At 69.1% G+C, this 56,486-nt stretch carries 51 protein-coding genes; 33 read left to right on the top strand and 18 right to left on the bottom strand.

Annotation, left to right across the window (positions count from 1 at the left end; genetic code table 11):
- The first annotated feature begins 294 nt into the window (after positions 1–294).
- From FL311_RS05570 to cglE, 14 genes are all read left to right on the top strand, one after another.
- Entirely contained in the window at positions 295–453 is a 159-nt protein-coding gene (locus FL311_RS05570) for a lmo0937 family membrane protein (RefSeq protein WP_141323900.1), read from the top strand.
- Positions 450–1,019 (top strand): hypothetical protein, encoded by a 570-nt coding sequence (locus FL311_RS05565; protein WP_046714240.1) that lies wholly within the window; start codon positions 450–452, stop codon positions 1,017–1,019. The genes FL311_RS05570 and FL311_RS05565 overlap by 4 nt, the downstream gene beginning before the upstream one ends.
- 44 nt (positions 1,020–1,063) lie before the next feature.
- The gene (locus tag FL311_RS05560) at positions 1,064–2,149 is read left to right on the top strand and encodes a HupE/UreJ family protein (protein ID WP_141323899.1); all 1,086 of its coding nucleotides are present in this window, start codon (positions 1,064–1,066) and stop codon (positions 2,147–2,149) included.
- A 58-nt stretch (positions 2,150–2,207) separates the two neighbouring features.
- Positions 2,208–2,681, top strand: a complete 474-nt coding sequence (locus FL311_RS05555) for a hypothetical protein (protein WP_074951744.1) — start codon at positions 2,208–2,210, stop codon at positions 2,679–2,681.
- Positions 2,682–2,746: 65 nt separating this feature from the next.
- Positions 2,747–3,517 (top strand): hypothetical protein, encoded by a 771-nt coding sequence (locus FL311_RS05550; protein ID WP_141323898.1) that lies wholly within the window; start codon positions 2,747–2,749, stop codon positions 3,515–3,517.
- A gap of 147 nt (positions 3,518–3,664) precedes the next feature.
- Positions 3,665–4,339 (top strand): 50S ribosomal protein L3, encoded by a 675-nt coding sequence (gene rplC, locus FL311_RS05545; RefSeq protein WP_074951747.1) that lies wholly within the window; start codon positions 3,665–3,667, stop codon positions 4,337–4,339.
- A gap of 368 nt (positions 4,340–4,707) precedes the next feature.
- A complete protein-coding gene (locus FL311_RS05540) occupies positions 4,708–5,529 on the top strand; it encodes an outer membrane beta-barrel domain-containing protein (RefSeq protein WP_141323897.1) in 822 nt (273 codons plus the stop codon).
- 14 nt (positions 5,530–5,543) lie between these two features.
- On the top strand, positions 5,544–6,806 hold the full coding sequence (locus FL311_RS05535) for an outer membrane beta-barrel domain-containing protein (protein WP_141323896.1): 1,263 nt from the start codon (positions 5,544–5,546) through the stop codon (positions 6,804–6,806).
- 25 nt (positions 6,807–6,831) lie between these two features.
- Entirely contained in the window at positions 6,832–8,367 is a 1,536-nt protein-coding gene (locus tag FL311_RS05530) for a tetratricopeptide repeat protein (protein WP_141323895.1), read from the top strand.
- 212 nt (positions 8,368–8,579) lie between these two features.
- Positions 8,580–12,233, top strand: a complete 3,654-nt coding sequence (locus FL311_RS05525) for a tetratricopeptide repeat protein (protein ID WP_141323894.1) — start codon at positions 8,580–8,582, stop codon at positions 12,231–12,233.
- A complete protein-coding gene (locus tag FL311_RS05520; RefSeq protein WP_141323893.1) occupies positions 12,230–13,744 on the top strand; it encodes a tetratricopeptide repeat protein in 1,515 nt (504 codons plus the stop codon). The genes FL311_RS05525 and FL311_RS05520 overlap by 4 nt, the downstream gene beginning before the upstream one ends.
- 181 nt (positions 13,745–13,925) lie before the next feature.
- Positions 13,926–14,210, top strand: coding sequence for a hypothetical protein (locus FL311_RS05515; RefSeq protein ID WP_063789782.1), 285 nt, complete (start codon positions 13,926–13,928; stop codon positions 14,208–14,210).
- A 50-nt stretch (positions 14,211–14,260) separates the two neighbouring features.
- On the top strand, positions 14,261–16,330 hold the full coding sequence (locus FL311_RS05510; protein ID WP_141323892.1) for a TonB family protein: 2,070 nt from the start codon (positions 14,261–14,263) through the stop codon (positions 16,328–16,330).
- A gap of 169 nt (positions 16,331–16,499) precedes the next feature.
- Complete coding sequence (gene cglE, locus FL311_RS05505; protein ID WP_141323891.1) at positions 16,500–17,102, top strand: adventurous gliding motility protein CglE; 603 nt, start codon at positions 16,500–16,502, stop codon at positions 17,100–17,102.
- A 321-nt stretch (positions 17,103–17,423) separates the two neighbouring features.
- Here the strand turns inward: cglE and typA are convergent, their stop codons facing one another.
- From typA to FL311_RS05490, 3 genes are all read right to left on the bottom strand, one after another.
- The gene (gene typA, locus FL311_RS05500; protein WP_141323890.1) at positions 17,424–19,271 is read right to left on the bottom strand and encodes a translational GTPase TypA; all 1,848 of its coding nucleotides are present in this window, start codon (positions 19,269–19,271) and stop codon (positions 17,424–17,426) included.
- 204 nt (positions 19,272–19,475) lie between these two features.
- Positions 19,476–20,414 carry an alpha/beta fold hydrolase gene (locus FL311_RS05495; protein ID WP_141323889.1) on the bottom strand — a complete coding sequence of 313 codons (939 nt, stop codon included), beginning with the start codon at positions 20,412–20,414 and terminating at the stop codon, positions 19,476–19,478.
- Positions 20,411–21,994: a sigma 54-interacting transcriptional regulator gene (locus tag FL311_RS05490; RefSeq protein ID WP_141323888.1), complete on the bottom strand. Its 1,584-nt coding sequence runs from the start codon at positions 21,992–21,994 to the stop codon at positions 20,411–20,413. The genes FL311_RS05495 and FL311_RS05490 overlap by 4 nt, the downstream gene beginning before the upstream one ends.
- A 107-nt stretch (positions 21,995–22,101) precedes the next feature.
- Here FL311_RS05490 and FL311_RS05485 point away from each other — a divergent pair, with 107 nt between their 5' ends.
- Entirely contained in the window at positions 22,102–23,103 is a 1,002-nt protein-coding gene (locus tag FL311_RS05485; protein WP_141323887.1) for a cation diffusion facilitator family transporter, read from the top strand.
- Positions 23,104–23,146: 43 nt separating this feature from the next.
- Here the strand turns inward: FL311_RS05485 and FL311_RS05480 are convergent, their stop codons facing one another.
- Together FL311_RS05480 and FL311_RS05475 are read right to left on the bottom strand one after the other, a co-directional pair.
- Positions 23,147–23,908: a DUF5953 family protein gene (locus FL311_RS05480; protein ID WP_141323886.1), complete on the bottom strand. Its 762-nt coding sequence runs from the start codon at positions 23,906–23,908 to the stop codon at positions 23,147–23,149.
- Positions 23,905–24,771 carry a DUF6310 domain-containing protein gene (locus tag FL311_RS05475; protein ID WP_141323885.1) on the bottom strand — a complete coding sequence of 289 codons (867 nt, stop codon included), beginning with the start codon at positions 24,769–24,771 and terminating at the stop codon, positions 23,905–23,907. The genes FL311_RS05480 and FL311_RS05475 overlap by 4 nt, the downstream gene beginning before the upstream one ends.
- 202 nt (positions 24,772–24,973) lie before the next feature.
- On the opposite strand from FL311_RS05475, the gene FL311_RS05470 reads away from it, so the two are divergent.
- Complete coding sequence (locus FL311_RS05470; RefSeq protein WP_141323884.1) at positions 24,974–26,341, top strand: SH3 domain-containing protein; 1,368 nt, start codon at positions 24,974–24,976, stop codon at positions 26,339–26,341.
- A gap of 847 nt (positions 26,342–27,188) precedes the next feature.
- On the opposite strand, the gene FL311_RS05465 is transcribed toward FL311_RS05470, so the two are convergent.
- From FL311_RS05465 to FL311_RS05455, 3 genes are all read right to left on the bottom strand, one after another.
- The gene (locus tag FL311_RS05465) at positions 27,189–28,505 is read right to left on the bottom strand and encodes a hypothetical protein (RefSeq protein WP_141323883.1); all 1,317 of its coding nucleotides are present in this window, start codon (positions 28,503–28,505) and stop codon (positions 27,189–27,191) included.
- A gap of 325 nt (positions 28,506–28,830) precedes the next feature.
- The gene (locus tag FL311_RS05460; protein WP_141323882.1) at positions 28,831–29,232 is read right to left on the bottom strand and encodes a hypothetical protein; all 402 of its coding nucleotides are present in this window, start codon (positions 29,230–29,232) and stop codon (positions 28,831–28,833) included.
- Between the two features lie 41 nt (positions 29,233–29,273).
- Positions 29,274–29,468 carry a hypothetical protein gene (locus FL311_RS05455; RefSeq protein WP_141323881.1) on the bottom strand — a complete coding sequence of 65 codons (195 nt, stop codon included), beginning with the start codon at positions 29,466–29,468 and terminating at the stop codon, positions 29,274–29,276.
- Between the two features lie 26 nt (positions 29,469–29,494).
- On the opposite strand from FL311_RS05455, the gene FL311_RS05450 reads away from it, so the two are divergent.
- The 5 genes from FL311_RS05450 to FL311_RS05430 all read left to right on the top strand — a co-directional run bounded on the left by FL311_RS05450 (position 29,495) and on the right by FL311_RS05430 (position 35,123).
- The gene (locus FL311_RS05450; protein WP_141323880.1) at positions 29,495–30,373 is read left to right on the top strand and encodes a hypothetical protein; all 879 of its coding nucleotides are present in this window, start codon (positions 29,495–29,497) and stop codon (positions 30,371–30,373) included.
- Between the two features lie 38 nt (positions 30,374–30,411).
- The gene (locus FL311_RS05445; RefSeq protein ID WP_141323879.1) at positions 30,412–31,299 is read left to right on the top strand and encodes a hypothetical protein; all 888 of its coding nucleotides are present in this window, start codon (positions 30,412–30,414) and stop codon (positions 31,297–31,299) included.
- A 66-nt stretch (positions 31,300–31,365) separates the two neighbouring features.
- Positions 31,366–32,268: a TIGR02996 domain-containing protein gene (locus tag FL311_RS05440; protein WP_141323878.1), complete on the top strand. Its 903-nt coding sequence runs from the start codon at positions 31,366–31,368 to the stop codon at positions 32,266–32,268.
- A 29-nt stretch (positions 32,269–32,297) separates the two neighbouring features.
- Positions 32,298–33,782 (top strand): 3-deoxy-7-phosphoheptulonate synthase, encoded by a 1,485-nt coding sequence (locus FL311_RS05435; protein ID WP_141323877.1) that lies wholly within the window; start codon positions 32,298–32,300, stop codon positions 33,780–33,782.
- A gap of 111 nt (positions 33,783–33,893) precedes the next feature.
- Positions 33,894–35,123 (top strand): cytochrome P450, encoded by a 1,230-nt coding sequence (locus FL311_RS05430; RefSeq protein WP_141323876.1) that lies wholly within the window; start codon positions 33,894–33,896, stop codon positions 35,121–35,123.
- A gap of 161 nt (positions 35,124–35,284) precedes the next feature.
- On the opposite strand, the gene FL311_RS05425 is transcribed toward FL311_RS05430, so the two are convergent.
- Complete coding sequence (locus FL311_RS05425; protein WP_141323875.1) at positions 35,285–36,874, bottom strand: hypothetical protein; 1,590 nt, start codon at positions 36,872–36,874, stop codon at positions 35,285–35,287.
- Positions 36,875–37,109: 235 nt separating this feature from the next.
- Here FL311_RS05425 and FL311_RS05420 point away from each other — a divergent pair, with 235 nt between their 5' ends.
- Positions 37,110–38,207, top strand: coding sequence for a hypothetical protein (locus FL311_RS05420; RefSeq protein WP_194869066.1), 1,098 nt, complete (start codon positions 37,110–37,112; stop codon positions 38,205–38,207).
- Between the two features lie 333 nt (positions 38,208–38,540).
- Positions 38,541–39,371: a hypothetical protein gene (locus FL311_RS05415; protein WP_141323873.1), complete on the top strand. Its 831-nt coding sequence runs from the start codon at positions 38,541–38,543 to the stop codon at positions 39,369–39,371.
- A 49-nt stretch (positions 39,372–39,420) separates the two neighbouring features.
- Here FL311_RS05415 and FL311_RS05410 read toward each other — a convergent pair whose 3' ends face one another.
- Together FL311_RS05410 and FL311_RS05405 are read right to left on the bottom strand one after the other, a co-directional pair.
- Positions 39,421–40,686 (bottom strand): cytochrome P450, encoded by a 1,266-nt coding sequence (locus tag FL311_RS05410; RefSeq protein ID WP_141323872.1) that lies wholly within the window; start codon positions 40,684–40,686, stop codon positions 39,421–39,423.
- A gap of 65 nt (positions 40,687–40,751) precedes the next feature.
- Positions 40,752–41,234 carry a hypothetical protein gene (locus FL311_RS05405; RefSeq protein ID WP_141323871.1) on the bottom strand — a complete coding sequence of 161 codons (483 nt, stop codon included), beginning with the start codon at positions 41,232–41,234 and terminating at the stop codon, positions 40,752–40,754.
- A 26-nt stretch (positions 41,235–41,260) separates the two neighbouring features.
- Here FL311_RS05405 and FL311_RS05400 point away from each other — a divergent pair, with 26 nt between their 5' ends.
- Positions 41,261–41,608: a hypothetical protein gene (locus FL311_RS05400; protein ID WP_141323870.1), complete on the top strand. Its 348-nt coding sequence runs from the start codon at positions 41,261–41,263 to the stop codon at positions 41,606–41,608.
- A 63-nt stretch (positions 41,609–41,671) separates the two neighbouring features.
- On the opposite strand, the gene FL311_RS05395 is transcribed toward FL311_RS05400, so the two are convergent.
- Complete coding sequence (locus FL311_RS05395; protein ID WP_141323869.1) at positions 41,672–42,580, bottom strand: NAD(P)-dependent oxidoreductase; 909 nt, start codon at positions 42,578–42,580, stop codon at positions 41,672–41,674.
- Between the two features lie 132 nt (positions 42,581–42,712).
- Between FL311_RS05395 and FL311_RS05390 the strand changes: the two genes are divergently transcribed.
- Positions 42,713–43,063: a helix-turn-helix domain-containing protein gene (locus FL311_RS05390; protein ID WP_141323868.1), complete on the top strand. Its 351-nt coding sequence runs from the start codon at positions 42,713–42,715 to the stop codon at positions 43,061–43,063.
- Positions 43,064–43,155: 92 nt separating this feature from the next.
- A complete protein-coding gene (locus tag FL311_RS05385) occupies positions 43,156–43,476 on the top strand; it encodes a lyase family protein (protein WP_248543449.1) in 321 nt (106 codons plus the stop codon).
- Here FL311_RS05385 and FL311_RS05380 read toward each other — a convergent pair.
- Positions 43,434–43,835, bottom strand: a complete 402-nt coding sequence (locus FL311_RS05380) for a hypothetical protein (RefSeq protein WP_141323867.1) — start codon at positions 43,833–43,835, stop codon at positions 43,434–43,436. The genes FL311_RS05385 and FL311_RS05380 overlap by 43 nt on opposite strands.
- A gap of 66 nt (positions 43,836–43,901) precedes the next feature.
- Positions 43,902–45,179 (bottom strand): fibronectin type III domain-containing protein, encoded by a 1,278-nt coding sequence (locus FL311_RS05375; RefSeq protein ID WP_141323866.1) that lies wholly within the window; start codon positions 45,177–45,179, stop codon positions 43,902–43,904.
- Positions 45,180–45,509: 330 nt separating this feature from the next.
- Between FL311_RS05375 and FL311_RS05370 the strand changes: the two genes are divergently transcribed.
- Together FL311_RS05370 and FL311_RS05365 are read left to right on the top strand one after the other, a co-directional pair.
- Positions 45,510–46,247, top strand: coding sequence for a TIGR02269 family lipoprotein (locus FL311_RS05370; protein ID WP_194869065.1), 738 nt, complete (start codon positions 45,510–45,512; stop codon positions 46,245–46,247).
- 2 nt (positions 46,248–46,249) lie between these two features.
- A complete protein-coding gene (locus FL311_RS05365; RefSeq protein ID WP_141323864.1) occupies positions 46,250–46,999 on the top strand; it encodes a double-CXXCG motif protein in 750 nt (249 codons plus the stop codon).
- Positions 47,000–47,033: 34 nt separating this feature from the next.
- On the opposite strand, the gene FL311_RS05360 is transcribed toward FL311_RS05365, so the two are convergent.
- Complete coding sequence (locus tag FL311_RS05360) at positions 47,034–48,914, bottom strand: Vps62-related protein (protein ID WP_141323863.1); 1,881 nt, start codon at positions 48,912–48,914, stop codon at positions 47,034–47,036.
- A gap of 229 nt (positions 48,915–49,143) precedes the next feature.
- Between FL311_RS05360 and FL311_RS05355 the strand changes: the two genes are divergently transcribed.
- Positions 49,144–50,586 (top strand): NAD(P)/FAD-dependent oxidoreductase, encoded by a 1,443-nt coding sequence (locus FL311_RS05355; protein WP_228556683.1) that lies wholly within the window; start codon positions 49,144–49,146, stop codon positions 50,584–50,586.
- Positions 50,587–50,808: 222 nt separating this feature from the next.
- Here the strand turns inward: FL311_RS05355 and FL311_RS05345 are convergent, their stop codons facing one another.
- Positions 50,809–51,447, bottom strand: a complete 639-nt coding sequence (locus tag FL311_RS05345; RefSeq protein ID WP_141323861.1) for a class I SAM-dependent methyltransferase — start codon at positions 51,445–51,447, stop codon at positions 50,809–50,811.
- A 43-nt stretch (positions 51,448–51,490) separates the two neighbouring features.
- A complete protein-coding gene (locus FL311_RS05340; protein ID WP_141323860.1) occupies positions 51,491–52,408 on the bottom strand; it encodes a LysR family transcriptional regulator in 918 nt (305 codons plus the stop codon).
- A gap of 196 nt (positions 52,409–52,604) precedes the next feature.
- Between FL311_RS05340 and FL311_RS05335 the strand changes: the two genes are divergently transcribed.
- From FL311_RS05335 to FL311_RS05320, 4 genes are read left to right on the top strand one after another with little or no spacing between them, the layout of a single operon-like run.
- Complete coding sequence (locus tag FL311_RS05335; RefSeq protein WP_141323859.1) at positions 52,605–53,642, top strand: hypothetical protein; 1,038 nt, start codon at positions 52,605–52,607, stop codon at positions 53,640–53,642.
- Between the two features lie 25 nt (positions 53,643–53,667).
- Positions 53,668–54,225 (top strand): 16S rRNA (guanine(966)-N(2))-methyltransferase RsmD, encoded by a 558-nt coding sequence (rsmD, locus tag FL311_RS05330; protein ID WP_141323858.1) that lies wholly within the window; start codon positions 53,668–53,670, stop codon positions 54,223–54,225.
- Positions 54,226–54,270: 45 nt separating this feature from the next.
- Positions 54,271–54,753 (top strand): pantetheine-phosphate adenylyltransferase, encoded by a 483-nt coding sequence (gene coaD, locus FL311_RS05325; protein ID WP_046714191.1) that lies wholly within the window; start codon positions 54,271–54,273, stop codon positions 54,751–54,753.
- Positions 54,754–54,804: 51 nt separating this feature from the next.
- Positions 54,805–55,995 (top strand): pyridoxal phosphate-dependent aminotransferase, encoded by a 1,191-nt coding sequence (locus tag FL311_RS05320; RefSeq protein WP_141323857.1) that lies wholly within the window; start codon positions 54,805–54,807, stop codon positions 55,993–55,995.
- Between the two features lie 52 nt (positions 55,996–56,047).
- On the opposite strand, the gene FL311_RS05315 is transcribed toward FL311_RS05320, so the two are convergent.
- Positions 56,048–56,365: a hypothetical protein gene (locus tag FL311_RS05315; RefSeq protein WP_228556682.1), complete on the bottom strand. Its 318-nt coding sequence runs from the start codon at positions 56,363–56,365 to the stop codon at positions 56,048–56,050.
- Between the last annotated feature and the right edge of the window lie 121 nt (positions 56,366–56,486).

Here is a 56,486-nt window from a genome sequence, read left to right as displayed (position 1 = left end):
CCCCGGCAACCCCATGCCCACAAGCCCACGGAAGTCGCGCTCATTCACCCCGACTCCGACGAGGAGGCACCCAAGCAGGCGCCGTGCCAGGGCCCAGGGTGCCCCTTGCGCGCGGGTATCTCCTTTAGATCTCTTGGAACACCGAGTTCCTGGTGGGTACGCCGGCTTCTCGGGCGTCGGAAAAAATGCCCGGACAGGGAACTTTGCTTCCTGTGAAAAGCACTGGGTTGCCGGTGGGCAACCGCGTTCCTACCTTGGGCCGCTCCGGGATGGGGATACGGGGGAGGTGCCAACGTGTACTGGACCATGGGGATGATCCTGCTCGTGCTGTGGGGCACGGGCCTGACGGTGGGCTCCACGGAGGGCTACTGGGTCCACCTGTTGCTGCTGTTCGCGCTGCTCACGTTCGTGCTGGGCGTGGTGTCGCGGGGCCGGAGGACGGCGGTGTCATGAGCGCGGTCCGAGGTCCCAGGGCGGACGGGGTGGAGCTGCCCCGGGACACCGCGGGCTTCACCCGCCGCGAGTGTCCCAGCTGCATGCGCGCGTTCAAGACGCGCCCCGGCCCGCATGACGCCCGTGCGCTGCTGCACAAGCTGCAGGCCTTCTTCACGCTGGAGAACGCGCACGAGGGCGAGGAGGGGCTGCCGGTGTGGCGCTGCCCCTACTGCGGCCACCGCGCGGAGGCGGATGGCTTCCTCACGCCCGCGCAGCAGACGCATCTGGAGTCGGTGGCGCGCGCGTGGGCCAACCACGTCCGCTACGAGCAACTGGCGCACGTCTCGCGCACGCTGTCGCTCAACCCCCGGCCCACCTTCGTCGCCGTGGAGCCCGAGTCGATGCCGGGCCCCATGGACCCGGAGCCGGATGAGCTCCTGCGGGTGATCCCCATGCTCTGCTGCGGCGAGGACGTGAAGCTCCTGTGGGAGTGGGATCAGCTCATCTTCTGCCCCCGCTGCGGCGCCCGGCACGGCGGGCTGAGCGGCCGGCAGCAGATCCAGCTCGAGGTCATCCAGGAGTAGGGCGGGGTGGACTCGGGCGCCGCCCGGCGGCAGGCTCGCGCGCCATGAAGAGCTTCCCCTGGTGGGGGCTTTGGGCGGGCCTGCTCCTCGGCGCGCACGCCGCCTCCGCCCACGACGCAGACATCCTCTACACCCAGGTGCGTCGCACGCCGGACGCCCACGCGTCCCAGGTGCGCCAGGTCCTCACCATGACGGCCGCGACGCTCGGGCGGCTGGTCCCGGCGGGGCTGGACGCGGACTCGGATGGCGCCCTGTCGCAGGCGGAGCTGGACGCGCGCCCCGACGCCCTCTCGAGCGGCGTGTGGGACGTGCTGCCGCTCACCGCGGGCGGCGCTCCTTGCGCGCGCACGGCCCAGGCGGCGCGGGCGGGGGCCACGTTCGTCGAGCTGACGGCCACCTTCACCTGTCCCGAGGGACGGCTGCGCCAGCGCTACGGGGTGTTGTCCGTGCTGCCCTCGGGCTACCGGGTCATCCTGGGCAGCGTGGGGGAGGGCGGGGCGCCGGGCGCGCTGTTCGCGGAGGCGGGCCAGCCCTCGCTCGACATCCCCGGCCCCGGGGAGGTGTCCTCGTCCGCCATCGGAGGTTTCCTCGGCTGGGTGGGGCTGGGCATGCGCCACATCTTCGAGGGCGTGGACCACCTGGTGTTCCTGCTGGCCGTGCTGCTGGTGGGCGGCGGGTTCAAGCGTGTGCTGCTGCTGGTGACGTCGTTCACCGTGGCGCACTCGCTGACCCTGGGGGCCACGGCGCTCGGCTGGGTGGTGCTGGATGGCGAGCGGGCGCGGTGGGTGGAGGCCGCCATCGCGCTGTCCATCATCTACGTCGCGGTGGAGAACCTGGTGCTGCGCGAGCACCGTCACCGCGCGCTCGTCACGTTCCTCTTCGGACTGGTGCACGGCTTCGGCTTCGCGAGCGTGCTGGCGGGCTATGGGCTGGGAGACTCCGTGGTGAAGGGGCTGCTCGGCTTCAACCTGGGCGTGGAATTGGGTCAGGCGCTCGTGGTCGCCGTGCTGCTGCCGCCCCTGCGGATGCTCCAGCGCAGGCCGCGCGCGCACCTGGGGACCGTCCGCGGGTTGTCCGTGGGCATCCTCGCGGCTGGTGGGTACTGGATGGTCCAGCGCGCACTCGGTTGAATCCCGGGGACGCCGTTCCTACGTTGGCCTCGAAGAGGGTAGGGATCGGGGGACGTAGATGGGTGCGAGGCATACCCGGCTGGCCGCGGCACTGGCGGCCGCGTGGGAGGCGGAGGTCGTCTCCGCGCGGCGGATGACGATGCTCGCCGAGCGAATCATGGATGCGCGCATGCGCGCGAGGCTGATGGTGCTGGCCGCCTTCTGCCGGGCGCATGCCTCCAGGTTGCTCGCGCGACTGGCGGCGCTGGGACGGGGGCCGCTACCGGTGCCTCCCGAGGAGATCATCCTGGACCCGGACACCCTGTTGGAGCTGCGGCGCGAGGGAGCCTTCGCCCGCGCGTCCGCCGCCCGCTACGAGGCCACCGCGGAGCTGGCGCGCCAGCAGGCGGACCTGTCCTCGGCCTGGGTCTGCGAGCTCAACCGCACCGAGGAGCAGGACCGCTCCCGGGAGCTGCTCACCATGGCCGAGGGCGCCCTGGCCGGCGCCACCATGGCGAGCCCCGCCCAGGCCGCCGCGCCCGCCGACTCCTGAATTCGAGCGCCGGGGGCGCGCTCTCCCGGTGACAGTCCGGGGGCCTTGGGCGTAGAAATCCGCCCATGGCGAAGGAGAGCTACGACGACCTCATCTTCCAGCTGGGGGACCTGTCCCGCGACAGGCTCCCGGGCAAGCCGACCTGCCCCCGCTCCATGGACCGCGTCTACAAGGCGGAGGAGGCGGTGGTGGCGCGCCGCGAGGAGCTGGCCGCGTTCGAGCAGGAGATGAACGACGAGGATGCCGCCTACCAGGCCTTCCTCGACGAACAGGAGCAGGAGAAGGCCGGCCACCAGGCCATCGTCCGCAAGTGGAAGAAGGCGGTGGATGCCATCGACGGCAAGGTGAAGGACCTGCGCAAGACGCTCGCCAGCCGGCGCGCGGAGCTGCGCTACGCCGCCGACGGCCTCATCAAGCTGGAGAAGAAGATCGCGGACATGGAGCTGACGCGGCAGGACCCCGCCCGCATCGACACCGCGCGCACCAACCTCAAGAAGAACCGCCTCACCCAGATGCGGCTCGGCCGGGAGGTCGAGGACCTGGACGAGCGGCTGGCCACCGCCCTCACCCCGGAGCCCGGCCAGCCCGGCGCCCCCGGCATCCTGGCCCACAAGCGCCTGCTGGAGATGGAGGACGAGGCCGAGGCCCGCAAGGAGGAGCACGAGGCGCGCATGGCGGAAATCGACCAGTCCATCGCCACCCTCGAGGAACAGGTGAAGGCCGCCGAGGATTATCTGGACCAGGCGCTGTTCCTGCTCGGGGAGGACGTGTACGCTCAACGCATCGCTGATCCACAGCTGGCCGCGTTCTATCCCCGGCTCGATCGCGCGCAGTGAGGGACCCTGGCTCCCGTAGTGCTTGACGTCAGGGGTATGTCTGCTACATTGCGCCGCTTCCTGGGGACCGCAGAGTAGTTCGCGGGCCAGATCATTGATTTTATTGGGTTTTTCCGCGCCTACGCGCGCTGGCAGTGTGAGGACGACGTGAAGGGTCTGATTGGCAAGAAGATCGGAATGACCCAGGTGTTCACCGACGAGGGCAACCTCGTTCCCGTGACGGTCATCGACGTGAGCACCTGCCAGGTGGTGGGCAAGCGCACTCCCGAGAAGGATCAGTACTCCGCGGTCACCCTGGGCTTTGGTGAGATCCGCGAGAAGATCCTGAACAAGTGCGAGCGGGGCTTCTTCAAGAAGAACAACGCCCCCTACCGCCGGCACCTGAAGGAGTTCCGCGTCACGGTGGAGGAGGCGACCTCCTTCAACGTGGGCGACGCCGTCAAGGCGGACCTGTTCTCCAAGGGCCAGCTCGTGGACGTCACGGGCGTGACGAAGGGCCGCGGCTTCTCCGGCGTCATGCGCCGCTGGAGCTTCAAGGGTTCGCAGACGAAGACGCACGGTACGCACGAGTACCAGCGTCACCCGGGCGCCATCGGTCAGCGTAAGACGCCGGGCCGCACCTACCCCAACAAGAAGATGCCGGGTCACTACGGCGTGGAGCAGGTCACCACGCAGAACCTGACCGTCGTCGACGTGGACCTGGAGAAGGGTCTCGTCCTGGTCAAGGGCGCCGTCCCGGGCCACAACAACGCCATCGTGTACGTCCGCCCGAGCATCAAGGTGGCCATGCGCGAGCAGCACAAGGCCGCGCGCCGCGCCTGATCCGCTGTCCGAGCGGCTTCGCCTGAAGCCCTCATGACGCCCCGCCTCCGGGCCCGATTCGTCGGGCATCCGGGCGGGGCGTTCGCTTTTCCGCCTCTGGTTCCCCCGCGGTGGGTGGGCACACGTGTGTCCCGCCGTGGGAAGCGTGGTGGACCGTCTTCCGTCCTCGGGGGCCGTCGGGCACCTGGAAACGTTGAGAGGTGGTCGGCGCGGGAGCCTCGGGGTGAAAATAATTCCGCCCCCTGGGCTCCGTGGCTTGTCTGGCGTGGAAGGCGTGTGCACATGGATGCGCCATGAAGGGGCCTGGCCGTCGGTGACGCAGGCGCCCTGGCACACGTCGGCCCAACCCCTTGGGCCGGGCAGGAACCATGAACGCACGCACGCTCCGCGTCTTCGCACCACTGGTGGTCTGGTTGGCGGCCTCGGCGGCCGCCGCGCAGGATGACGAGGCCGTCCTCGACAACGTCGTCGTCCGCAACCGGCTGTACGAGCCGGGTGGCAAGCTCGAGGTGTCCCTGGGGGTGGGGCTGCCCCTCCAGACGCACCTGACGGCGCACTACTTCTTCAACCTCGGCGTCGCCTACAACCTCTTCAACACCTTCGCGGTGGAGGCGCGCGCGGGCTACGCGGCCAGCCGCCACACGGGCCTGGCGCGCTCCATCTCCGAGAGCTTCCTGGCGCTCGAGGAGAAGCTCGTCACGGACGAACTGGAGGACCTCTGGGAGATGAACCTCCACGGCGTGGCGGGCATCCGCTGGGCGCCCATCTACGGGAAGCTGAGCCTGGTGTCGGACCTCCCCGCGCACTTCCAGGCCTACGTATGGGCCGGCGGCGGCCTGGGCAGCTTCCAGCGCAACTCCGTCATCCAGTGCTCGCAGGTCGTCAACCGTCAGGCGGGCGTCTGCGACAACCGCACCTCGCTGGATGACCGGGGCAGCGCGTCGGAGGACTACTGGGTGCGCGAGACGCGCGTGGCACCCATGGTGTCCGCGGCGGTGGGCTTCCGCTTCTTCATCCTCGACAAGCACGGGCTGCGGCTGGAGGTGCGCGACTGGGTGTTCCGCGACAACTACCGCGTCAACCTGGTCCGCGAGGACTGGGAGGCGGGCCGCGTGACGGGTGAGTCCGCGTCCAGTCCGGGCCTCACGCACCTGGTGCAGTTCGACCTCGGCTACACCTACTCCTTCTAGGGCACCTTCGAACCATGCGACCGATTCTGTCCCTCGCGCTCCTCGTCGCCGCGGTGGCCCAGGCGGCCCCTCGCTTCCCGACGCCCGCGGCCGTCCTCGCCCAAGCCGAGGAGGCGCCGTCCGTGCCCGCTCCGGGCGCGGAGACCTCCGTGCCGCCGCCTCCCGCCCCTCCCGAGCTGAAGCCGGAGGCGCCCCGCGCTCCGGCCTCGCGTCCGGAGCCCACCGTGCCCACCGAGGCCGCCAAGGCGCCGGCCGTGCAGCCCGCGCTCGCGCCGGTGGAGGAGGAGCTGCACGTCCAGGAGGACACCGAGCCCGCGGTGGCCGAGCCCGTGCGCGAGCACGACGTGGACGCGCCGGTGACTCCGGAGGACGCGCCGGTGCTGGCCTCGTCCGACGAGGCGCCGCGCACCACGGACGCGCAGCAGCAGCGCTTGGTCAATGGCGCGCCGCTCTACAATCCGAACGTGTCGCTGCACATCGTCCAGAAGAAGCGCTTCGCGGACGAGGGCAAGCACGAACTGGCGCTGTACCCGGCGGTGGTGCAGGTCAACGGCAAGTACACCAACCACGCCGGCACCGCGCTGCAATACATCTACCACCTGCAGGAGAACTTCGGCCTCCAGGTGACGGGCCAGTACAACTGGCACACCAACGAGAGCGGCTTCAACCTGGAGCTCATCGACAAGGTGCGTGAGCAGGCGCAGGCGGCCTCGTCGCTGCTGTTGGTGTGGGGCGCGCAGGCGGGCGTGGAGGTGACGCCGCTATATGGCAAGTTCGCGTTCCTGGACAACAAGCTGGCGCAATTCAGCCTGGTGTTCAGCGGCGGCGCGGGCATCGGCTCCACACGCCACCTCATCCGCCCCGCGATGTCCAACGAAGTGGACGGCCAGCGCTACGATGTGCCGGCGCGCTTCGGCGACACGGGCACCAAGTTCCTGGGCTCGGTGGGCGGCGGCTTCCGGCTGCAGTTCGGTGAGTCCTACGCGTTGCGCCTGGAGGTCCGCGACCTCATCTACACCGCCCGCGTGGACAGGGTGGACGGCTGCAACCTGGCGGACTTCGACAAGATGGAGGCCGCCGCGCGTGACCCCAGTCAGTCGTTTGCTGCTCTGCAACTGAGTAGCAGTTGTGACTATCAGAGGTTCGACGGCGTCGACCGGAAGACGAAGAAGAACTACCGCGACGACATCATCCTCGGACGCGACCTGGTGGCCGAGCCGTCCTCCGACGTGCTCAACAACATCAGCTTCTACGCAGGCTTCTCGTTCCTCTTCTGATTGCGCCATGAAGGCACGACTCGCCATGAAACGACTGCTTCCTCTCCTCGCCGTCCTGGCTCCGCTCGCGGCCAGCGCCCAGGACCCGGGCGGCTACAACCGCGCCCTGGCCGCCTTCAACGCGGGCGACCTCGACACCGCCGCGCCGCTCTTCTTCCAGGCCTCCGAGGCCGGCGGCGACGCGCAGACGCAGGGCAAGGCGGAGTACTTCCTCGCCCAGTCGCTCGCGAAGAAGGGCCTGCCGGTGGCGGCCTTCATCTCCTACGCGGCCATCGTCAACGCCGGGCCCTCGCACCCCTCGTACCTCAAGGCGGTGGAGGGGCTGGTGGACATGCAGCAGCAGCTCGACGAGCAGAACCTCATCCCCAGCATCCTCAACCAGGCGTACTCGGACGACGTGAGGGACCAGTGGGTGACGCTGCCCAAGGAGGTGCTCGCGCGCATCAACTACCTGGTGGGCACGGTGAGCCAGCGTCGCATGCGCTTCGAGGAGGCGCGCTTGCTGCTGGAGGCGGTGCCCAGGGACAGCCGCGTGTACGCCAAGGCGCGCTACCTGCTGGGCGTGGTGCTGGCGGACCCGCGCTTCCCGGGCCGTCCCGGTGAGGGTGAGGCGCTGGACAAGGAGGCGCTGGCCGCCTTCAACGTGGCGCTGTCCTCCAAGGAGCCGCAGGTGGAGCTGAAGGCGACGCAGCACCTGGCGCTCATCGGCCTGGGGCGGCTGCACTACCGCCGGGGCGAGTACGCGGAGGCGACGGCGGCGTATGAGCGGGTGCCGCGCTACACGCGCTACTGGGACCAGGCCCTGTTCGAGAACGGCTTCGCGCGCTTCCAGAACGAGGACTTCGGCGGCGCGCTCGGCAGCCTCCAGGCGCTGCACGCCCCGCAGTTCGCCGGGGCCTTCCAGCCCGAGTCGTGGATCCTCAAGTCCACCGTCTATTACTACTCGTGCCTCTACGACGAGGTGAAGACGACGCTGGCGGCCTTCGACGAGCTGTACGGCCCCATGGCCAGGCAGCTCGAGCCCTTCACCGCCGAGGACGGCGACCTCATCCAGGCCTACAACCTGGTGGCCGCGGAGAACCGCCGCCTGCCGCGCCCGGTGTACCTGTGGCTGCGCAACAACGAGCGCATCCGCGAGGTGATGCGGGTGCTGGCGCGCGTGGACCAGGAGAAGCGCGAGCTGTCCTCCGGGCCCTGGCGCGGCACGCCCCTGGCGACGCAGACGGTGGCGTCGCTGGAGGAGATTCGCGGCACGCTGCTCCAGGTGGGTGGGACGCTGGCCCGAAGCCGCATCCGTGAGGCGGCCGACAACCTGCGCACGTTCTCCGACCAGGCCGAGATCATCCGCGTGCAGACGGCGCTGGATGAGAAGGACCTGCTGCAGGCGGGCCTGGACCAGAAGGCGCTCCTGACGCGCCAGTCGCTCTACCGGCCGAAGATGCCGGGCGCGGCGTGGAACTACTGGAAGTTCCAGGGCGAGTTCTGGATCGACGAGATTGGCTACTACCAGTACACCCTGAAGCGGGGCTGCCCGGCGAAGACGGCGGACGCCCAACCGTGACATTCCGGGCACACGGTGCCCGGCCTTCGTACCCAAGGGGACCTCCTTCGCGCACATCGTGTGCCGGGGTGGTCCCCTTCGTGTTTCCTGCGTCGCAAGAGCCGTTCCACACCACTTCTCATTCAGGGTAGGCGCGTCTACTTTCGTTCGTCCCTCGTCGCCGGGTGAATGACTGCTCGGGGGGCGGGGCGGCGTCACAGGCGGGAGCTCGCATGAAGGTGGTGCTTCGTTTCGGTGCGCTGGCGGTGGGCGTGGCGCTCGCCACCAGCGGGGTGGGGGAGGCGGCGGAAGCGCCGGCGCGCAAGGCGGCGAAGAAGCCCGCGGCTTCGGCGTCGAAGAATACCGGTGCGGACAAGGGCAGGAAGGGCGCCCAGGCGAAGAAGGCCGAGGAGAAAGCTCAGCCTCCGCCCGGCGTCGCGCCCGAGGACGTGCGGCGGGGCCCCGCGCGCGTGAAGCCCGCGACGGCCAAGTTCGCGGACATCCCGCGCATCGCGGACTCGCGAAAGAACGCGCTGGCGGACAAGAAGCGCGACGAGGCGATTGAGGCCTTCAAGCGCCTCATCCCCAAGCTGCAGGACGGCAACCAGCAGAAGGCGGAGATGCTCTACCGCCTGTCGGAGCTGTACTGGGAGAAGTCCAAGTACCTCTACCAGCTGGAGATGGACCGCTTCCTGGCGGAGGAGAAGAAGTACGACGCGGCCGTGGCCCGCGGCGAGAAGGCGGAGGCGCCCAAGCAGGACCATCGCGACAGCGAGCGCTACCGCACCGAGACGATGGGCATCTACGAGGACATCCTGCGCGGCTACCCGCAGTACCCGCAGCGCGACGAGGTCCTCTTCTCCATGGGCTACAACCTCTACGAGCTGGGCCGCCGCGACGACGCCGTGGCCCGCTACGAGGAGCTCATCAAGGAGTTCCCGCGCTCGCAGTTCGTGCCGGACGCGTACATCCAGCTCGGCAACCACTACTTCGAGTCCAACAAGCTCATCCCCGCCAAGGCCAACTACGAGAAGGCCCGCGACTCCGGCGTCCCGAAGATCTACGCGTACGCCGTCTACAAGCTGTCCTGGTGTGACTACAACACCGGCGACTACGACGCGGGCCTGGCCAAGCTGCACGAGGTGGTGGACTACGCCGCGAAGCAGCCAGAGCTCGGCGACCTGCGCACCGAGGCGCTCAACGACCTGACGGTCTTCTACGTCCAGCTGGACCAGCCCAAGCAGGCCATCGCGTACTTCCGCGAGAAGGCGCCGGCGAAGCGCCAGGGGCGGCTGCTCGCGAAGACGGCCGCGGGCCTGGTGGACGCGGGCCACTTCGACAGCGCCATCCTCCTGTACCGCACGCTCGTGGACGACGAGCCCATGGGCGCCAGCGCGCCCGAGTACCAGCAGGCCATCGTCCGCGCCTTCGAGGGCTTGAGGAACCGCCAGCAGGTCCGCAAGGAGATGAAGCGGATGGTGGACCTCTACAGCCCGGGCGGCGAGTGGTGGAAGTCCAACGAGGGCAAGGCCCCCGTGCTGCGCAACGCCTTCAACGTCACGGAAGAGGCGATGCGGGTGATGGTGACGGAGTACCACCAGGAGGCGCAGAAGACGCGCCAGGTGGAGACCTACCGGCTCGCGCGCGACATCTACAAGCAGTACGTGGACGCCTTCGCGTCGAACGCGAACCCGGAGTTCGTGGCGGACTCCGCCTTCAACCTGCGCTTCTTCTACGCGGAGATCCTCTGGGCGCTCGAGGAGTGGCAGGCCGCCGCGGCCGAGTACGACGCCGTGGTCGCCTTCCAGATTCCGGACCGTGACTCGGCGCGCGAGGTCTCCAACGAGAGCTACCGCAAGAGCGCCGCGTTCAACGCCATCCTCGCCTACGACAAGCTGGTGAAGATTGAACGGGGTCAGCTGGCCAGGAGCGACCTCAAGGACGGCCAGAAGGTCGACGAGAAGAAGGACAAGGGCGACGTCGCGCGCCAGAAGATCGTCAAGCGCGACGCGAAGGAGAAGCAGGAGGAGGCGCTCACGAAGTTCGAGGAGCGGCTGGTCTCCGCGTGCGACGTCTACGTGAAGCTCTACCCGGGCACGCAGGATGAAATCGACCTGCGCTATCAGGCCGCCGTCATCCTCTACGACCGCAGCCACTTCGTGGACGCGGCGCGGCGCTTCGGAGAAATCATCGAGAAGTTCCCGGAGGAGCGCCGCTCGCGCGACGCCGCGGACCTGACGATGTACGTGCTGGAGAGCCGCCAGGAGTGGCTGGAGCTGTCCACGCTGTCGCGCAAGTTCCTCGAGAACAAGAAGCTGTCCAAGCCCGGCTCCGAGTTCGCCGCCCGCGTCGCCCGCGTGGTGGAGGGCAGCCACTACAAGTGGGTGGACGAGGTCGTCTACAAGCAGGAGAAGAACCCGAAGAAGGCCGCCGAGGAGTTCCTCAAGTACGTCCAGGAGTTCCCCAAGTCGGAGAACGCGGACCGCGCGCTCACCTACGCCATGGCCATCGCCCAGGAGGCGGGGGAACTGGACCGAGGCATCGAGGCGGGCGAGCGCGTGCTGGCCGAGTACCCGCGCAGCCCCTTCGAGCTCAAGGCGCGCTACACGCTGGCGGGCCTCTACGAGAAGGTCGCCGACTACCGCAAGGCCGCGACCCTGGCCGAGTCCTTCCTCTCCGCCTACGACGCCGCGCTGAAGGCGGGCGACGCGGAGGGCAAGAAGGGCAAGGACGCTCGCGCGAAGACGGTGGCGAAGAAGGGGGACACGCCGGGCGCGGAGGAGGACGCGGACTCGCGCCGCTCGCAGAAGGCCGCCGAGCGCAAGGCGCTGGTGGCCGAGGCGGGCGCGTGGGTGGCGGACGCCCAGTTCAACGCGGGCGTGTGGTGGGAGAGCGCCGGCGAGGCCCAGAAGGCCGTGGCGGCCTACAACGCCTACGTCGCGCGCTTCCGCGACCGCAAGGACGTGCCGCAGGTGGCGTACTCCGCGGCGCTCGTCTGGGAGAAGGAGCGCAAGTGGAGCGAGGCGGCCCGCGCGTTCGGCGCCTTCGCGGACGGCTTTGGCCGCGACGCGCGCGCCACGCCCTCGCAGCTGTACCTGGCGCGCTACCACGAGCTGCTCGCGTGGCAGCAGCTCAAGAACGTCCGCGAGCAGGAGCGCGTGCAGACGGAGCTGGTGCGCGCCTGGGGCCGGCTGCCCGAGGCCACGCGCAAGGAGGACGCGGCGCTCAACGCCTACGCGCACGCGCGCTTCCTGGCGCTGGAGCCGGCGTGGAAGCGCTACACGGACATCCGCTTCTCGCGCGTCGCCACCATCCGCCGGGACTTGACGGCCAAGCAGCGGGAGATCCAGCGCGTGGAGAAGGAGTACCTCGCGGTGCTCTCCACGGGCTCGGGTGAGTGGGGCATCGCGGCGCTCACGCGCATCGGCCTCGCGTACGCGGACTTCGCCCGCAACATCATGGACTCGCCGGACCCCACGGGGCTCGACGAGGAGCAGCTCGGCATGTACCGCTCGGAGCTGGAGAACCTGGCGCTGCCCCTGGAGGACAAGGCCAACGAGGCGCTCGAGAAGGCGCTGGAGAAGGCCTACGAGCTGGGCATCTACAGCCCGTGGACGCTGGCCGCCCAGGACCAGGTCAACCGCTACCACCCGGGCTCCTACGCCCAGGTGCGCAAGGTGGGCTACCGCACGCACGACTCGCTCGCGGCGGCGGAGCTCGCGCGCGAGCCCGGTGGCCCCTCTGGCGCGACGGCCGCGCCCGCGGTGACGCCGGAGCCGGGCGCTCCCTCGATTCAGCTCCCGCCGGTGGAGGGCGCGCCGAAGACGCCCCTGCCGGAGGACAGGACGCAGGCACCCACCGCCCAGGTCCAGGAGGTGCGGCCATGACCCGCGACGCGAAGAACGCCTTCACGCCTCACACCGGAAGATTGCCGATGAAATGGTTCCGCTCGCTCGTCGTCGGCTCGCTGGCCTTCACGGCCGCCTGCGCGACGGGCCCCCAGACGAAGCCCACCACCAGCGCGCTGCCGGAGAAGCCCACGGCCGCCGCGCCCTCGACGACTCCGGAGGCGACCCCCGCGGCGCCCAAGGAGACGTCCACCATGGCCGAGCAGTTCGCGGCGGCCATCCAGTCCTACGAGGCCGGTGACCTGGACGCCGCGCGCCAGGGCTTCGAGAAGGTGCTGGTGATGTCGCCGCAGACGCTCAACGCCCAGTTCAACCTGGGCGTCATCGCCGAGCGGCAGGGCCGCGTCGACGACGCGCGCACCGCCTACGAGAAGGTCCTGCTGCTGGACCCGGCCCACACGCCGTCCGTCGTCAACCTGGCGGGCGTGTACCGCGCGCAGGAGCGGGGCGATGACGCGATTGCGCTGTTCGAGAAGGCCTTGAAGACGCCGGGCCGCGCGTACGACGCGTCGCTGCTCAACGGGCTGTCCGCGACGTACCGGCACCTGGGAAAGCTGGACGAGTCCGAGGCCACCGCGCGCCGCGTGCTCGAGCGCAACAAGGACCACCCCGGCGCGTACAAGAACCTGGCCTACGTGGCCTACGCGCGGGAGAAGTACCGGCAGGCGGAGCTGCTCGTCGGCACCGCGCGCAAGCACGCGGAGAAGGACCCGTCGCTCTACAACCTGCTGGGCATGGTCTACCTGAAGCTGGATGAGCGCTCGCGCGCGCTGGCCCAGTTCCAGAAGGCCGTGTCGCTCGATGACCGGTACGCGCCGGCCTACGTGAACCTGGGCGCGCTGGCGCTCAGCTACCGCGACTACGCGGGCGCCGAGAAGGCCTTCACCCGCGCCACGGAGCTGGAGCCCGACTCCGCCGAGGCGCGCCTGTCGCTGGCGTGGGCGCTGGATGGCCAGAAGGGCAAGGACCCGAAGAAGGGCATCGCCGCGGGTGAGACCTTCGAGAAGGTGCTCGCCAACCGCGCGGACCTGCCCGAGGCCGTGTGCGGCGCGGGCTGGGCCTATGCCTCCGACCGCTCGGGCTGGGAGCGCGCCATCGGCTTCCTGGACCGCTGCAAGACGCTGGAGTCCACGTCTGAACAGGACCGGCAGATGATCACCGCCAAGGTCACGGGCCTCACGAACATGCTCAAGGCCCCGCCGCCCGAGGCCGCGACGGCCGGCGCGGAGGGCGACAAGAAGGACGAGGCCACCGGCGGCGGGGGCAACATGCTCAACAGCCTGCCGCAGGACGCGAACGCTCCGGAAGGCGCACCGGCCGACGGCGCGCCCGCCGAGGGCACCGACGCCGCGGAAGTGACGCCGCCCGCCGACGAGCAGGCCCCCGCGGGCGCGTCCAACGCCGTGCAGCAGGGAACGGACGCCCAGGCGCCCGTGCCCGTTCCCACGGCCCCGACGCAGCAGGACGCGAAGCCCGCGCCTGCTCCGTAGGACAGCAGTCCCTACAGGGCCGGGAGGAAGTTTTTTCCTCCCTCCGGGCCCAGGTTTGGAAGGCGGCGAGCGAGTTCCATAGGATTCAGGGACTTGGGTGTGGATCGCCTCGTGCAAAGAGTCGCGGGTACCCAACTCGGAACCCGCTGTCACACCCGAGGAAGCAAGAGGAGGTCTGGAGATGCGGCGACTGGCAGCGACGGTGACGATGATGGGCCTGCTCGCGGCGCCGGCGGTGATGGCGCAGGAGCAGTCAAAAGACTCGGTGAAGATCATCCAGGAGGAGGACCGCACGGTCTTCCGGAAGAAGACGGTGATCGACTTCACCGATGTCGCGGTGGAGGGCGAGCTGACGAAGCCGGAAGGCTCATACGTGCTCCACCGCAAGAAGACGGACTTCCAGAGTCTCATCAAGGTCCGGGAGAACTTCGACCCGGAGCTACAGAAGTCCGTCGACAACCTCTAGCGGCGGCGGTCAGGCGTTTTCGGGAGCGGAAGGGAAGAAGGAAGAACTTCATGGCGGCGGCGAAGAACAACGGCTTGACCCTTCGAATCACGGGGCCTGATGGCTCCACGGTGGAAACCGTGTCGGAGGCGGAGAGCGTTATCGTGGGGTCGGGCGCCCAGGCGGCGGTGAAGGTTCAGGATCCGCGGGTCTCCAATCTCCACGTGATGCTCAAGGTGGACAAGGATGGTTCGGTGACGGCCATCGACCTCGGCAGCGAGGGCGGCACGGAGGTGAGCGGCCAGAAGCTGGTCATCCCCACCGCGCTCAAACCCGGGGATGTGCTGCGCGTGGGAGGCACGCGGGTGGAGGTCCTCTTCGGAGGCGCCGACGAACCCGAGCGTCTCGCACCCGCGGGCGCGAAGGTGGCGGGACCGCGCTTCCAGGGCTCGGTGACGCAGAGGACGCCCACTCCGCCGCCCGTGAACCGGACGGTGCCGGAGGTGGTCACTCCTCCGTCGGCGGCGGGCGGCAACACGCGAGGCGGCTTCGTCTTCACGAATCCGCGTCCTCCTCCCTCGGCGAACGTCGGCGGCCTGCGCACCGAGCGCGTGGCTCCGCCCGGCCTCAACCGCGTGGGACCTCCGCCTCCGCCGCCCATGGCGCGCGAGGAAGCGCGGCCCACGCCCCGGGTGGACACGCCTCCCGTCGCGGCGGCCCCGCGTCGCGCGGTGCTGCCTCACCTGCAGGAGCAGCTCCCGCCGGAGGCCATGCCCACGGCGCGGGAGAAGGTGCTCCAGGTGTCCATGCTGTGGGGCGACACCCTGTTGCAGGTGCAGCACTTCAAGGACGGCGTCCCCGTCACCATCGGCGAGGGCAAGAAGAACTTCTTCCACGTCTTCGCGCCGACGGTGGGCAAGCGCCACGAGCTGGTCATCAGCCGCGGTGACGTGCTGGAGGTGCATGCGCCGCAGGGCACGGGCGTCATCGTCACCGAGCGCGGCAACGTGAAGTCGAAGGACACGCTGCGCGCCGCGGGGCTGCTCACGGGCACGCCGGAGGACAAGGAGCAGGTCTTCAAGCTGGGCCTGCATGACCGCGTCGAGGTGTCGTTCGGCACGGTGGCCTTCGTCGCCCGGTACGTGAAGCCGTCGCCCGCGATTGCCGCCACCTCGTTGGCGGAGGCCGACTACACGTTCTTCAAGATCGTCAGCATCTGCCTGCTCGCGGGAGCGGCGGTGGTGGCGGCCATGGCGCTCACGCCGCGCTCGGAGCAGGCGCCGGCGAACGACATCTTCGAGTCCCAGCAGCGCGTGGCGAAGTTCCTCATCACCCCGGAGAAGAAGCTCGAGCAGAAGAAGCTCCAGCTGTCCGGCGTGGAGGAGGGCGCGAAGGCGAAGGACGAGGAGGGCAAGTTCGGCAAGGAGGAGGCCAAGCAGGCCGAGGCCGCGCCGTCCAAGCCCGGCACGCCCGTGGTGGACAAGACGAAGAAGGAGAAGGACCGCCAGGTGGTGGGCAAGGTCGGTCTGCTCGGCGCGTTCAAGGGCCTGAAGGGCGGGGCCTCGGACGTGTTCGGCCCCGGCGGCTTCGGCACCGGCCTCAACAACGCGCTGGGCGGCCTCAAGGGCGGCGCGGCGATGGGTGACGCCCAGGGCGTGGGGGGCCTGGGTTCGCGTGGCTCCGGCACCGGCGGTGGCGGCACGGCCATGGGCATCGGCGGCCTGGGCACCAAGGGTGAGGGACGCGGCGCGGGAGGCTCGGGCGGCATCGACCTGGGCGGCCGTGGCAAGTCCATCACCAAGGTCATCCCCGGCAAGACGACGGTGGTGGGCGGCCTGGACAAGGACGTCATCGCCAAGGTCATCCGGCGCCACCAGAACGAGATCAAGTACTGCTACGAGTCGGAGCTGAACAAGGACCCGAGCCTCGCGGGCAAGGTGGCGGTGGCCTTCACCATCGACCCGGCGGGCATGGTCTCCGACGCGACGGTCTCCGAGTCGACGCTGGGCAACTCCCGCGCGGAGCAGTGCATGATCTCCCGCATCCGTCGCTGGAAGTTCCCGGAGCCCAAGGGCGGCGGCGTGGTGGCGGTGACGTACCCGTGGATGTTCTCGCCGGCGGGCTCCGAGGGCGAGGGGTAGCCCTCGGGTGTACACGTCGGGACGGCGCTTCGCCGTCCCTCCAAGTGGCGTGGACGGAACGGTCCACGCCATTTTCATTCCCGCCCCTGATTGCCGGAACGAGGGGGGCGTCATTAACGTCCGTCGCCACTTCCGGTTGGACCGGAGGGGCACCGCGTGGGGAGGACCCGTGAAGAAGTCCCAGCTCGTTGCCGCGCTCGCCTTGCTGTCGTCTCCGGCCCTCGCGGCCACGCCGCCGGAGGGAGTGGAGTTCCAGCCGCGCCGCGGCTTCTACACCGACACCAACGTCGGCGTGTTCTTCACCGTGGGCGGTGAGAACGCGTACTCGAACGCTCAGACCTACCTGCAGCTTGGCATCGGCTACGACCTGACGGAGCGCATCTCCCTGGGCGCGCACTTCGGCATGGGCTCGTCCGCGCAGAACTGCTTCGCGGGCTACCTGCCGGGCACCGAGACGTGCTCGCTGTCCGACAACTTCACCATGCAGTTCCTGGACGTGTCGGCCGCGTACCACGTGCCGCTGATGAACCGGCTGTACCTGACGCCCAAGCTGGTCGCGGGCTACACGCGCATGGACCCGGCGCCGGTGGACCCCGACGAGAACGATCCGGGCCGCGCCGTCAGCTCGCCCAACGCGGGCGTGGGCGTGGGGCTGGAGTACGCCACGGGCATGGACCACTTCACCGTCGGCGCGGACCTGCTGGCGCGCTACGTCATCGGTCCCAACATCACGTCCTTCGCCATCTTCCCGAAGGTGAAGTACACGTTCTGAGCGTGGGTTGAGGGCTTCGCGGGAAGAAACGCCGGGGCCGTCGTTGTCCCGGCAGGTCCCCTGGAAGGTCCCTGCCTCCGCGCTGGCCGACGCGGGGGCTCGTGCTGTTGTCGCGGTGCCTGGTGCCCGGAGCCGGGCTCGGGGTGCGGGATTCACGCATGGTCCAGGCGTTGTTCCAGGGCAACGCCGTCGACCAGGAAGCCACCCGGAGCCCGCGGCCAGCGACGCATCGCGCGAGGCGGAAGGCCCGCCCCCCGGAAACACGAAGGGCCCGCTCCCAGGAAGGAACGGGCCCTCGTGCATCGAATCAACCCGGCGCGACTACTCGGCCTCGGCCGCGCGGTCCTCGCGCTTGCGGTCGCGCTCGGCGCGGTAGCGCTCGCCCACGGAGAGGGCCTTCTTGCGCATGCGCACGGACTTGGGCGTCACCTCGACGAGCTCGTCGTCGGCGATCCACTCCAGGGCCTTCTCCAGCCCCATCTCGCGCGGCGGGACGAGGATGACGTTCTCGTCGCGGCCGGCGGCGCGGATGTTGGTGAGCTTCTTCTCGCGGCAGCAGTTCACGTTCAGCTCGGACGGGTGCGAGTGCTCGCCGATGATCATCCCCTCGTACACGGTCGTGCCCGCGCCCACGAAGAGCTGACCGCGCTCCTGGATGCTGAACAGCGCGTACGGCACCGTGTCGCCCAGGCGGTCGGAGACCATGGCGCCGTTCTGGCGCTTCGCGATGTAGCCGAACCACGGCTCGAAGCCGTCGAACTGGCTGCTCATGATGCCCTCACCGCGCGTGATCGTGAGGAACTCCGAGCGGAAGCCGATGAGGCCTCGCGCGGGGATGCGGAACTGGAGACGGGTGCGCCCCGAGCCCAACTGCCCCATGTCCGTCATGCGGCCCTTGCGCGTGCCCATGCGCTCCGTCACCGAGCCGACGCTCGTCTCCGGCACGTCGCAGAACACCAGCTCCATGGGCTCGTGCAGCACGCCGTCCACCGTCTTGGTGATGGGCTCCGGGTTGGAGGCCGTCAGCTCGTAACCTTCGCGGCGCATGTTCTCGATGATGACGGCCAGCGCGAGCTCGCCGCGGCCCACCACGCGGAACGCGTCCGGCGTCGCGGTGTCCTCCACGCGCACGGCCACGTTGCGGTAGGCCTCGCGGTACAGGCGCTCGCGCAGGTTGCGCGACGTGACGAACTTGCCTTCCTTGCCGGCCAGCGGTCCGTCGTTGACCTTGAAGATCATCATCATCGTGGGCTCGTCCACGGTGATGCGCGGCAGCGCCACGGGCTTCTCCGGGTCGCCGAACGTGTCGCCGATGGACACGTCCTCGATGCCCGCGATGGAGACGATCTCACCCGGGCCGGCGTCCTGGATCTCGACGCGCTTGAGGCCCGAGAAGCCGTACAGCTTGACGATCTTGCCAGGCTCGACCTTGCCCCCCTCGCGAACGACGGAGATGGGCATGTTCGGCGTGAAGCGACCTGCCTGCACGCGGCCCACCGCGAGACGGCCGACATAGTCGTCGTAGTCCAGGTTGGCCACGAGCAGCTGCGGCGTCGTCTCCTGGGAGGCCGGCGGGGGCGGGATGTGGTTGATGATGGCGTCGTACAGCGGCTCCAGCGTCTTGCCGGGGACGTCGAGCTTCGTGGACGCCTGGCCCTGACGCGCAATCGTGTACAGGACGGGCATCTCGAGCTGCTTATCGTCCGCGCCCAGGTCGATGTAGAGCGAGTAGACCTGGTCCAGCACCTCGGGGGCGCGGGCGTCCTGACGGTCGATCTTGTTGATGACCAGCACCGTCTTCAGGCCCATCGCCAGCGCCTTGCTGAGCACGAAGCGCGTCTGGGGCAGGGGACCTTCGGCGGCGTCCACCAGCAGGATGACGCCATCGACCAGGCGCAGACCACGCTCCACCTCACCACCGAAGTCGGCGTGACCCGGGGTGTCGATGATGTTGATCTGCATGCCCTTGTAGGAGACCGCGGTGTTCTTCGCGAGAATGGTGATGCCCTTCTCGCGCTCGAGGTCGTTGGAGTCCATCACCCGTTCGGCGACGTGCTCGTTGCTACGGAAGGTGCCCGCCTGCCGCAGCAGGTGATCGACGAGCGTGGTCTTGCCATGGTCAACGTGGGCGACGATGGCGACGTTACGGATGTTTTCGCGAGGAATCATACGAACCGAACTGAGGTGAAAGGGCGGGGGGGATGCCCCGAGAAAGACAGGTCTCCCGAACCCCACCGGAACCCGGAAGGCGGGGGCTTATATGCCGTGAGTGCGTCCCCTGCAATGAGCGCGGACGGCCCCCGGGCGACTGGACGGCCGGCGCACCCCTCCCGACAGGGGCTCCCAGGGGGGCCTTGTCACCCGTCGTCACTCTCAGGAACCCGCGGTGGGGGCCCGGACGGACGCAGCGAGGGGCCGGGCAGCGGCGGGCCCGCCCAGCCGCTCCCGGAGGAAGCGCTCGACGCGGACCTCGACCAGCCCCGGGGCCTCCAGGGGGGCGGTGTGGGTGCCGTCGGGGATGAGGACCAGCTCGGCCTCGGGAATGCGGGAGGCCATCTTCCGCGACAGCCACCCCGGGGTGAACTTGTCCCGGCCTCCGGCCACCACGAGCGAGGGCACGTCCACGTGGAGCAGGTGGTCCCACGCGCTGTGCTCGGACAGCGAGTCCAGCGTGCGCACGAACACCACCGGGTCCATGCGGGCCAGGTGCTCGAAGTAGGGGGCCAGGTCGTTTCGCGCGATGCGCTCGCGGTTCATCTCCAGGGAGATGGCCAGCTGCACCGCCAGCTCCGTGCGCAGGGCCGCGTGGATGAGGCGCGCGGACTGCTCGGGGAAGCGCTCCACCACCCGGCGCAGGGACGGGAAGAGCTTCTTGAGCACGTTGGAGTCGTGGAAGGTGTCGAGCGGGTTGCCGTAGCTGCCGCAGATGAGCACCAGCCCCGCGACGCGGCTGGCGTAGCGGCGGTGGAACTCCAGGGCCACCTGCACGCCCATGGAGTGGCCGAAGAGCACGGCCTTCTCCATCCCGGCCGCGTCCATCACCCGCTGCAGGTCGTCGCAGGTGTAGAGCATGCCGATGCGCTCGCGGTCCTCGGGGATGCCCGAGCGGCCGTGCCCGCGGTAGTGCCAGCGCAGCACGCGGTGGCGGCGCGACAGGTACGGGGCCAGGTACTTCCAGGCGAACCCGTCACAGCCCAGGCCGTCGCACAGCACCACGCCCGGCTCTCCGTCGCCGGTGACCTGGTAGTACAGGTCGGCGCCGTCGGGGACGCGCAGGTAGTCCTGGTGGAAGTAGACGGCCTCCGCCTTCATGCCTCCACCTCGGCCTCTTCGTCCTCGGGCAGGCCCCGGTCCAGCCCGTAGCGGGCGATCTTCAGGATGAGGTTGGAGCGGCTGATGCCCAGCTCGCGCGCCAGCCGGCTCTTGTTGTTTCGCGTGCGCAAGAGGCCCTGGTGGATCATCTCCCGCTCCAGCGCCTCCACCGCCTCGTGCAGCCGGCCGTGCGCGCGCGGCGGGATGAAGGGGCCACCGCCAGGCACCACCGCGTCGCGGATGCGGCTGGAGAGCAGCTCCGCGGGGAGCATCTCCAGGTCTCCGCCGAGCACGAGCAGCCGCTCGATCTCGTTCTCCAGCTCGCGGATGTTCCCCGGCCACGCGTAGGCGCCCAGGATGGCGAGCGCCTCCGGGGACAGGCCTCGCGTGCGCTGGCCCTCGCGGTGGTGCTTGCGCAGGAAGTGGTCGATGAGGACGGGCAGGTCGTCCCGGCGCTCGCGCAGCGGGGGCAGCTGCACGCGGATGACGTTGATGCGGTAGTAGAGGTCCTCGCGGAACTCGCCGCGCTTGACCAGCTCGCCCAGGTCCTTGTGCGTGGCGGCCACGACGCGGACGTTGACCTCCTTGTGGTGCGTGCCGCCCACGGGGAGGAAGGTGCCCTCCTGGAGCACGCGCAAGAGCTTCACCTGGAGGGCGGGGGACATGTCGCCCACCTCGTCGAGGAAGAAGGTGCCGCCGTCGGCGACCTCGAACAGGCCCTTCTTGTCGCGCAGCGCGCCGGTGAAGGCGCCGCGCGTGTGGCCGAAGAGGGCGCTCTCCAGCAGGTTGTCGTTGAAGGCCGAGCAGTTCTGCACCACGAAGGGCTGGTCCTTGCGCGGGCCGTTGTGGTGGATGGCGCGCGCGACCAGCTCCTTGCCGGTGCCCGACTCGCCGTTGATGAGCACGGTGGAGTCGGAGTTGGCCACCTTCTCCATCAACCGGAAGACCTCCATCATCGGCCCGGAGCGGCCGATGATCTTCTCGAACCGGTAGCGCTCCTGCACCTCGGGGGATGGCGGGGGCAGCTGCTCCTCGCGCCGGGCGAGCTCCGACTCGTGGTTGGCGATCTCCAGCGCGGCGAACTCGAGCAGGTCGGACAGCTTCGCCAGCTCCGCGCCGTCGAGCACGGGGACGCGCTCATCGGCGCGGTCCAGGTCGGAGAAGGGCGGGGCGAACTGGAGCAGGCGCGAGCGCAGCACCTCCACCTCACGCGCGTTGAGCAGCTGGCGGGAGAAGCCCTCGACGAAGAGGCAGCCGGCGTACTCGTTGTCGACGTAGAGCGGGGCGCCCACGATGCTGAAGTTGAGGTGGCAGTCGTGGAAGAGCGAGCGGCGCAGCTTCTTGTTCCCGCGGAACTTCTCGTGGAGCACGCGCACGGACTGGCTGCAGCGGCGCAGGCCCTCCCTCGAGAACAGGGCGATGCGACAGAACGGGTTGGGAGGCGGGGAGATGTCCCCCCGCTGCCACTCGTGCACCACGCCGTGGCGATCCGCGAAGGAGAGCTCCATCTGCCACCACTTGCGGATGACATCTCTCAGCATGATGATGGTGTGCAGGCTCTGGTGCTTCTCGAAGTCCATCCCTACCTCCGTCCGGCCCCGCGCTCCGGGGAGGGACCGGGCCGTCGGAATCGCGTTTCTCCCCTCTCTTACCCCAGGACCCGGCTGTATCCTCACTTCTCTCTCCCGTGACTACCTCCACTCACACACGCGGCGGGGCGGGGCATGGGCATGACCACGACCACGGGCATGACCACGGCCATGGGCATCACCACCATGGGCACGGCCATGGGCACGGCCCCAAGCGGGGGGGCCTGGCGGAGGAGCGGCGCAAGGACCGTCGGCGGCTCATCTTCGCGTTGGTGCTGACGGCGACCATCGCGTTGGCGGAGGCGGTGGGGGGCTGGCTGACGCACTCGTTGGCCCTCATGTCGGACGCGGGTCACATGTTGACGGACGTGTCCGCGCTGGCCCTGAGCCTGGTGGCGCTGTGGTTCGCGGGCAAGCCGGCGGACGTGAAGAAGACGTACGGCTACTACCGGATGGAGATCCTGAGCGCGCTGCTCAACGGCGTGCTGCTGCTGGGCATCACCGGGTTCATTCTCTACGAGGCCTGGGAGCGCTTCCACTCGCCGCAGGCGGTGGACGTGAAGCCGATGGCGCTGGTGGCCACGGTGGGTCTGGTCGCGAACCTGGGGGCGTTGGGGTTTTTGCATCGCACACACTCGATGAACGTCCGTGGCGCGTTCCTTCACGTGCTGGGGGACACGTTGTCCTCGGTGGGCGTGTTGATTGGCGCGGGCATCATGGCGTTGACGGGGTGGTTCGTGGTGGACCCCATCATCTCCGCGGTCATCTCGGTGGTCATCGTGGTGGGCGCGGTGCGGCTGGTGCGCGACGCGGTGGACGTGCTGATGGAGGCGGTGCCCTCGCACGTGGACATGCCGCAGGTGCGCGAGCTGATGCTGCGCGTGCCGGGCGTCACGGCGGTGCACGACCTGCACGTGTGGACGATCTCCAGCGGCGTGTACGCGCTGTCCGCGCACCTGGTGGTGCTGGACCCGATGGTCTGCAACAACGACGAGATTCTCTCGGCCGTGAAGCACGACCTGTACGACAAGTTCGGCATCGACCACACCACCATCCAGATCGAGAGCGAGAGCTACGCCCATCTGGGTGAGGTGCACTGACGGGAGCTGGGAGCCCCCCGCGAATCACTCGCCAGCTTCGGTATCACTCCCGCGTCATCGTGCGTCCGCCGATCTCGGGAAAGCGCTCATAGGCTCGCCTGAGCGCGTCCAGGTGGTCGGGCTTGTCCAACTCGAGCGGCGCGTCCGTGAGCTGCACGACCCATCCGCCGGATGCCGTGCGCCGCGCTCGTGAGAGCAGGTCCGCGTCGCGGGCGGGATCAGGGAAGCCGATGGCCCGCGCCGTCGCGGCGGACCAGTAGTTCAGCCACGCGAGGAAGTAGGGAGTCTCAGGGGCAGGGATCTCCTCGGGCATGTTGAGCAGGGGAAGCCCACGGGGGGAACCCTGAGGGGCCTGCGCTGAGCGGCGAAGCTGCTGCGCGACCTCCGCACCGTACCCATATCTCGACGCCTGTCCCCAGAACGCGTGAGCCCCTTCCGCCACGGCTTCAAGCACGGTCGCCGCTGCTGCGAGCACAGGCTCGTCCAGTGGCATTTCCACGTGGACTTCGAACTGCGGCTGTCCGCCTGGGCTGAAGAGTCCCGAACGTTCCCTCCCAAAAAACGTCACGGGGTGACACTCATCCCCGTTGCACACGATAGGGAATTCCCCGTCCTCGATACTGTCGATGAGCCATGCGTCGCGCTGTGGCAATGGGATGGGACGCCCGCTGTCAGAGAGACGCCACCTGAGCTGCAAGGATGGGAGCGCCTTCTCCATTTGATGAAGGATGTCGACTGGGCGAGCGTCTTTGCCCACGAGGGCGGGCGCGTAGACGATGAGGGTGAGGGCCTTGCGCCGAGTCATCGTTTGCACCCCGTGACGACGACATTCAGTGAGAAGTCCGCTTCGAGCAGCGCTTCTCGATGCTCCTGGGTGCTCACTCCGATGATGAAGTCATAGCCACACGCCACGGCTGTATCTCGCTCTTTGTTGATCTGCTTGAGCTCCTTCTGGAGCTCTATCCGCTGGATGAAGGAACTGTACTCATCGAATCGATGGGTCTTGATCTCCCACAGCGCGCGCACGCCGACTTGCAGCGCATCGAAACGAATCCCTCCGACGCGCACGTCCATGCCGGGATACCGGTTGGGCGGAATCCTGTCGGCACACGCGTTATGCGGGCCATCTTTGGAGGCGCGTGGTACCGGGACGGGCTTGCACTCCGGGCGGCGCTCTCGCTCCCATGGCTCTGGAGGCACCGGGGGCCGCCAGTCCTGCCCTGATGGCTCGGGCTTCGGCTGGCGTTGTGGTTCAGCTTCCCGGGAGGACGGCTTCGTCCTGCGAGAGGTCCCTGCTTCCTCGGGATATGCGTGGCGGAGTTCATAGGCCTCCAGCGCCTCCTCGAGGACAAACCCGACCACCACCACGCCCAGCACGACGACCGCGCCCACGGCAATCTCAGGAGCGGCCAGGACGCAGAGCCCGACGCCCATGGCGGCGGCGGCAGTGGAGGCGACCGCGCATCTCCCCGTGGTGTCGCGGAACTCGATGCGGTCGTGGTCAAGGGTCCGATAGCACCGCTCCACCAGGACCGGCCAAGGCTGAGACGCTTCGCGGACGACGCACCGCCCGTCGTCAGTCCAGGGCAGCTTCGCCGCCCGCTCAAGGTTGGTGCGTCGTTGGCTCTGCGTTCCGGAGGTGTCGGGGTAGGGGGTGAGGCGGCGCATGCGGATAGGAAGAGTAGGAGTGCGATGCGGGCGCGGAAACGCATGGCCCCATCCTCGCCGCCAGGGGTGGCTTCGACAATCACCATGGAGGTGCCTGCGAATCCCAACTCTGAAGAGGCAGTGCCCGCTCCGGGGTGCCCCAGCCCGCGTCAGCCCAGTCGCCGGCTTGCCTGTCGCGGAGGCAATGCACCAGAGTCGCCACATGCTCAACGCTGGCGCCCTCGTGCTCGTCGCCGTACTCACCGCGTCCCCCACGAACAAGGCCGACGCGGACCTGAATGGTGACGGCACACGCGAGCACCTCACGCTCGAAGTAACGAAGCCCGGCGCCTTCCGGCTCACCGTGGGCACAGCCATCACCGAAGGCGAGCTGCCCGGAGTGCGCGGCATCACCGTGCTGGACCTCGACAGCAGCGATAAGCAGCGTGAGGTGCTCGTCCACGGCGAGTCACGCTTCCGCCTCTTCCGCCAGGAGGGCACGGCGCTCCGGGAAGTGCCGCTGCCCCCCGGAGTACCGAGCGCCTCCGGCAATGGCATCCTCCTGTGCGAGGTCCCCATGCCCGACGGCTGGGGCCGCCGTGACAAGTACCTCTACGACGCGAAGCAGCCGGGCTTCACCGAGGTGCCGCAGGAACTCTACGCCGTGGGCCGCGACCTCCCGCCTCCAGGGTGGGTGTCGCTCCAGCAGACGCCCGGCGGCAAGGACGTCGTCACCCTGGCGGGTCCCGAGAAAACCCTCGCGCTGCACGCCTTCAAACCAGACCCCGCGGACCGTGATGGCGGCTGGTACCTCGCGGGACTCGCGAGCAAGTCCGAAGACGCGCTCGGCTGGGTTTCCGCCTGGGAGCTCCGGAAGAAGGTGAGCGTCGACGACGGCGCGATGCTCGGGGCCATCGTCGTGCTGCCAGAGCTGTACGCCTCAGGCGCCAGATCGAAGGTGGTCACCTCCTTCCCGCTCCTGCGCACGCGCCAGGACGACGCGGAGCCCGTGGCGAAGCTGCGCGCGGGCAGCACCGTCACCCTGCTGGCCACGGACGGTACGTGGTATCTCATCCAGTCGGAGACGCGGCTGCTCGGCTGGGCCCGAGCGGGTGCGCTGTCCGCACTGAAGAAGGCCCCGGTGCCCGACAAGCGCGCCCAGCTCTCCACCCTGCAGCACCGCCTGCGCGCGGCGATGCCGAAGCCCACCGCGAGCGGAGACTGGCGACCCGACGCCGCGGGACTCATCCTCGAGAACGAGTACGCCAGCACGCTGGACACCTACCACTTCTGTCCAGATGGCCGAGTGGTGCTCGAGTTCCTCGTCGACGACTACAAGAAACACGGCACCTGGACGCTCGACAGGGACACGCTGAAGCTGGCCTTCACCCGCGAGACGAAGCAGCTCGGCGTGGGCGCGCCCATCGGGCCTCCGGAGGGCGTGGAGGGTGTGCGCCAGTACCGCGAGACCACGCCGCACGAAGCCGCCCTGTCCGAGACCCAGACACTCGACTGGAACGAAGTGCTGGAGGGCGTGAAGACCCCTTCCTCCAGCTACAAGCCGAGGCGCGGCAACCCGAGCTGCCGCTGAACGCAGACGCCACACCCGGGACGCCAGGTCACACTGCCAACAGCGACCGCGTCGATAGACGCCGCGCGTCCATCAACAGCCTGCTCACGCCCGCGTCGAAGCAGGCCTGAGCGACTGACGCTCCTCTCAGCCCGCACCCACGCGTTCGGGCGCTCCTCCCAGATTCCTGGGATGGACGTGCCCGTCAGGGGCCATTCACGCTGAGCCTCGCGGCGGGCGCACGTGCACCGCGGCCCGTCCGCGAGGTCGAACACGAACTGAAAGGAGCTGGAGATGTCAGCAATTGCGAGGCGCTTTGCTTTCATTGCGGCTGTGGTCGTGAGCTGCTTCTCGACGGGATGCGGGGAGCCGATGATGGACGAGGTCCCTGGCCCCCTTCAGTCCGAAGAAGCCCGCTTGATTCCCGATCCAACCCCAGGGCCTGGCCGGTACGAGTACATGTACACGTACTTCACGGACAGGACGTACACGGTTCGTGTCGGGTGGATGCTTCAGCGGTGCAACGGTACTGTCGAATACGACGGCGTCATGACGCAGTTCCAGCAAGAGGTCGTCTACGCCTGCGGAGGCACTCCGACGATGGCGCCAACCTCCACGCAGCCGCCAGTCGCCGCGGTGGATGAGGGCCAGCTGTGCACGGCCTCCATCCAATGTGTGGATTGGCACATGATGCCTTGCGGTGCTCAGGGTCGAGAGGTTCCGTGCTGTCTCGACAGCGGCTACCAGTCCACCTGCTTCTGTGGCCGGGGGTATTGGCGCTGCTGAGCTTCTCGGTTTCGGTGTACGGCGCCGTACCGCCAGCGCGACACCCGGCGCGGAGAGCGGCCTTCGCGCCGGGGGTCGAGCGTCAGTCCAGCCCGTGGAACAGGGGCAGGTTGGCGGGGGCGGGATAGAGGGCCACGCCGTGGGTGACGCCGAGGTCGGCGCTGGAGATGAGCGTCTGGGGCGTCGGCGCACCGGTGGCGGCGAGCTGGCCCGGGCTCAAGCGGGCGATGTCGCCGGAATCGTAGCCCAGCCAGAGCCCGCCCTCCTCGTCGAAGGCGAGCTCCCTGGGCCCCCCGACGTCGAGCCACACCGAGGGCGTGACGGTCCGTGGGCCCGCGTCGCCCCGCTCCCTGGGGGTGAGCCGGGCGACGATGCCACTCGCGGCATAGGCGACCCACAGGTTGCCTTCCTCGTCGAAGGCGAGCCCCGACGGGCCAGAGAAGCTGACGCCATCCGGAGTGGGCTTGGCGTCGATGCTCGTCACGGGAGTCACCGTCCCCGACGTGACCAGGCCAAAGCCACTCACCATGTGCACGCGGGAGCCGGTGCTGGCGCTGTCCGCCACCCACAGGTTGTCCTCGGCGTCGAACGCCAGGGCGCTCGGCTCGCCGAGCCCCGAGAGCTCCACCTCGGGCGTGGGCGAGCCGCTGGCGGTGAGCTGGGCGGCGCCGAAGCGCAGCACCTTGTCGCTGAAGCCGACGGAGACCCAGAGGTTCCCCACCCTGTCGAAGGCGAGGGCAATGGGGCCCGGGACGCCTCCGCGCAGGGCGCTGCCCGTCAGGGTGATGTCGGGCGCGCGGACACCCGAGGCGCCGAGGTCCCGGGCGGGATAGCGCCGGATTTCTCCCGAGCCGAGCGCCACCCAGAGGTTGCCTCGACGGTCGAACGCGAGCCCCGAGGCACGGGGGATGGCCGGGGTGGAGTCGAGCAACACCGTGGCCGAGGGGCTCCCGGAGGCGCCGAGGTTCTCCGCGGAGAAGGCCTCGATCTCTGCGGCGCCATTGCTCGTGGACAGCCACAGCTTCTGGCTGCTGGGGATGAGCGCATAGTCGACCGTGGCGGTGGCCGTCTGCCCGTCGCGGACGCAGACCTGGGAGGTCGGTGCGTCGTAGGCCGTGCGAATCAGCGGCCCGCTCCCGCCGGTGGGCTCGGGAACGAGGTTCCACGTGCCCGCGGCGAGCCCCTCCAGCCTGCGCGAGGCATCGGTGACCCGCAGCCAGTTCCCGTTGCGCAGGGTGACGACGGGGGCGGAGGAGGAGGAGGGGAGCCCGCGGATGGTGACCTCCAGCGTGCCCTGGCCCGTGGTGGGACAGTCGTTCGGTTCTTCGGAATCCCCGGAGTCACCACACCCCAGGAAGAGCGGCGCGCCGAGCGCGAGGACGATGAGGCCAGTTCGCATGGGAGCATCTCCTATCATCTCTGACCGGGTTCAACGCGAGAGGCTGGATTCCTTCGCACCCGCGCGGAGAATGTGGCCGGCTCGAGGTTCCATCTGTCTGCCCGGTCATCCAGGCTCCGTCCGACAATGCGGGCACGCATCGACGCCATCGACGGTGGGTGAACGACATGTCGCGGCGGATGTACGAGAGAGGGCTGTTCCAGCCCAGGCCCACCGCGCCCACGCTCCGGGGGCCGGAGTTGATGGCGATGGGCACGGGGAGGCCGCCGCGCGAGGGCGGCAGCTCCATTTGTCGCGCGGCGCCCCGCCGCCGGCACCTCGGCCTCTACCAGGTCTTCGCGGCGGCGAGCACCGCGTCGAAGTCCATGCCGTCGACCCGCATCACCGCGAGCCAGTTGATGATGGGCCCCACGACGTCGAAGACGAGGCCCTCGCCACCCGTGGCTTCGACGAGGCTGGCTCCCGCGGTGTTCCCCGTGCCGACGCCGTAGACGATGCCCGCGCCCGCATGCTCCACACTCGGGAGGCCCACGCCGAAGGTGTTGTCTCCCACGGACGCCGCCACGTGGTACCGCCTGTCCAGCGCGACCAACTCCTGGTGCGCGCGCGGAATGACCTCGAGGGTCGCCTGGGCCTCCACTGCCCCCACCTTCGCGTGGAGCGTCGTGGTTCCCTCCGACAGTCCCCTGACCGTGCCGTTGGCCACCGTAATGGCAACATCGACCACCGCCGCGATGAGACCTCCCTGTCCCTCAGGACGGGCGTCGGCTACGACACGAGCTGGTAGTCGCTGACGAAGCGTGGCGACGCGGTCGATCCAATGACCTCCTCGCCGCGCGTGTGAAGCGAGGCCCAGGGGCCGTGCGCGGTGGGTGAGGGGATTTCGCCGGGTTTTTCGTTGAGGAGCCGAGGCCGGAACTGGCGCGCCGCCGGATCGCGCGCCTCCCGGCCCCAGTCACTCATGCCCCGCACGGGGGGAGACCTGGACGATGAAACCTCGAAAGCACACCCGGAATTGGACGAGCAAGGCCCTCGTGGGGGCGCTGCTGCTGCCCTCGGCGGCCCTGGCCAACGAGACCCATGTCTACGGCATCGCCGAGTTCGGCGGCGCGTCGAGCGGCCTGTGCGAGGCCAAGACCCACAAGGTCCACACGAAGTCGGCGGCCGAGTTCGCCAGCTACTTCACCTCACTGAAGAACAGCGGCAAGTGGTCGGACGTCCGCACCCTCAACAACGGGAGCGCGCGCGCCAACCTCTGGAGGGACGCCGCGCTGGTCTCCTCGCCCAACGGTGAGGACGACCGGGCCAACGCGGGCGTCGACGACGCCGACGTCGTCTTCGTGCATACGCACGGTGGCCACAACCTGGGCTACAACCAGAGCTGGCTGGTGATGGGCAGCAACGTGGATGGCTGCGCGGCCATCACCAACCACATGCGCCTGGGCAACACCAAGCTGAACATCGCCGTCGTGAAGGCGTGCCAGTCCGGTGACTTCGAGGTCTGGAAGGCGGGCGGGTACAACGGGCTCGCGGCGACGAGCGGCAGCTTCACCGTGTGGAACGCGTTCCACGGGGACTCGTCGTGCGGCAACTTCGTGAAGCGCTACGTGAAGCGCTACGTGTCCCAGTCGCGCAGCACCGGCGTGGGCGAGAACTGGATCGACGAGTTCTACGACCACGACTACGGCAAGAACAACGACGACTGCCCGGTGTCCATCGTCTTCGGGGAGACCGAGGCCAAGCGCTTCAAGATGTACGAGTCCGGAGGCTGGACGGACCGCCACAACACCGGCCCCAAGGTCCGCTCCTCCTACTACGGCGTCTACGAGTGCGACCCCGACAACGGCATGAAGCTGCCCTCGCAGTGACCTCCCGCCAGGCCCTTGCCCGGAAAGAACTCCACGCCATGAAGACTCCATTCATCCGTCTCCTGACCGCCCTCCCGCTCGCCGCCGCGCTCGGCTGCGACAGCGGCGCGCCCGTCGACCCCGCGCAGCTCGACACCCAGGTCGCGCCCGCGACCCTCGGCTTCGTCTTCGACTCCACCCGCATCGCCACGCCTCCCTCGGGGGCCCTGCCCACCACCCTGTTGACCCAGAGCGCGTTCACGGACGCGTCGCTGCAAGGGTTGCTGGTGGGCTCGACCGAGGCCTTCTCGGACGTGGAGGCCTTCGGCACGCGCAGGGACAGGGAGTCCCGCACCTGGCGGCTGGAGAGCGACCCCGCCGAGGGCCAGGTCCTGGTGCTCAACAACCTGGGCAGCGGACCGGCGACGCCGCAGGACCCCGCGGTGTTGCAGCGCACGGCCCTGGCCCGCCTGCAGCGCTGGGGCATCCCCACGGCGGAGATGGGGCCCGTGTTCCAGCGGAAGACCTTCGTCCAGCATCGCGAGGAGGGCGTGGAGACCTCGCCTGTCCTCCACCGCCACAAGACCTTCGTCATGCGCGCCATCAATGGCATCCGCGTGGAGGGACACCGCGCGGTGGTGACGCACGGCGTGGATGGCACCTTCCAGCGCGCGCTCATCACCTGGCCTCCGCTGGCCCGCACGGGGCATCTGCTCCGCACGCGCCTGTCCACCGCGGAGATCGAGCAGCGCGCCCGGGAGGCCCTGCTGGCGGAAGGGGAGACCGCGGGGAACGTGCGCCTCTTCTGGAAGTATGTCCCCACCCAGCTGTCGACCGGTGAGTGGACGCTGACGCTCGAAGTGGGCGCCGGGACCGTCGGCGTGACGGGGCCCAACGGCTCCGAGGAGCCGCGCATCATCGACGTCGACGTGAGCGCGGTTCCGTAGTCGGGCTTTTTCGGTCCCGCCGTCCCCACGGGCGGCGGGGCTGTCGGGTTGCGATAGGCTGGTGACGTGAACGAGGCCGACGAGCAGTCGCGAAGCGCCAGCATCCTGGAGCAGTGGCTGCCTCGTATCCATGCGAACCCCGAGGACGAATCCACGCGGCTGGTGATGGCGGACCAGCTGCTGGAGGTGGGCGACCCCCTGGGCGAGTTCATCGTGCTCCAGTGCTCCGCCGCTCCGGACCCGACGCGCATCGACGCGTTGCTCGCGAAGCATGTCCGGAGCTGGGAGCTGTCCTTGGGGGGCCTCGTCGAGCCTGGGACGACCCGGTTCGAGCGGGGCTTGCCCGTGGCGGTGCGGCTGTCGGGGGATGCGGCGCGTCGGATTCCCCGCGAGCCAGGACCGGCCTGGTGTTCGGTGCGGGAGATCGACTGGGTGGGGCTCGCGTGGTCTGTGGTCCATGGACAGTGGCTCGCGCATCCGCACCTTCGGGGCGTGACACGGATGCGGAGCGTGGAGCCGTTCTGGGCCCGGTTGATGGGCCAGCCGCCTGGCGTCACTCGACTGGAGCTGTGTGGGCCTGTCGTGCCCCAGGTGCGCGGCACGCCCGCGGCGGCGGATGTGTTCGACAGGCTGGCCCTGCTGCCGAGCCTGTCGTGGCTGGAGCTGCGTGACGCGCACCTGGACGATGTGAGCCTGTGCGCGGGCTCCAGGCTGGCGACGAAGCTGTCGCGCATCGACATCGTCGGCCAGGGACGTTGGTCGCTCACGGTGAGGCCGGGCGCGGAGGTGCCCATCGAGGCGACGCTCATGAGCGAGCGGGCCATCGATGATTTCGAGCGGGTCCTGCGCGCGGCGGAGGGGTTCGGGTCCCGGGGCCTGCGGGTGCGCCGGGAGCACAGCCTCGATGCCGAGCGCGTCGAGCGCCTGCGCCGGGCCGCATCTGGCTTCTCCCACGTGGAATGGGTGTGAGCGTGTCCACGTCGCGGTAGAGTGGTGGTGTGGAAGACAGCGTGTTGGGGCACCTGGAGCGCGCCGCGGAGTCCTTTGCCCGGTACGACGAAGACGAGGCGCTCGGCGCCCTGTTGGCCGCCTGGCGGGTGTGTCGCTCACCGGCGCTGGTCAAGCTGTGTGAGGAGGTCGAGCGGCGCCTGGCCGCGAATCGTCTCGACGCGGAGGGCAACGAGAAGCCGTCGCCGGACGGGACGCGGGAGGTCACTCCCAGAGCCATGGCGTCGACCCTCGTGTCGGAGACAAGGCGGTCCTCGACACTGGAGATGTTCTACCTCGACCAGGTCCTGCGGATGTCCCCGAACCCGCAGCTCGGGCCCGCGCTGGTGAGCCTGTCCGGGCGGCCCGAGTTCCAGGTTCCGCTGAACCTGACGAAGCTGTGTCTGGCGCTCAAGCACGTGGGCCCGCCCTTCGACATCGCGCCGCTCCAGGCGCTGCAAGCCAGACTGTCGCCGGACAACGAATCCGCCGGTCGGCTCGCCTTCATCATCCGGATGGGGCGTGAGTGGGTGCCTCCGGTCCTGGGTGCGCGCGCCGAGGCCGTGCTGCGGGACGTGCGCAACGCGCTCGACGCGAGAGGGGACCATGAGCGGCGCCGCGCGAGCATCCGGGAGCAGTGGCTGCCCCAGGTCTACGCCCAGCTCGACGACGATGCCGCGCGGCTGGTGATGGCCGATGAGCTGGTGGCCCTCGGAGACCCCTGGGGCGAGTTCATCGTGCTGCAATGCTCGCCCGCTCCCGATGAGGCCCGGGTCGACGCGCTGCTCGCGGCGCATCGAACGAGCTGGGAGGAGCCTCTGGGGCTGCTCGTCATGCCGGGCACGACGCGTTTCGAGCGAGGGTTCCCAGTGGCTGTCCAACTGGGTGGGAGCGCCACCCTTCAACCGCCCTGGCCCGAGCCGGGCGTCGCGTGGAGCACGGTGCGGGAGATTGATTGGGGCGGAGGTCTCGACAGGGATTGGTTCATGCATGCGCACCTGCGCGGTGTCCGACGGATTCGTCGGATGGCTTTCGCGGCGGCGCACGACCTGGACCTCCATCCTTCCGTGAGCAGGCTGGAGTTGTGTGAGTGTGGAGGGCACGGGGCCCATCTGGTCGCGGGGCCTGGGGTTGGCTGGTCGAAGACGTTCGAGAAGCTGGCGCTGCTGCCGAGCTTGTCGTGGCTGGAGCTCCGCGACGCGGACCCGGTGGGCCTGCGCCACTGCGCCAGCTCTTCCCTGGCGAGGAAGCTGGAGCGCTTGGATGCCGACAGGCAGGCCGCATGGCGGCTGACGGTGCGGCCCGCGGAGCAGGTGCCCATCGAGGCGACGCTGGTGAGCGAAGAGGCCGTCGGCCGTTTCGTGGACGTCCTGCGCGCGGCGGAAGGATTCGGGACGCGAGGGCTTCGCGTGCGCTGCGAGCGCAGGCTCAAGCCCTGGCAGATGCAAGACCTGAAGCAGGCCACGGAGGCCTACGCTCACGTCGAGTGGGTGTGAGGCCCGCTGGGCCCAAGGACAATTCATCTGTCCGGTGGCGGACTGCCCTCCCGCGCTCGCTTGAGCAATGTCTGGCAATCCCTACCCTCTCCAGGTGGAGGTCCCACGCCCATGGACACCCGACTCGAGCTCCTGTCTCGCGAATACCTGGAGTCGCCTCACGCTCATCTCGCGGAGCTGCGACGCCGTGGCCCCGTCGTCCAGGTGGACCCCGGTGGCATGTGGCTCGTCACCCGCTACGACGAGGCGCAGCAGGTGCTCAAGTCCGCGAGCCTCTTCTCGTCCCAGGGGCTGCGATTGACCGCGCAGCCGCCGTGGCTCCAGCGCGTCAACCCCTTGGCCGACTCGCTCCTCTTCCTGGATCCGCCCCAGCACGGGCGACTGCGCGCGCTCATCAGCCGTGCCTTCACTCCCGCGGCGCTGGCGCAATTGGAGGCCCGCCTGCGCGGGGTCGCCCGGCAGCACGTGGCCGACATGATGGACAAGAAGCACGTGGACTTCGTGGACGCCTTCGCCATGCCCATTCCCGCGACCGTGATGGGCTGGCTCCTCGGGCTGGACGCCTCGTTGCAGCAACACTTCATGCGCTGGACCCGTGTCCTCGTCACCATGAATGGAGTCCAGCCGGAGGGCGCAGGGGAGATGGAGCGTCAGCACCGCACCCTCGATGAGCTGGAGCGGTATTTCCAAGGCGTGCTGGACGAGCGGCGGAGCGCTCCGCGGGATGACATGGTCAGCGACCTGCTCCGGGCGCGGGTGGACGGGGTGGCGCTGACCCATCACGAGTTGATGAGCTTCCTCTTCCTGCTGCTCGTCGCGGGGCTGGAGACCACCGTCAACCTGCTCAGCCAATGCGCGCGGGTGTTCTTCCAACATCCGGAGCTGCTGCTCCGCCTGCGCAAAGACCCCACTCTCATCCCTCGCTTCGTCGAGGAGACCCTGCGCTACGAGCCCAGCGTGATGTCCACGCTGCGCCTGTGCACCCAGGACGTGACGCTGGCCGGAGTGGAGCTGCCCCAGGGGGCCCTGGTCCTGGTGTCGCTGGCCTCCGCCGCCCGCGACGAGAAGTATTTTCCGGACGGCGACCGGTTCATCCTGGAGCGGGAGGGCCCGCCGCGCCTCTCCTTCGGACATGGGGCCCACTACTGTCTGGGGGCCATGCTCTCGCGGATGGAGGCTCGCGTCGCCCTGGAGGAGCTCGTCTCCCGGGTGGAGCGGCTGGAGCTCCGCACGGAGCACATCGACTGGACGACCTCCCTCATCGTCCGTGGGCCGGTCACGCTTCCCGTCGAGGTCTTTGCTCCCGCGACGGGACAGCCCCTGCCGGCACGCCTCGCGTGACCCAGGACCTGCCCGCCAGTCTCGTCACCCCGGGGAGCCTGGAAGGGGAGGGGATACCAGTTCCAGTGGTCGGACGAAGCGCGGGCCGCGAGGGAAGGCGGGGTGGGTGGGGCCCAGGGCCAGGATGGCCACCAGGGCGATGAGCGACTGCTGCTCCCAGCTCAGGGCGCCTGCGGAACGTAGCGCAGGCGGGTGCCTCCGACGCCGTGCTCGAGGAGCACCTGCTCGAGCGGGGAGGAGAGGTCTCCGTCCGTGGCGGTCCGCTTCAGTTGGTCCTTCTGTCGGTTCTCGACCTTCGTGGGCGGGTTGGCGGGTTTGTTCGCGAAGAGATTTCTCTCGGACTCCTCTGCCTTCCGTCCTGCCTTCGCGGTGCCTCCGCCGGTCATCGGGTACAGGCCGTCGTCCGGGAGCATGTCCGCGAATTTGTGGGTTCCGTTGGCGATCTCCTGGAGACTCAGCACGCTGTTGAAGATGACGGAGCGGTGTCGGGCGGGCTCAGCGACCATCCAGGTGACGAGCATCTCCCTCAACAGGGCGTGGAAGCTGGCGAGCGCGTCCGGAGGATCCTTGGCGGGGTTCTTCACCATGTCCAGCATCGCTTGGGCGAGCACCGGGTCGTCCACGCTCTCTGCTGCCTGCAGATGGGTCAGTCGCTTGAGGAACTCGGGATAGCTGACCTTGTGCTCCGGTCCGGCGTTGCCGGGCGTTCGCAATCCCTGCTGGTTGGGGTTCTCGTCGTAGGCAATCGGCGCGCCATGTCCGAGAACGATGAACTCTCCCTTGGGCAGGCTCTTGCTCGGGCCCTTCACGCCAATGGGGATCCTCCCGGAGCCCACCGGCAGGCTGAGCAACTTGCTTTCTGTCTTTTTGCTCTCCGCGACCTCGCGCAGGCCCTGGGCCGCCGAAGCCCACCAGATGAGCCCGTCACCACTGGGCGTCAGCTCTCCAGTGCTGACGGAGCGGGTCCGGCCGGTGGGATCTTCGGATATCGCGGAGTCGATGACGTCCACGTCAATGGGGGCCCCGGGCGTGTCGGTTCCAGGCTTGACGTGGTCATGGAGCCTGTTGGCCGCGCCGCCCAGCGCCAACGAGGCCCTGGCGCTCTCGTTGTCTGGGGGGAGGGTCGGCTGTTCACGGAGCACGGGGCGGCTCTTGATGGCTTCGATTCGCGCCTTGAGCCTGAGGCCCGCCAGCTCCTCCTCGCTGCCCGGAGGCGCCGCTTTCGCCATCCACGCCCCGATGTTCTTGGACAGGGTGTTGAGCTTGGAGAGATAGTTCTTGAGAACGTTCTTGCTCGCGGCGGGCGGACCCTCGCTCAGCACGTCGAACTGCGCTTGCAGGTCCCCTGGAACCAATGCGTCTCCCGGCTGGGGCACGTGATGGTTGGCGCGAAGCAGCCCGGTGGCGCCGTCGTAGATGTTGTTCGTGGCGTCATCCCAGATCTGGTGCTCCAGCAGTCCCGGAGGAATCAGTGCGAGGTCGGGCGCCGGGCCGGCGTAGGCGGTGTCCTCCGGGACGACGCCCGCTCCCTGCCTTCGCCATTCCATCCGCTGGATGGGCGCGGCGGAGCTCGGTGCGCCCGGGTTGAGCGAGGTGCCGACGCGCGACAGCGCCCGCACGCGAGGACTCTGGTCGAGCTCTCCCTGACGCGCTCTCAACTGGCTGACGTGGGGGGTGTCCGTCGTGTGCCCCGCGCGCATCACGGGCTGCCTGGCGCGCTCGTGGGTTGACCGGGCCATCTGGGTCCGCATGCGGGGCTCCTGTCCATGCCACGTGGAGGCCAGGGATTGTGGAGGGCCCCCCGCGGCGAAGGAAGGAGCGGGGACGTTCGGCCCTGTCCCAGGACTCGCTGGGGCGGTGGGATGCACCACCGCTGACCTGGTCAGGCCCACGCGCTCCAGGTTCGAGCGCGAGAGGAAGACGGAGGGCTGACGAAGTCGCGAGGGCGGTGGCCCCGGGGGCGGGCTGGGGGTAGCGTGACCGTCCATGCGTCACACTCTCATCGTTTCCTTGTCGGTCGTGCTGTGGGCGACGGGCTGTGCCCATTCGGGGGCTCCGTCGCTCCCCGCGAGTCATGGACAGCTCTCCCTCGCGATGGCGTACCAACTGGACCCGGAAGGCAATCCGCGCGAGGCCTCGGAGCTGCCGCCCGCGTCGTTGTTCAACCCGGGGGCGAAGGGAGGCGTCGCGCCGGAGAGGGCGCGTGAGGCCTTCGTCGAGGCCGTGGCGCTGTTGAAGGGCGCGCCCACGGAGGTGCAGGTGCGGCAGGCCTCCGCGACGCTGTCGGCCGCTTGCGCCGTCGACCTGTTCGACGCCTGTGAGTTCCTGCTCACGAACTTCCAGCCCGTGAAGCGGGTGGAGGGGCCGTCGATGCCGGACGTCCCGAAGGAGGTCTTCCTCCTCCGCAAACCACAGGTGGTCGTCCTCCGGGGCCGGGTGGACACGGACGGACGCGCGCGGGAACTCCAGGTCGTGGAGTCTCTCTTCCCGAAGTTCGGCGAGGAGCTGGTGAAGGTCTTCGCCGCGACCCGGTATCAACCGGCCATGCTCGCGGGGCATCCCATCGCGACCTCGCGCCTCTTCCGGATCCAGTTCCAGATGCCCCTCGAGAACCGGACTCCCGAGGCGGAGCTGGAGTGGGTCCGGATGCGCGTCGCCCGCTTCCCCGGGAGCGCCGACGCCTGGTCGCACCTGGCGAAGTTGCTGGGCTCACAGACTCCCGAGGCCCCTGGCTATGTCGAAGCGCTCGAGCGGTTGAACGCGTTGGCACCGACGTACTGGTGGGCCGCGAACGAGCTGTCATGGCACTACGTCCAGGCGGGGCGCCACGCGGAGGCGGAGCCGAGGGTGCGGGTGGCCCGGCAACTGGCGCCGCGCAACGCCTATGTGCTGGAGACCTCCGCCGCGGTCCTTCGGGGGCTGGGGCGGTGCGAGGAGGCGCTGGCGGACCAGCGGCAAGCCGTGGCGAGGCTCCAGGAGCAGTGGCCGCGAGAGGAGCGGGAGCGGTTCGAGCGCACCCTCGCGGACTACCAGCGGGACTGCCCGGGTGGGTCCCCGCCCGCGCCGAGTCCTGTCGCGCCCTGAATCGCCGCGTCGTCGTCCTGCCTCACGCGACCTGGCTGGTGCCGGATTCTCCCGGCGCCGCCTACGCGTGAAGAAGGAAGCCGCGAGCGCCGGGGTGCGAGGATGCGCGGTTCGATGATTCCTCTCATCCGCGAGCGCCCAGGCCCACGTCGCGGGAGGCTCCCGCTTCATGTTCCACCGCACCGAGGAGGTGGGGGCGCCACGGCGAGGCTCTCGCTGCCTCGCGTGGTCGTGGACGTGCGTGGCGTGACAGCCGCGTGGAGGTTGGAGATCATCTCGTGAGCCCATGCACCTCCGCGCGGGCGCCGTGAACCCTCACGAGGTCATCCAGCGATGCACACCGTCATTCAACGGGTCGAGTCAGCACGGGCTTTGGAGTCGCATGCGGCGAGGCCGGTCGCGCAGCGCTTCTCCGCGGGAGTGAGCGGGTTGGGGATGCTGGCGGAGCGCCTCAATCAGCGCCCCTCGGTCCAGGCGCTGCTCCAGCGTCAGCGCGGGTACGACGAGGGACCTCGTGCGGCGCCGGTACAGCGGATGTCGTGGGGCGGGAGCGGCGTCGTCCAGCGCGAGGGTGACAGCGACAGCGAGGACGTGGTGGACGCGGACCCGTCGAAGTACGCGGACTTCGACCGGAGGGCGCACGAGGAGTTCCTGCGCAACCCCATCTATCAGCAATGGGTGCAATCGATTCTCGAACAAGGCTCAGTCAATGTCAGCACCGGGAACACGGACCCCTATGCCCCGCTCGCGGCCTGGCGCCCGCTGGCCCGGCAGATTCTCATCCAGGAGCGGGTGACGCCGTCGCCCCGGCGCGCCAGCATGATGGCGTTCGAGATGACCAATGCCTTGCAGACGCCACGGACGGATGCGTTGAAGGCGCGGGCGCTGGCGGGCGAGTTCGAGGACCCGTCCGATGTGAACGCGGGAGAGACACGCTATGCCCACGAGGCGGAGCGCTCCGAGTACGACGGCCTGTCCATGCACCACCAGATGATGGCGCATGGCATCCAGAACCTGGGATGGCCCGCCGCGCTCGACACCTACGGGCCGAAGCTGCAGGAGGGTGGGGTCTGGGACACCTTCGAGAAGTACCTGGCGCAGCAGGAGCAGCGCGGGCACACGAACATGCATCGCTCCAACTACAACCAGTGGCGCGGCCCCTGATATCGGAGGAGCTGTCGGTCCCAGGTTCCTCGCGACAGCAGCACGGTCGTCAGCGAGGCTGGGTCGCGTGGACCTCCCACGCGACCTCCAGGCTCTCGTGCCGCCGGACGGTGACGCTCTTCAAGAAGCCCGGCGTCTGCCCTGGCACGAGCCGGAGCCCTGGGAGGCTCCGGAGCAGGGCCTCCAGCGCCAGGCGCGCCTCGAGCCGCGCGAGCGGGGCGCCGATGCAGAAATGCAGCCCCTGCCCGAAGGCGAGGTGCTTCTTGACGTCAGGCCGGCGGACATCGAAGCGCTCCGGCTCGTGGAACCGGGCCTCGTCGCGGTTGGCGGACGCGTAGACGATGCGGATGTGGGCGCCCTTGGGGATGGGGACGCCCCCGAGCTCCACGGGCTCCAGCGCGGTCCGGAACATGGCATGCACGGGGGAGGTCATCCGCACGGCCTCCTCGACGGCGCCCGCGATGAGGGCCGGGTCCTCCCGAAGGGCCTGGAGTTGTTCCGGGTGCTCGAGCAGGAGCTCGACCGCGCCCACGATGAGGCCCGCGGTCGTCTCGTGCCCCGCGAAGTGGACCTGCATCAGCATGCTGACGAGCTCCGCCATGCTCATGGGCGGCGTCATCTCCTTCGAGCCGGTGACGATGTCGCTCAGCAGGTCCTCCCGGGGCGCTGTCTTGCGTTCCTCGAGCGCCTGGGCGAGGTAGCGCTGGAATTCGACCACGCCCCGGGCGCAGGCGACCTGGTGTTCGATGGAGCCATGGGCGGCGAGGACCGTGGTCAGCTCGTCGGACCAGCGCCGGAACCGGTGGATGTCCGCGCGGGGGATGCCGAGGATCTCCGCGATGATGCTGGCCGACAGCGGATGGGCGAACCGGAGGAACAGGTCCGCCTTGCCCTCGTTCCGGAAGGAGTCGATGAGCTCGTCCACGAGGGCGCGGATGAAGGGCTCCTTCTCCGCGAGGCGCCGCCCGGTGAAGGCCTTGCTGACGAGGCCGCGGAAGCGCGAATGCGCGGGTGGATCATTGTCGACGAGGCTGGGGACCAGGGGGTAGCCGTCCATCAGCGCGGCGACGACTTCGGGAGGCGTGGTCGCGGCGCCCACGGTGATGGATTCAGCGGAGGAGAAGCGCTCGGTATCGGCGACCACGGCGCTGATGTCCGCATGTCGCGTCACCACCCACGCCCCCAGCGCCGGGCTGAAGAACACCGGCGCCTCCCGCCGCGCACGCGCGAGGAAAGGGTGGGGGTTCTCGAGTTGGGGAGAGTCGAGCGGGCGGTACTCGGACCCGAGTCCTGACGCGGCGCTGTCCTTGAACATGCGTGCTGCCCTCCCTCGAAGGTTCGTCGGAGGGCTGAAGCCTAACCCAAGGGAGGGCCGCCAGCTCAGGGCTCGGAGAAGCCGCCGCGCACCCAGGCGTTGGCGGTGTCTCTGTTGAACTTGAAGTTCATCGGCACGCGATGCTTGGCGACCGTGGCGCCCGCGTCGTCGATGGCCGAGAGCAGGGCGTGGGGCTCGTACTCATCGGCGACCAGCTCCAGGCGGACCTCGTACCAGCGGCCCTCCCAGGCGATGGAGAGCTTGCGGGTCATGGCCTGGTCGCGCTGTCGGGCGGAGCGGTCGAGGACCTCCGAGGCCGTCTTCACGAAGGTCGCGAACGCGGGCGCGTCGAAGGGCTTGGGGTTCTTCTTGTCGCGGCCCATGACCCACGGGCTGATGAGGACGGGCTCGGGGATGCCCTGCTTGCGGATCTCCACGGCCCAGCCGTCATCCTCCTCGTTCTTGATGACGCGGGCCGACCAACCATTCTTCCGCCAGAACGTGGGCTCCATCACTTCGGGTTCGGCGGGCGTGCGCTCTTCACTCATGCGGTTCTTCATACCCTCCGACGGCGGTGGGACGGAGCGGAGAATGCGCCTTCTCCGCACCCCGGCAGTCGACCGCGCGCTCGACGCCCTCGCTGTCGAGCACTGCGCGTGTCCGCTCAAGGGCCCGACTCGCCGAAACCGGGGTCCGGGTCCGCGTCGCCGACGCGCTGGCCCGCCTCCGGCCCGGCATCGAGCTGCTGCTCGAACGCGCCCAGAAAGCGCGCACCGTCCGCGACGACCTGCGCCCCGCCGAGCTGATCGCCCTGCTCGCGGCCATCTGCCAGGAAGCGCTCGCGGACGAGTGGAGCGAATCATTCCGCAAGCGTGCGCTCAACCTCCTCTTCGACGGCCTGCGGCCGACCGCGAGACGTTGACCGCCATCCCACGCCGGACAGGGCCGCCGCCTCGCCGTCCAGGTCCGTTGGGACGTGGGGGCCTCAGGCCGCCGTCGCCGGCTTCCTGAGCAGCTCGACGAGGGCGGAGATGCTGTGTTCCCCGTGGCCCCGCGCGACGGCCTCGCGAAGCAGGTCGTGCATGGGCTCGTGCCACGAGACGTCGAGGTTCCCCTCGGCTCCTATCTCGTGGTCGTAGGGGATGCCCTCGTGGAACAGCCCCAGCGATGAAGCGGGCTTGCTGTAGTCACCCGTGTCGATCTCCTCCGCCAGCGAGGGCAGCACAGCGCAGATCATCTGCAGCCATTTGACGGTGTAGGGCACCAGCGTGCTCGCGCTCTTGCCTCGACTCGTGACGAGGGCTGCTCCCTGGAAGAAGCCCAGGAGCGCGGGGAGGAGGGTGCCACCCACGGCCATCTCGTACAGCTTGGCGAGGTCGGGTTCGGTGCCGAGGTGCACGGTGTCTCCGCCGAGCACCTTCAGCACGCCCTGGTGCTCGTCGAAGACCGCCTTGTCGCCGCTGTAGAGGAGGAGGGTGTCCGGTTTGCCCACCGCGTCCGGGACGTTCTTCACCGCGCCGTCCAGGAAGCGGAGGTCATGGCGCGTGGCCCACTCGGCCAGTCCGCGAGCGCTGGCGGGTGTTCCGGAGTTCAGCGTGACGAGGGTACGGCCCGCCAGGGCGGACGCGGCGGGGGCCAGCACCTGGAGCGTGGCGTCGTAGGTCGTCAGGCAGGCGATGACGAGCGGGCTCGCGGCGACCGCGGCTTCGATGTCGCGGACCTGTGTGGCGCCCCTCGCCACCAGGGGTGCGGCCTTCTCAGCGGTGCGGTTCCACACCGTGGTCGGGTGCCCGGCGTCGAGGAAGGCCCTAGCCAGCGCGGCCCCCATCGAGCCGAGCCCGATGACGCTCACCGCGATGCGGTGGTCGTCCTGTGAAGTCTTGTTCCTGTGCATGGTCAGCTCATCCGAAGGAGAAGGTGGCCCTCGCGCTCGCGGAGGACGGTCCTTCTCTGGTGGGATGCTGACGATTTGACAAGTACCGGCATTTTTATCGGGTACTGATGTTTTTGTTCGGATGGAGCCGGAATGAAGCGACGCAAGTACACCTGTGGATTGGATGCGGCCATCGACGTGATGGGCGGAAAATGGAAGGCCCTCATCCTGTGGGCGTTGCAGACCGGAACGATGCGCTTCGGTGAGCTCAAGCGCTCGGTGCCGGGGCTCAGCGAGCGGGTCTTGATTGCTCAGCTCAAGGAGATGGAAGCCAGCGGGCTGGTGCATCGCGAGGTGTTCCACCAGGTGCCCCCGAAGGTGGAGTACTCGCTGACGGAGCTGGGCCACTCGCTCATCACCGCGCTCCTTCCGCTGGGGGAGTGGGGCGAGAAGAACATGGCGCGCATCGAGGCCATCGCACGCCGGGCCCAGCCGCGCTCTTGATGGGGGAAGGCTGGACAGGCGTGCCACGATGACACCCGCCTGGGTTGCCTCCGTGAGCGTGCGCGCGGCTGCGGTAGGGGGTGTTGCTCGCCGTGGAGCGCCTGCTCGGGGAGTTGAGCCGGCTGGAGCACGCCTTTCGCGCCAAGGGGAGGGAGCTCACGGGCCTGCTCAAGGTGGGGCGCACCCAATTGCAGGACGCGGTGCCCATGACGGTGCGCCAGGAGCTCGAGGGGTTCGCCACCGCCCTCGCGGAGGAGCACCCGCGCTACGCGGTGGCGATGTCCGCGTTGTGCTCGATAAAGCTCGTCCCTTCTTCATGGGTGCTCTCAGCGAGGAGCGCGGCTGCCTCCGTTGTCCTGTCGCGGTGGTGTCAGTGCCTCACCCGCGTGGCGAGCCACGCCATCGGCAGGTAGGCGACCACGATGTCGAGCACGATGAACCACGTCGGCGCGGGAATCATGAAGCTCGCGGCGATGCCGCCGGCCAGGAAGAGCGCGCCCACCGCGAACGCGAAGACCGTGCGATGACTCCCAGCGACGAGGAACGCGACCAGCGCTCCGGCGAAAGTGCCGAGCGCGTGGGCCAGGAACGGAAACACGAAGTGCTTCGGCTCGAACAGGTGAATCGCGGCGGCGAGGCTCTCGGCGTTGGAGGTATCGACACCGGCGGGGGCGGGAATCACCCGTGGGCCGAGCATCACGAGCGCCATGTTGACGACCGAGCCCACCGCGAAGCCGACGATGACCGCGAGGATGTTGCGAATGATTTTCATGGAGTAGGCCGCGCAGTGTGACATGCCGCTGCGCGGCTGTCCCTCAATCGGCGACGCTTCACGTGGCTACGGGGTCGTCGTACAGGCGTACGGTGTCCAGGCGGAGGCGCCCGCCGCGTTCTGGGAGCGGATGGCGAAGCACATATAGGTATTGGGCGACAGGCCCGTCCACGTGTACGTGGTGGTGTTGGCGCCCAGGTTCACGGTCGTGACTCCGTTGGTGAGCTGGAACCCGGTCTCGTTGCCGGAGGTGTCCGTCCAGTTCACCCGGATGCTGGTGCCGCTGATGGCGGTGGCCGTTTGATTCGTCGGCATGGCGGGCACCGTGGGCGTGGTGGTGCATGCCCACGGCGTCCAGGGGGAGGTGCCCGTGGCGCTGTAGGCGCGGATGGCGAAGCACATATAGGTGTTGGGCGACAGGCCCGCCCACGTGTACGTGGTGGTGTTGGCGCCCAGGCTGACGGTGGTGACACCGTTGGTGAGCTGGAATCCGGTTTCATTGCTGGACCTGTCGGTCCAGTTGACGCGGATGCTGGTGCCATTGAGCGCGGTTGCCGTCTGTCCGGTGGGAGCCGCCGGAACGGTGAAGAAGGCGCTCTTGTTCGTGGCGAGGGAGTTGCGGTCGTAGTCGTTCAGTCCGATGGTGGGGTAGTCCCACCAGAAGCCCATCACGGAGGTCTCCATCCCCCAGCCCACGCTATCGGGGTGGGGAAGGCCGAAGCCGTGGCCGAGCTCGTGCGCGACGGCGCCGGTCTGCTTGCGCTGGCCGGACCACCAGTAGGCTCCCTCCGCCACGTGGCCCTGGAGGCTGTCGATGGCCCAGTCGCCGACGATGGCCTGTCCGCCGTTGCCGCCGGTGTACCCACGGCCTCCCGCGAAGCCGCCAGCGCCCTTGAAGAAGATCATCGTGACGTAGCCGCTCTGATTTTGAGCCGGAGGGGTGGGGTAGCCGCGGGAGTGCAGCTCCGCCATGACGGCCCCCTCCATGTTGCCCGTGATGGTGATGACCCCGTCGTCGTAGATGTTCCCCGGCCCCCAGGAGATGCCGTACGACTCCTTGTTGCCGTTGGCCTGAACCACCTGCACCGGGTTGAGCACGAAGGTCGCGCCGTTGTTGTAGGTCGCATAGAAGCGCTGGATGTCGGCCATCGCGTTGTTGATGGCGGTGGCCTCTGCCTGCACTTCGGAGCTGCTCACGCTCCAGTCGGTGGGCACGAACAAGACTGGCACCACCGAGTAGTCCGGCCACGGATACGGAAATGTCGGGCTGGCTGTCGCGACGCTCGGCCCCAGCGCGCTGGAGAGGAGGAGGGCCGCGCAGAAGATGCTGAGACATCTGTTCATGAAATGCTCCTGAGGCAGGATGGCCCCGGTCAGGGATTCGGGCCGAGGAGGGGTGTGGCGCGTGGGAGTGTAAGCCGCGCATGTGTTGCCCGATAGGACACCCGGAAGGCGGAGCGGACTTGTTGTGGGACGTGTTTTACAATCGCAATGCGATTGTTCGGTGAACCCATACTGATTGGGCTTCGGGTTCGGAAGTGCGCGCCTTTCGAGGCAGGTTTCGACCTGTCAATATCTGGGCAGCGTGACATGCATGTGACGCGGGCGCTCAGATTCGAGGGCGTGTCGCCGCCAGCGCTGGCGCTGTCGGAACACCCTGTTCAGGGGACATCCATGGCGAAGCGTGAGTGGTGGGCTGTCCTGCTTTTCCTGCTGGCGAGCTGTGCGTCGGCACCGACCGTCCACAGCGGGGCTGCCGGGCTGCTGTTCGAGGATGACTCCTCAGAGGACTGCCGCAAGGCGGCGGAGGACGATGGGGACGAAGGGTGCGTCACCATCGCGTGCGAGGGTGGCGCGTGTGGGCTCTACCGTTGTGAGGACGTGGCATCCGCCGCGGTGGCGTTCCGTACGGGCGCGCCGGCTGCTCCGATGGCGGGCATGGGCAACTCGCCGCAGCGGTACTGGGGAGGCCCGCAGGTGCTGCCGGGCCGTGAGCCGGTGCTCGTCTTCCGGAAGGAGCGCCCGGAGGAGTTGCCAAGCCAGAAAACGCTCCGCACGGCGCGTAGGGAGTGGGAGCAGGCCACGAAGGAGAAGCACCACATCTTCCCCCGAGCCTTCGAGCCCTACTTCAACCGGCGCGGTATCAACATCCACGAGTACACCCTTGCCATCGATGTGAAGCTGCACAAGCAAATCCACGGAGGGGCCAGCGGTGCGCCTTGGAACGCGGATTGGCGCCAGTACATCGAGCGCATCGAGCGGGATGCGCTTGAGGATGGCGCCTCTGGTGCGGAGGTGCGAAAGCAGCTCTTCGAGTTCGCTGGGGGCATGATTCAGAAGTACCGTCTCGTCGGGATGCCGATGTCGTACTGGCAGCAGCTCACCGCGAACATGCAACTGGCGAAGGAATAGGGATGCGCTACTACCGACTCGACCCTATCGACGACGCGGCGGACGCCCAGGGGCGCTGGAGCCTTGACGCGAAGCGACGCTGGGGCCTGCCGGGGACGGAGTGCCCTCGGTGCCACTCCTCGCCGTTGGCCATCGCGCTCAACTACCCGAGCGTCGATCTGTCCAAGCTGCCTGAGGAGCGGGAGTACCGGAAGGCGAGGGTGGCCCCGTGGGACGAGTACGTCCAGCTCCGTGACCGCATCCTGCCGCTGCTGCCGCCAGGTGCCGTCGTTCAGCCGGGAATAGGGATGGGGCCGCTTGCGGGGCGGGTTCGCGGGCGCCCGTCACCCGTCGCGATGGATTCGTCGTGGAACCTCTTCGCCCAGCCCGAGGGCGTGGAGCGGCTGCTGGCGGCGGGCCTGGGCGGGATCAAGTCCGCGACGACCGAGATAAAGGCTGCGCGTGACGTCCCTCCGCTCCTGGAGATGGAGCTCCAGGTGGGTGGCGATTACGTGCCGGAGTGTCGCCCCGCGCCGGCGGGCGAGCCGTGCCCTGTGTGTGGCGTGCAGCGAAGGCGGAGGCCGGCGGTGGGTGCTGAGTGGCTCGACTCCTCCGCGATGCACGGGCTCGACGTCTTCCGGTTCACATGGAACCCAGCCATGACGGTTGCGAGCGAGCGCTTCGTGGCGGTCCTCCGCGACCTGGGCGACACCGGTATCCGGGTGACAGAGGTGGCCGTCAGGTGGCCAGCCGAGGCTGGCTCGTCCCCGTAGCAGACGGTGCGGCCTCCGGACAGCGCACTCCAGGTCAGTCGAGCGGCAGGAAGTCCGGCCGGGACGCGCTCTTGGACATGGGCCCGGTGGGCCCGTCGTTGAGGATGCACTCGCCAGCGATGGGCTCGGACACTTCGCAGCCCGACTTCGGGTTGCCCCAGCGCTCGGTGCGGTTCAGCCAGGACAGGCTTCCCTCGAAGGTCCCCGGCGTGCGCCAGTCGAAGGGGACCAGCGCGCTCCACGTGTCCCAGGCGATGCCGCGGCCGGTGTCGTCCGCCAGGAAGTCCCCGTTGGGCAGGTTCCGATAGATGTGCCGCGCGGCATCCGCGTAGAGGCCATGCGAGCCCAGGGCGGAGAAGAGCTCCGGTCGCCAGCCCGACAAGCCCAGGCCCTTGTCGCCATAGGTGAAGGTCTGTCCGCTGGCGTGCTGGCTCAGGTAGACCTGCGACGGGCGGCCCTCCACGAAACGCACCGTGGCGTGCTCCCAATCCCCCACGTGGTTGCCAAAGGTGGAGTAGCCGCCCACACAGCCCCAGGGCGAGTACCAGCCGATGCAGACCCGCTTGCCATTGTTGTATGGGTAGAACATCCAATACACCACGTCGGTGGTGGACGTGGGCTGGCCATTCACGGTGCGGGTGATGAGCTCCGCATAGACAGGCACCGGCGTCTGGTTCGGCCGCTGCCCGTCCAGGAACTGCGGGTCCGTGCAGGAGTCGCAGCCCAGCGCCTGGTTCGTCACCTGATGACCGCCCTCCACGTGCACGTTGGCGAGGTGGAACTCGGTGGAGGAGGGGAAGTAGGCCTCGCTCGGGTGCAGCCACACGCGAGGGGCGAAGGCCACCGCCGTGGCAGCGCTCACGGGCAGCCCCTGAAGCTCCGGGTGCGCCGTCGCGCTCTTGTTGATGGCCCAGTAGCGGCTGCCCCCCGTGTCGGAGTGACTGGGGCGCGCGACGAAGGTGGTGGCGGGCAGTCCCCGGTGATTCCTGGCGTTCGGCTGCCAGAGTCCCACGTCATTGTCCGCGCCGGAGCCGCTGTCATTCCACACGGCGACCGGATCGGCTGCCACCACGTACTCGCTCTTGAGGCAGCGGATGAGGTCCGTGGAGGGCTTGCCGTAGCCCAGCACCCCGACCGCGCCCAGGCAGGTGTAGCCAGCGGGCGCCACGGGCTCCCAGAACGAGCCGTCATGGGTGCCGCCGGAGCCCTTGTCGTTCCAGACCCAGACGTAGTCCACGGGCCGCGCGAGCAGGTCTCCCTCGCCTTGCACCACGAGCGCTGTCGAGGGGGCGGGGCCTCCGCCGCCGTTGGGCATCGCGACATCGCCCAGGGAGTAGTAGCCCGGAGCCTGGGCGAGGTTGGGCCGCCAGATGGAGACGTCGTTGTGCGAGCCCGTGCCGCTGTCGTCGTAGATCCACTGGAAGGCGGAGACGGGCTTGAGGAGGAGTCGCTGGCTGAAGCGCAGCGGCGCCCTGTCGGAGGTGAGGGTGAGGTCCGCGCTCTGGCCCGGAGAGACCGTCGCCGCGACGAGCTTGTACGTGCCGGGGGAAAGGGAGGCGGAGATCCGCGCGCCCAGGTTGCCCGCGCTGTTGTCATCCTCGGCGAGCACATTGCCGCTCGCATCGAGGAGATAGAGGTAGGCGTCCACGGACGAGGTGAGCGAGAAGGTCACCGTCGCCGTGGGGCCCGCATGGTCGACGATGAAGGTGCGATTGCCGGGATGCGTGGGATTCCTGCCACCCGAGCCGAGCCAACGCCCATACACCGTGTTGCCCTGGAGTCCCGCGAGGGACGCCTCCGTGTCGCGGAGCACGGTGTCTTCCACGGCCTCCAGCGGACCCCCACATCCCAACGCGCTCACTCCCAGCGACGACAGCACGAGCCAGCGGCGTGAACCCAGACGTCCAGCGAGCATACGGGCCTCTTCATGATCCTGTGTGAGCGCGCAGGATACACTCGATGCGGAACGCGACCATCGCTGCCCCAGGCTCCAGGCAGCGGGCAGCAAGGAGCGGCTGATCTTGGTATTCGAGCCGAGGACCCGAGAGGGCATGTCAGACCGGTGATGTGCAATCTCCTCGGCGGGCGCGCGCGGCCCAGGGGAAGGTGGACCCCTCTGAGCAGCAGCGCCACGACATGACACCGTGGAGGCTTGGGACTTGGAACCCTCTGGACACAGATTCGGAAGCGCCGTGGTCATCGGCGGCAGCATGGCGGGACTCCTGAGCGCGCGGGTGCTCGCGGACCACTTCGACAAGGTGACGCTGGTGGAGCGGGATGTGCGGGGGGAGGGGCCCGCCGCGCGCAAGGGTGTTCCGCAAGGGCCGCACATCCATGTGCTGCTGGACGCGGGCCGGCGCATCCTCGACAAGTACTTCCCAGACCTGTTCGAGCAACTCCAGGTCCAGGGCGCCGAGCTCATCGACTCGAGCGGGGACCTCGCCTGGCATCACTTCGGGGTGTGGAAGCTGCGCCGCACCAGCGGCATCCCCGGGTTGCTGTGCACCCGGCCCCTGCTCGAGTGGAACGTCCTGCGCCGGGTGAAGGCGCGGCCCAACGTCGTGGTGCGCGAGGGCTGCTCCATCGAAGGGCTCATCCACGACGAGAAGGGCACGGGACGCATCACGGGCGTCCGGGTCAAGACACCCCAGGGCGAGGAGTCGTGGTCGGCGGACCTCGTCGTGGATGCCAGCGGCCGGGGCTCGCGGATGCCTCAGTGGTTGGAAGCCCTCGGCTACGCGCGCCCGGAGGAGGAGCAGGTCGTCGTGGACCTTTCCTACACGACGTGCCTGCACGAGCCGCCGCCCCACTTCCAGAAGGAATGGAAGGCGCTCTTCCTCTATCCAAATCCTCCCAAGGCCTGGCGCGCGGGTTTCATCTCACACGTCGAGGGAGGCCGGTGGATCGTCACCCTCAATGGCTACTTCGGGGAGCACGCGCCCACTGAGTACGCGGGGTTCCTCGAGTACGCGCGCTCACTGACGCGTCCGGACCTGTACGACTTCCTGAAAGAGGCCACGCCGATAGGGCCCATCTCCCAGCACAAGGTGAAGGACTGCCGGTGGCGGCACTACGAGAAGCTGCCCCGTTTTCCCGAGGGGCTGGTCATCCTGGGAGACGCCGCGTGTGCCTTCAACCCCCTCTACGGGCAAGGCATGTCGGTGGCGGGGCTTGGCGCCGAGCTGCTGGACGCCTGCCTTCGCGAGCAGACCGGACTGTCGGGCCTGGCGCAGCGCTTCCGCGAGCGGCTGCCTGAAGTCATCCGGCTCCCGTGGCTGTTGGGCACGGGCATGGACCTGCTGTATCGGCAGGCCGTTGGGAAGCGGCCCTTCGGGCTGGGCTTGCTGCACTGGTACATCCTGCGGCTGATGGAGCGCACGTCGACGGACGCACACGTCCATCGCCAGTTCTACCGGATACTGCATCTGCACGCGGGGCTGGAGGCGGTTCTCCAGCCCTCCGTGGCCTTGCCCGTGTTGGGCCATGGCGTCATGTCGCTCTTCCGCCCGCTCGAGCGGCTGGCGAATACCGAGACACGAGCTCCCCCGCGTCCAGGCCCTGTCCCGGTTGAGAAGTCCACGGGGTAGAGGGGTGTGCTCAGCCTCAACCCTCGCTGCGCGGAGAACTCCTTCTGCGTCAGGCCGCTCGCATCGAAGGCTTCGGCGACCTGGAACCCCTCCTGCTTCTCAACCGGTTTCGACATTCCGGCCAGGGCCCTCCTCAACGGCTGGCCCGGCAGTGCCTTCCGCCACGTCGCTCGCCGGACGGTGACGGCCGTTCTGCTCGGCCAGGGGACGGGAACCGCCAGCTCATCGCGGCTTGCGCGCCATCAGGAATACGTTCTGCGCGCTGTCGCCGACGTCGGGCGTCTCGATATCGACGAATCCCGCATCGGCGACAGCGGCCCGAAGCTCGTCTCGGCGGAGCACCGTTACCCGTGGCGCCTTGCCAAGCCAACGCATCACCGCGAGGAGGCCCCCGAACATTGGCCCCAGGGGGCCGCCGAGGCACGCAGTGGAGGTGACGAGCGTGCCCCCCGGCACGGTCACTCGATACATCGCGTGCAGGAGCGCCGCTGGATCGTCAAGCAGGTGCAGGAGGTTGTAGGCGCATACGCAGTCGAACTGCGCGTCCGTGAACGCGTCCAGCGTGCCGGCAGGCTGCGCGTGGAAGACGACGTTCGCGGTGCCCGCAGCCGCGGCCTTGCGGTGGGCGATGGCGATCATGTTCCGCGAGATGTCGACCCCATGTGCCTCCGCCACGTGGGGCGCGAGCTCGAGGACGATGCTGCCGGTGCCACACCCCACGTCGAGCAGTCGGTCCGTCGGGCGGAGCCGGTCCCTGCTCAGTGCGAGCTTGCGAGCGGTCGCGGCGGGGTTCGGGAGCGGTTTCTTCGCGTACCTCTCGGCGATTGCGTCCCAGAATCGAGCGTTCGGGTGCGTCGTCATGTCGGCCTCCTGGTCCGCTGGTGGATACACCGGAGGCGTTCGGTCAGGCTGGTGCGTCGGCGGAACGCTGTGGTGCGTCCGTGCGCCGCCCGGCGTACCGCGCGATGCGACGCTCGAACCCCTCGCGGATGACGCCGCGGACCGCCTGCACGCGCGCGTTGTCGCGCAGGTCCGGGTGGTACAGGAGCCAGATATCGGCGACGTGCCGGGCGTCTGCCTCTGGAAGCCGCACCAGCCCGGGCTCCGCGTCTCCGACATAGGCGGGGAGGATCACCAGGCCGAGCCCCTCGATCGCCGCGCGCACCAGCAGATGCAAGGTGGAGAACGCGCCCCACATCGGCAGCCCCGGATAGCTGCCCTCGCGGACGAGGGGCTCGAGTTGACGACGATCTTCGATGGTGAGCCACCGCGCCGCGCCCCCGCGTGGATCAAGCCGCTCTACATGCGCCGCTCCAACGAAGTTGACGCACACGATGGGGGCAAGCCGCCGCCCGGCCAGGTACTCCGGTGGCGTGGTGTCTCTGGGGAGTGCCCGCACGGCGAGGTCGGCTTCGCCCTTGGCGAGGTTGAAGGGCCGGCTGTCAGTCGTGACCGCGATCTCCACGCTCGGGTGCTGCGCGCACCAGGGCCGCAGGTCCTCGAGGATCTGCCCTGCGACGTACTCGTCGCAGCACGTGAGATGGACCGTCCCCGACAGGCTCTCGTCATGTCCGGCAGCGCCGCGCGTCAGCGCGCAGACCTCGTCTTCGACGCGCACGGCCGCCGGCATCATTCGCTCGCCGGCATCGGTGAGCACGAACCCGTCGCGATGCCGGTCGAACAGCCGGGTCCTCAGCTCGGACTCGAGCGCGTCGACCCGCCGGACGACCGTGCTGTGGCTCACGCCGAGTTCAGCGCCGGCGGCGCGCACCGAGCCGAGCCGAGCCAGCGCGAGGAAGTAGCGGAGATCGTTCCAGTCCACGGGGGAGGACTATACCTGTGACGCACGGTAACGAGCCGCCGCGGAGCGAACCTCCGTCAACTCCACGAGGTTTCCCTCTCGATTCCAGGTCCCTCCAGGGGCGAGGCGTACGGGACTCGAACCCGTACTCCAACCGACGCTCCCCCGACGCTGCACCTTGCCATGGGGCCCAAGGGCGGACGATTCTCCGCCCCCCATGAGCGTGCTCGACAAGGTGCTGTCATTGCGGCCCGGCAACACGGTGGCCCGGGTAGGCGCGAGCTCGCGCGTGCCGCTGCTCAACCCGCGTGAACCGCTGCGCGCCCTCGAGCGCCTCCCGGTGGCCCTGGCCTGTCTCCCCGTCCAGTCGAAGGCCGCGCTGCCGGGCCTGCTCCGCGCCGCGCGCTCCGAGGACGCGGTCCTCGGCCTGGCCTGTCCGCACCCCACCGCGGACCGTGGCGCCGCCGAGCGCTTCATCGCGGCCGTGCACGAGGCCGCCGCCGAGGCCGAGCACGCGCGCCCCCTGTTCCTCCAGGCCGGTCCCATCCGCGTCACCGGCTCCGACGAGGACTCCCTCGCCCCCCTGCGCGAGGGCCTCTTCCGTGTCGTCGATGCCGGCTTCACCCTGGTCTCCCTCGACCTGTCCCGCCTGGACTCCTACGCCGCCGTGGAGGCCGTGAACGCCCTCGTCGGCCCCGTGACGGAGCGCGAGCTCGCCCTCGAACTCAGCGCCCCGACGCCCGCCTTGGGCGGCCTCATCGACGCCTACCGCACCCTCCTCGAGGGACTGTCCCAGTGGAAGGTCCCCCTCCGCTTCGTCCGTGTCTCCGAACGTGACCTCGGCGGCGCCGAACCCGACGTGGGCACGCTCCGCTCCATCGTCGACCTGGCCACGGACTACAACGCCTCCGTCTGCGTCGGCGACGTCCGCGAGGGCTTCCCCCGCATGCTCCCCTCCTACGTCGCCGCGGGCGCGAAGAAGGTCGACTGCGTGGGCCCCTTCGAGCGGCTCGCGCTGACCTCATGGCCCCCCGAGGTCCGCGAGAGCCTCGAGTCCAGGTCCACCGCCTCCGGCGTCGCCGCCGGAGAGCTCCTGAGCGTCGTCGAGGACTCCCTGCCGCCCCTCGACCCCCAGGCCCGCGAGCGGCTCGAGGCTCTCTCGTTCGCCGAAGCCGCCGAGGTCCTCGCCGCCCTGGGCGCCGCGGGCACGGGCCACTCCGTGATGCGCTTCCTCGCGCAGAACCAGGGCGAGTAGCCCCCGCGCGGTGTAGAAGGCCCCCATGCGAATCGTCTCAGGCTCCGCGAAGGGCAGGGCGCTGGCCGGCCCCAAGCCCACGTCGCAACACATCCGCCCCACCGCGGACCGCGTGCGGGAGACCCTCTTCAACGTGCTCGGCCAGTTCCTCGACGGCCAGCGCGTCCTCGACCTCTACGCCGGCACCGGCGCCCTCGGCCTCGAGGCCCTGTCCCGCGGCGCGGGCGCCGTGGTCCTCGTCGACCAGGACCGCGAGGCCCAGGCGCTGTGCAAGCAGAACACCCAGGCGCTCGGCTTCTCGGCCCAGGTGGAGCTGCTCTCCCAGCCCGTAGCGCGGGGGCTCGACACCCTGGGACGCCGGGGCGACCGCTTCGAGCTCATCTTCGCGGACCCACCCTACGCGGCGCGCGTGGTGGAGACGGTGCTGGAGGCCGTCATGGCGGCGGGGGTGCTCGCGCCCGGCGGGATGCTCGTCGTCGAGCACGACAAGCGCGAGGAGGCCCCCGAGTCCCACGCCGGACTCACCCGGGAGGACCAGCGCCGCTTCGGCGACACGCTGGTCTCGTTCTACCGGGCGCCGTGAGCATTCCTTGACCGGCCCTCGGCCCCGTCCGAGACTCCCCGTCGCATGCCTGTCGCCATCTACCCAGGTTCGTTCGATCCGCTCACCAACGGGCACCTGAGCCTCATCCAGCGCAGCCTGAAGATGTTCGACAAAGTCATCGTCGCCATCGCGGTGAACCCCAAGAAGACCCCCCTCTTCACCGAGGACGAGCGGCGCGACCTCATCCGCGACGCCGTGAAGGACGACCGCGTGGAGGTGGACGCCTTCCATGGTCTGCTGGTCGACTACGTCAAGCGCCGCGGGGTGAACGTCATCGTCCGCGGGCTGCGCGCGGTGTCGGACTTCGAATACGAGTTCCAGCTCGCGAACATGAACCGCAAGCTGGCGCCCACCGTGGAGACCGTCTTCATGATGACGGGTGAGGACTACTTCTACATCTCCTCCCAGCTCGTGCGTGAAGTCGCCTCGTTCGGAGGGGACGTCACGGGGCTGGTTCCCCCCAACGTCCACGCGGGGCTGCAGGCGAAATTCGCGCGGAAGACGTAGCGGCCCGACAGCCCTTGTCGGGCCGGCCCTGGCGCGCTACGCATCCGGGCCATGAAACTCGCCCGCCGGCTCCAGGCCATCAAGCCCTCCCCGACGCTCGCTCTCAACTCCCGCGCCAAGGCGCTCGCGGCCCAAGGTGTGGACGTCGTGGTCCTGGCGGCGGGCGAGCCCGACTTCGACACGCCCGACTACGTCAAGCAGGCCGCAATCGACGCGCTCAACGCGGGCTTCACCAAGTACACCGCCACCGCGGGCATCCCCGAGCTGCGCGAGGCCATCTGCCACAAGCTGGAGCGCGACAACGGGCTGCGCTTCACCCCCGAGCAGGTGCTCGTCACCTCCGGCGGCAAGCAGGCGCTCTACAACTTCTGCCAGGCGGTGCTGGACGAGGGTGACGAGGTCATCATCTTCGCGCCCTACTGGGTCAGCTACCCGGACATGGTGCGGCTGGCCGGCGCGACGCCCGTCATCGTCAACACGCGCGAGGAGGACGGCTTCGCGCCGGACCCGGACGCCATCCGCCGGGTGCTCACCCCGCGCACGCGCGCCATCATCATCAACAGCCCGGGCAACCCCACCGGCGCCGTGTACTCGCGCGCCGCGCTGGAGGGCATCGCCGACGCCGTGCGCGGCCACGACTGTCTCATCGTCACCGACGACATCTACGAGAAGCTCCTCTACACGGGCGAGCGGCTGGGCATCAGCGACGTGGCCCCGGACCTGGTGCCCCGGCTCGTCGTCGTCAACGGCATGAGCAAGGCGTACTCCATGACGGGCTGGCGCCTGGGCTACGCGGCGGGGCCCCGGCCCGTGCTGTCCGCGATGCAGCTGGTGCAGGACCAGTCCACGTCCAACGCCTCGTCCATCGGCCAGAAGGCGGCGCTGGCGGCGCTCAAGGGCCCGCCGGACACCATCGCGGCCATGGTGAAGGAGTACAAGGAGCGCCGGGACTTCTTCGTGGGCGGCCTCAACGCACTCGACGGCGTGAAGTGCCGGATGCCCGAGGGCGCCTTCTACGCACTCGCGGACGTGCGCGGCCTCTACGGGCGGCCCTACAAGGGCAAGGCCGTGGCGGGCTCGGTGCAGCTCTCCGAAATCCTGCTGGACGACTTCCGCGTCGCCGCGGTGCCGGGAGATCCGTTCGGCGCCGAGGGCTACATCCGCATGAGCTTCGCGACCTCGCGCCAGGTGCTCGGCAAGGGGCTGGAGCGGCTGGGCGAGCTGGTCCAGGCGCTGCGCTGAAGTCCCTCGAGCGCTCCGGTGTCGCCCGAGCGCGACGCCGGAGCGAACGGGCTCAGTCCGTGTAGGCGAAGGCGCGGTGCTCCTCGCCATAGGGGCGATAGACGAGCACCGCGGCGCGGCCGGAGAGGTTGCCCACGGCCACCCAGATGTCCTTCGCGTTGCGCAGGTCCAGGCCCAGCCGGGCGGGGGCCTTGCCGTACTTCTTCTCCATCGCCTCGAGCGTGAGCACCTCCACGTCGTAGAGCGAGATGAGGTCCGTGCGCTTCACGCGCAGCTGCTTCACCCACGCGGCGACGAGCTCCTCGGGCGTGGCGTAGCGCTTGTCCTCGAGCTGGAACGGGTAGAACAGCTCGTTGGCGGTGCTGCGCACGTGTCCACCCGCTTGAACACCGGACGGATGTTGCGCGAGTGCCGGTGCGCTCGCACCTCCTCCTCCGGGTAGCCGAGCAGCTTGCCCAGGTACTTGTCGGAGAAGCCGTGCGCCTTCGCCT

Origin of the sequence: Myxococcus sp. AB025B, assembly GCF_006518215.1 — a bacterium.
Taxonomy (GTDB): Bacteria; Myxococcota; Myxococcia; order Myxococcales; family Myxococcaceae; genus Myxococcus; species Myxococcus fulvus.
Note: the sequence above shows the minus strand (reverse complement) of the source record. Positions and strands in the feature narration are given on the sequence as shown.

Excerpts from the sequence above, each read along its gene's own strand:
- FL311_RS05565 (WP_046714240.1), top strand. The coding sequence starts at position 450 with ATGAGCGCGGTCCGAGGTCCCAGGGCGGACGGGGTGGAGCTGCCCCGG.
- FL311_RS05560 (WP_141323899.1), top strand. The coding sequence starts at position 1,064 with ATGAAGAGCTTCCCCTGGTGGGGGCTTTGGGCGGGCCTGCTCCTCGGC.
- FL311_RS05555 (WP_074951744.1), top strand. The coding sequence starts at position 2,208 with ATGGGTGCGAGGCATACCCGGCTGGCCGCGGCACTGGCGGCCGCGTGG.
- FL311_RS05550 (WP_141323898.1), top strand. The coding sequence starts at position 2,747 with ATGGCGAAGGAGAGCTACGACGACCTCATCTTCCAGCTGGGGGACCTG.
- FL311_RS05540 (WP_141323897.1), top strand. The coding sequence starts at position 4,708 with ATGAACGCACGCACGCTCCGCGTCTTCGCACCACTGGTGGTCTGGTTG.
- FL311_RS05535 (WP_141323896.1), top strand. The coding sequence starts at position 5,544 with ATGCGACCGATTCTGTCCCTCGCGCTCCTCGTCGCCGCGGTGGCCCAG.
- FL311_RS05530 (WP_141323895.1), top strand. The coding sequence starts at position 6,832 with ATGAAACGACTGCTTCCTCTCCTCGCCGTCCTGGCTCCGCTCGCGGCC.
- FL311_RS05525 (WP_141323894.1), top strand. The coding sequence starts at position 8,580 with ATGAAGGTGGTGCTTCGTTTCGGTGCGCTGGCGGTGGGCGTGGCGCTC.
- FL311_RS05520 (WP_141323893.1), top strand. The coding sequence starts at position 12,230 with ATGACCCGCGACGCGAAGAACGCCTTCACGCCTCACACCGGAAGATTG.
- FL311_RS05515 (WP_063789782.1), top strand. The coding sequence starts at position 13,926 with ATGCGGCGACTGGCAGCGACGGTGACGATGATGGGCCTGCTCGCGGCG.
- FL311_RS05510 (WP_141323892.1), top strand. The coding sequence starts at position 14,261 with ATGGCGGCGGCGAAGAACAACGGCTTGACCCTTCGAATCACGGGGCCT.
- typA (WP_141323890.1), bottom strand. The coding sequence starts at position 19,271 with ATGATTCCTCGCGAAAACATCCGTAACGTCGCCATCGTCGCCCACGTT.
- FL311_RS05495 (WP_141323889.1), bottom strand. The coding sequence starts at position 20,414 with ATGAAGGCGGAGGCCGTCTACTTCCACCAGGACTACCTGCGCGTCCCC.
- FL311_RS05490 (WP_141323888.1), bottom strand. The coding sequence starts at position 21,994 with ATGGACTTCGAGAAGCACCAGAGCCTGCACACCATCATCATGCTGAGA.
- FL311_RS05480 (WP_141323886.1), bottom strand. The coding sequence starts at position 23,908 with ATGACTCGGCGCAAGGCCCTCACCCTCATCGTCTACGCGCCCGCCCTC.
- FL311_RS05475 (WP_141323885.1), bottom strand. The coding sequence starts at position 24,771 with ATGCGCCGCCTCACCCCCTACCCCGACACCTCCGGAACGCAGAGCCAA.
- FL311_RS05470 (WP_141323884.1), top strand. The coding sequence starts at position 24,974 with ATGCTCAACGCTGGCGCCCTCGTGCTCGTCGCCGTACTCACCGCGTCC.
- FL311_RS05465 (WP_141323883.1), bottom strand. The coding sequence starts at position 28,505 with ATGCGAACTGGCCTCATCGTCCTCGCGCTCGGCGCGCCGCTCTTCCTG.
- FL311_RS05455 (WP_141323881.1), bottom strand. The coding sequence starts at position 29,468 with ATGAGTGACTGGGGCCGGGAGGCGCGCGATCCGGCGGCGCGCCAGTTC.
- FL311_RS05450 (WP_141323880.1), top strand. The coding sequence starts at position 29,495 with ATGAAACCTCGAAAGCACACCCGGAATTGGACGAGCAAGGCCCTCGTG.
- FL311_RS05445 (WP_141323879.1), top strand. The coding sequence starts at position 30,412 with ATGAAGACTCCATTCATCCGTCTCCTGACCGCCCTCCCGCTCGCCGCC.
- FL311_RS05430 (WP_141323876.1), top strand. The coding sequence starts at position 33,894 with ATGGACACCCGACTCGAGCTCCTGTCTCGCGAATACCTGGAGTCGCCT.
- FL311_RS05425 (WP_141323875.1), bottom strand. The coding sequence starts at position 36,874 with ATGCGGACCCAGATGGCCCGGTCAACCCACGAGCGCGCCAGGCAGCCC.
- FL311_RS05420 (WP_194869066.1), top strand. The coding sequence starts at position 37,110 with ATGCGTCACACTCTCATCGTTTCCTTGTCGGTCGTGCTGTGGGCGACG.
- FL311_RS05415 (WP_141323873.1), top strand. The coding sequence starts at position 38,541 with ATGCACACCGTCATTCAACGGGTCGAGTCAGCACGGGCTTTGGAGTCG.
- FL311_RS05410 (WP_141323872.1), bottom strand. The coding sequence starts at position 40,686 with ATGTTCAAGGACAGCGCCGCGTCAGGACTCGGGTCCGAGTACCGCCCG.
- FL311_RS05405 (WP_141323871.1), bottom strand. The coding sequence starts at position 41,234 with ATGAGTGAAGAGCGCACGCCCGCCGAACCCGAAGTGATGGAGCCCACG.
- FL311_RS05395 (WP_141323869.1), bottom strand. The coding sequence starts at position 42,580 with ATGCACAGGAACAAGACTTCACAGGACGACCACCGCATCGCGGTGAGC.
- FL311_RS05390 (WP_141323868.1), top strand. The coding sequence starts at position 42,713 with ATGAAGCGACGCAAGTACACCTGTGGATTGGATGCGGCCATCGACGTG.
- FL311_RS05380 (WP_141323867.1), bottom strand. The coding sequence starts at position 43,835 with ATGAAAATCATTCGCAACATCCTCGCGGTCATCGTCGGCTTCGCGGTG.
- FL311_RS05375 (WP_141323866.1), bottom strand. The coding sequence starts at position 45,179 with ATGAACAGATGTCTCAGCATCTTCTGCGCGGCCCTCCTCCTCTCCAGC.
- FL311_RS05370 (WP_194869065.1), top strand. The coding sequence starts at position 45,510 with ATGGCGAAGCGTGAGTGGTGGGCTGTCCTGCTTTTCCTGCTGGCGAGC.
- FL311_RS05365 (WP_141323864.1), top strand. The coding sequence starts at position 46,250 with ATGCGCTACTACCGACTCGACCCTATCGACGACGCGGCGGACGCCCAG.
- FL311_RS05360 (WP_141323863.1), bottom strand. The coding sequence starts at position 48,914 with ATGCTCGCTGGACGTCTGGGTTCACGCCGCTGGCTCGTGCTGTCGTCG.
- FL311_RS05345 (WP_141323861.1), bottom strand. The coding sequence starts at position 51,447 with ATGACGACGCACCCGAACGCTCGATTCTGGGACGCAATCGCCGAGAGG.
- FL311_RS05335 (WP_141323859.1), top strand. The coding sequence starts at position 52,605 with ATGAGCGTGCTCGACAAGGTGCTGTCATTGCGGCCCGGCAACACGGTG.
- rsmD (WP_141323858.1), top strand. The coding sequence starts at position 53,668 with ATGCGAATCGTCTCAGGCTCCGCGAAGGGCAGGGCGCTGGCCGGCCCC.
- coaD (WP_046714191.1), top strand. The coding sequence starts at position 54,271 with ATGCCTGTCGCCATCTACCCAGGTTCGTTCGATCCGCTCACCAACGGG.
- FL311_RS05320 (WP_141323857.1), top strand. The coding sequence starts at position 54,805 with ATGAAACTCGCCCGCCGGCTCCAGGCCATCAAGCCCTCCCCGACGCTC.